A 57,671-nucleotide genomic window follows, 5' to 3' on the forward strand; every position below is an offset into this window, starting at 1 on the left:
AAAGACAGCGGCCGTGTGGCGCGACGACCTGGACGCGCTGTCCGAAGCGCTGGAGGGATGGCCCTTGGCCATCGAGCTGGCCTGCGGATACATGCGCACCTGCCAGATCCCCGTCGAGCGTCTGGAACACTTCCGTATCCTCCTGCTCGATCGGGCCCTGGCCGACAGGAGATCCAAACCCGCCGGATATCCACGGACCCTGGCCGCCACCGTCGAGCTGAGCCTTGAACGCCTGGCCCACAACACCTCCGCCGACGACGGCGAGTTGCCGAACCAAGTCCATGAAATCCTCGGACTCCTGTGCAACTTCGCTGCCCAGCGAATTCCGGTGCACCTGGCGATGGCCTGCGCGTTCATCTCGCCCGACATCGTGCCCGCGGGTAAGGTGGTCAGACCGTGCCCCTGCTGGTCGGCGGGAAGGCCAGACCGCTGATGGGGTGGCGTGCCCGCCGGGCATGGCGTGAGCACTGGTTCCGTTAGGGAGCGCGCGAGTCTTCCGCAGACTGCACCAGCAAGCGAAGTACCCGACCAGGAGAGCAAGTTGCCGTTCATCGGCGATGACTGGGCCGAGGACCACCACGACATTGAGGTCCAGGACGCAACCGGCCGGAAACTGGCCACTGCGAGGCTGGCCGAGGGCGTGGAAGGTATCGCCAAACTCCACGAACTTGTCGCGAAGCACGGCGGTGACATCCTCGGCCCCGGCCAGGTGGTGGTGAGCATCGAGACCGACCGTGGCCCGTGGGTGCAGGCCCTGGTCGCTACCGGCTACCAGGTCTACGCGGTGAACACGAGGCAGGCCGCCCGGTTCAAGGAGCGGTACGGCACTTCGGGCGCCAAGAGCGACAAAGGCGACGCCCGCCCGCCCGCCGGGGATCGCGCCGGCGACGTTGAGCAGCCACGGCTCGGACCAGGTGACCAGGTCCGTGGACTCCCACACGACGAGGTTGCGGCTGCCGTCGTTCTGGGCGCCTCCCCACGACTGACCGCATCCGATGCACAGCTCGGTCGCGACGATCCAGTACTTGGCACCGTCGGGAGCTCTGACCAGTGAGGGGTCAAGCACCCCACACGTGCCCACCATGGAACGCAGGGCCATACCGCCGCCGTTGAGGCCGGTCCGGTTCAGGCCGTCCCTGCTGTGCGAGAAGTAGATCTGCTGGCGGTCGCCCCCTCCCCCGATGGGGTTGCCCACGGGCGCTCAGCCGCCGTTGTGCGCGGCGGGTTCGGTGCGCCGGAGTTCGTGGGCTGCGGCGAGGAGGAGGTAGGCGGCGGCGGTCCAGGTGTAGGCGCGGTCGCGCAGGCCCTTGCCGGTGAGGGCGTCGAAGTTCTCGGCGAATCCGTGGCTTTCGCACAGGGTGCGGAAGCGGACACTGATCTCGTCGGCGAGACGGTCGTGGCCGGCGCGGCGCAGGCCGTCCTCGATGAGGACGGTGGCGGGTGCCCAGATCGGGCCGCGCCAGTAGCCGTCGGAGAGGTAGTGGGGTGAGGCGGGATGTTCGGTGGCCAGGCCGTGCTGGGTCAGATGGGTCTCGATCCGGGTGGCCAGGGCTTTTCCTATGTTCTCGGGCAGGTGCTCGCCCAGCACGATCGGCATTAGGTACAGCAGGCTGGAGCTGTGCCAGGTTTCCGCGCTGTCGACGCCACGGGCCACGAACCGCTCCCCCGTCCACAGCTCGTCCAGCATCGCGGCCTGGGTCGTCTCGGCGGTCCGTCTCCACCGGCCGGCCTCGTCGGGAAGTCCCAGTTCGTCGGCCAGGCCGGCGAGTTCGTGGAGTTGGAGAACGAGGAAGGCGGCCAGGTCGGCGGTGACGATCACCCGCTCGGGGTCGAAGGTGGTGGCGTTGTCCCAGCCGCTGTCGTTGCCGTGCTGGTAGTGGGGCAGGGCGGCATCCGGTGCGCGGCGGGCGGCGAGCCAGAACTCGGTCCACCGGGTCAACCGGTTGTATATTTCCTTCAGTTCGGCCTGATCTAGGGGTTCGGGAAGGCGTCTGCGCAGGTGGCACAGGGTCCAGCCGTGGATGGGCGGTTTGACGAAGTTGTAGAGGACTTCCGAGTGGGTCACCGAGTCGGGCAGGGCGCCGGTCTCGTCCTGGTGGTCGAACGGCAGGGAGAACTGGTCCCAGGCCAGGGCGGGTGCTCCGGGTGCCAGGGCGAGGGCGTTGAAGCAGTGGTCCCAGCTCCAGACCTTGTCCATCCAGTGCTTGGACATCAGTACCGCCGGCCGGGTGACGAGGGCCGCCGGGCGGACGGTGGCCGACCACATTACGTACGCGGCGAGTTCGGCTGCCGGGGTGCCGGACGAGCGCCAGGGGGCGACCGCGTCGGCGAACGCGGCGAAGGCCTCCTCAGCCGCGGCCACCACCTCGCTGAACGCCGTCCGGGAGGTGTAGGGGCGGCGCGCGCTGTCCAGTTCCTCGACAGCCGCTTCCCAGGTTCCGTCGGCCTCCGCGGTGATGGTGATGCCGCGTTCCGCGGGCCCGAGGGCCTGGGCGCCGGACGTCTCGGCCACGGAGCCCGACAGCACGGTGATCCTGTACCGGCGCCCGGTCTCGTACGAGGTGAACACGTGGGCTCCCGCGACCGGGTCACGGTAAAAGTAGGTGCCCGTGAACGGGGTCAGCGTGTCCGCCACCGCAGTGACGTGCAGGCCGAGCCCCTCTCCTCGAAGCCGGACGGTCTCCGGGGAGGCGTAGGCGAGGCCGATGCGCCCTTGCGTGCCGGTCCAGCTGAGCAGACCAGGAGTCGCTTCGACGTGGGTCGCGGCCCGGTCGCCAATCGTCGTGTCGAGGGGTGTGAAGCGCAGGACCGCGTGCATGCCGTTCTGGTGCGACACGAGGTGGAGATCCTCGGAGCATGTCTTCTCCGCGAGCACCGGGGAGATGCCGAACCAGGAGCCGTGCGTGCTGAACGGGATGTCGTGGAGGGAGAAGGCCGGGCCGGATCGGGCGGCGGTCATCAGTCGTTACTCATTTCTCGGGCAGTGGTCCGCTGCTTTGGTGAGCGTGGATCTGGGGCTCAGTCCTTGACCGCTCCGGCGGTGACGCCGGCGGCGACATAGCGCTGGGCGAGGACGAGGATGATCGCGGCGGGCAGGGAGGCAACGACTGCGGTGGCCATGATGGCGTTCCACTCCTGGTTGTTGTTGCCGATGTAGTGGTAGATGCCGAGGGTGATCGGCTCGTGGGCGCCGCCGTTGGCAAGGGTGCTGGCGAAGACGAAGTCGGACCAGGACCACAGGAACGCGAACAGCGACACGGTGACGACGGCATTGCGGCTCATCGGAAGCACCACGGACCGGAAGGTGCGCAGGGGTCCGGCGCCGTCCATCTGCGCGGCCTGGAGCAGTTCGCCGGGGATGCCGGACATGAACGCAGTGAAGATCAGGACCGCGAACGGGACGGCCAGCGTGGAGTCCGCGACGATCAGGCCGGGGACGGACTGGAGCAGGCCGAGCTGGAGGTAGATGGCGTAGAAGCCCATCGCCATGATGATGCCGGGGATCATCTGGGCGACCAGCAGGAGGAAGCTGAGGAGGCCCCCGCCACGCGGGCGGAGCTTCGCCAGGGCGTAGCCGGCGGGCGCGGCCAGCGCCACGGTCAGTACCACCGTGCCCAGGCCGATGACCAGGCTGGTGCCGAGGTAGGGCAGCTGCTGGTCCAGAACGGCGCGGTAGCCCTCCAGCGTGCCGTTGACGGGGAACAGGTCCGGCGGGCTCTTGCGCATGTCCTGGTCACGGGTGAAGGACACGTTGAGCATCCAGTAGACCGGGAAGAGCATGACGGCGGTCAGTGCGATGCCCAGGGCGGTCTTCGACCCCGTACGGCGGCGCGGGTGCGGCGAGTTCATGCCAGTGCCTGCTTTCTCTGGACCCTCAGATACACCAGGCCGAACACGAGCGCGGCGACGACGAGCAGGTTTCCGACGGCCGCGCCAGGGCCGAAGGCCGGGAGCAGATTGCCGAAGCCGAGCTGGTAGGACCAGGTGGCGAAGGTGGTGGACGAGTCCGCCGGTCCGCCCTTGGTCATGATCCAGATGATGTCGAAGACCTTGAGCGTGTACACCAGGCCCAACAGGAGGGTGATCGCGGACACCGGTCGAAGCAGTGGGAAGGTGATGCTCCAGAAGCGCCGCCAGGCGCTCGCGCCGTCGAGGGCGGCCGCCTCGTACAGGCTGCCGGGGATCGACTGCAGACCGCTGTAGAGCACGACCAGGTTGAACGGGACGCCGATCCAGATGTTCGCGATGATCACCGAGGTCAGCGACCACTCAGGTGAGGTCAGCCAGTTCACCGGGTCGACTCCGACGGCGCTCAACAGGGAGTTGACGATGCCGGAGTCGCTGTTCAGCATCCACGACCAGGTGGAGGCCGACACGATCAGCGGCAGCAGCCACGGCACCAGGAACAGGGCGCGCAGGGTCGCCGACAGCCGGAAGTGCTGGTTGAAGAAGACCGCGAGGGCCAGGCCGATGGCGTACTGGAAGAACAGACAGACGGCGGTGAACACCACGGTGTGGGTGAGCGCCGGACCGAACGTCGGGTCGTCGAAGACCTTCTGGTAGTTCTCTAGACCGGTGAACGGCGCGTTGCCCTGGACGAAGGAGCGGACTGTGTAATTGCGCAGGCTCAGGTCGATGTTGCGGTAAAGGGGATAGGCGTAGAAGAGGGCGAGGTAGAGGGTCACCGGGGTGAGGAAGGCCCAGGCGGCCCACTGCTGGGAGGTGGGACGACGGCGGCGCCGGGGGGTGGCGCCTGCCGGGGGCGGGGCGGCGGTTGCCGCCCCGTTCCGGTCGCGCACCGGCCGCCGGTCCGGCAGGTGTGTCGTGCGGTTCATCAAGGGGCCCCGTATGCGGTTGCTCGACGGCTTACTTGACGGCGTTCTGCGCTGCGGTGAGCGCTTCTTTCGGCGACTGCGAGCCGCTGAGGGCGGACTGGACGGCCTTCCACATCTGCTCGGAGATCTTGGGGTACTTGGTGCCGAGGTCGTCGCTAGTGCGTCCCTTGGCCGCCTTGACCGCCTCGACCCAGGGCTTCAGTCCGGCGTTCGCCGCGACCTGCTTGTCCTGCACCTCGCTGGTGGGGGCCACGTAGGACAGGGTGGTGTCGGTGGCGTTGAGGTTGTCGGTGCTGGTCAGGCAGGAGACCAGCTTCTGGGTGGTGGCGTAGCGGCCGGTGTCGCCCTGGACGGGGACGGTGACGAATTCGCCGCCGGTCGGGGCCGCGGCGTTGCCCGCGTCGGCGCCGGGGATGGGCAGGACGCCGTACTCGAAGCCCGCCTTTTCCGCGTTCCCCAGCTGCCAGGTGCCGTTCTCGGCGAAGGCGTAGTCGCCGCTGGCGAACTCCTGCCAGCTGGTGGTCTGGGTGTTGTTGATGACCGAGTTGGGCGCGTAGCCCTTCTTCATCCAGTCGCTCCACAGGGACAGCGCCGACACACCCTGGGCGGAGTCGAGTTCGGTGAGCTTCGCGCCCGAGCCCCAGAACCACGGCAGGAACTGGAAGCTGCCTTCCTCGGTGCCGATGGCGGAGAAGGTGATGCCCTTCTTGCCGGCCTTCTTGACCTTCTCGAGCGCCCCGGTCAGCGACTCCCAGTCCTTGATCGAGGCGACGTCGACACCGGCCTCCTTCAGCACCTCCTTGTTGTAGTACAGAGCGAGGGTGTTGGCGCCGATCGGTGTGCCGTAGGTCTTACCGCCCGACTGGCCTGCCGCAAGCAGGTTGGGATCCATCTTCGAGGTGTCCACCTTGTTCTCCTCGGTCGTGGTCAGCGCGCCCGCCTCCGCGAGCGTCGACACCACGGGGTTGTCGAGGATGAGGACGTCCGGGGAGTTGTCCTGCTGAGCGGCCAGCAGCGCCTTGTTCGTCAGGTCGCTGGTGTCGAACGCCGTCCGCTTGACTTTGACCCCAGCCTGGCTGCCGCAGCTGTCCAGCAGCTTCACCCAGTCCGAGTCCTTGGCGAACTGCGGGTATGGGTCCCAGATGGTGTAGCTGCCCCCGTCCTCCGCCTTCGCGGACGAGGTACCGTCATCGGAGGAACACGCGGTGGCGCCGACGGTGAGGGTGACGACGGCCATGGCAGTGGCGGCGAGGCGGCGTGTGGTGGGTCTGTTCATGGGATGTTCCTCTTAAGTGGTCAGATTCGTGTTGGTACGCGGGCATGCCAGATGGCGAGGACACGGGGAGCCAGCCTGTACCCGGCACCTTCGGCGTTCGAGGAGCGGGGTTCAGGGCGTTTCGGGGGGGGCACAGCCCCCATGGCCCGGTCGAAGGGGCAGAGCCCCCGAGCAGGGACGGCGGGGACGAAGGAGTCATCCGGCGCGGACAGTCGCGGCCACGACGGAGCCGACCGGTCAGGTGTGCGGGTCGGGAACCAGACTCACCGGCGCGGCCGTGCCCGCGGGCCCGGTGCTGGCGCGAAGAGAGATCGGCGGAACGAGCAGTTGGTGGCGAGGCGACGCGTCAGGCTGGTCGAGCCGCTCGACGAGCAGTTCGACGGCCAGCCGCCCCATCTCCGCCGCCGGCACATCGGCCGCCGTGAGCTGCGGAGTCACCGTCTCGGCCCACCTGGCCGCGACCACACCGGTGACGGAGAAGTCGCGCGGCACATGGCGACCCGCATGGGCCAGCCCTCGGTAGAGACCGCCCAACGCGGCCTCGTTCAGTGTGACGAGGCCCGTGGTGGCGGGATCGTCGCGCAGGATCCGCTCCAGGCAGGTCTGTCCCGAGGGGGCGTCGTCCTCGCAGGTGTACGTGTGGACGGTGAGCCCACGCTCCGCGGCGGCCTTGGTGAACCCGTCGAGTCCGCGGTGCGCCGACTCGTACCCGGCGCGCAGCAGCCGCTCGGGCCGGTTGACGAAGGCGATGGTGCGGTGGCCCAGGTCCGCGAGGTGGTGGACACAGGCCGCGGCCAGCGCGGTGTGGTCCAGGCCGACCCACCAGTCGTCCTCCGGCTGCGCGGTGCGGCCGATGCAAACGGACGGGAAGTTCTCGGCGAGCAGGTGTTCGACCCGGTCGTCCAGAAGCCTGATCTCCATCAGGATCGCGCCGTCGACGCGTCGCTCCCCCAGCAGCCGCTGGAAGGAGCGGTCGCTGTCCACACCGCTCGGTGAGAGCAGTACGTCGTAGTCATAGGCGGCCGCGGCCTCCACCACGCTGCCGATGAAGTCGAGCTGCATGCCGGTGTAGTGGTTGCCCGCCGGCGGGAAGACCAGACCGATGGTGCTGGTCCGGCCGTTGGCCAGGGCCCGTGCGCTCGCGTTGGGCCGGTAACCCAGCTCGTCGATCACCCGCTGGATCTTCTCGCGCGTGTCGTCCGAGACCGGGCGCTTGCCGCTCAGTGCGTACGACACGGTGCTCCGCGAGACACCAGCCTGCTTGGCGATCTCACCGATGTTCACGGGCACTCCTTCATCAGAGTCACATGCGACATTCATCGAACCGGTTCGCGTGAAGGGACCGTAAGAGCTGACCACCCGCCTGTCAATGCCTTGCGCTCACTTGCCGAAACACGCCAGAAACTGGCATGTAGCGCACAGAAAGTCGTGTGAGGAGTATTGCTGGCGTGGTTAGCCGGTGCTAGCTTCCGGCGAACCGGTTCGACATGCGCCACCGGCCCCTCCACGCACTCGCTTCCCCCGTGCCACGGGACGGGCGTTGCCGAGCCCATGTCGAACCGGTTCGACACATGAATTCGCCCCCGCACGGACAAGACGGAGACTTCAGTGCGACGTAGGAGAAGAACCACAGGAGCAGGAGCCGCGGCGGTGACCGTAGCGGTCCTGGCCACCGCACTCGCCACCACCACCGGCACCGCCGGCGCCGCCGAGCCGGAGCAGCTCGTCGTGGACCTCGGCACCGACACCGGCGCCTTCCACGGAGGCGCCTCCGGCTCGCTCTACGGTGTCTACGGCGACGGCGTGCCCAGCCGCAACCTGCTGGAGGGCATGCATGTCCGCACGGTGTCGACGAAGGCGCAGGACGGGCCCCAGCACCCGGGAGCCGACGCTCTGGAGATGCTGCCGCCGTTCGTCGACTCCGGCGGCAAGGACGTCTACATCTACATGACCGACATCTACCGCGGCTTCCCCTACCAGTGGCCGGGCGCCGACGGTCCTGCGCGGCTGGCCGACTTCAAGGAGAAGATCAAGAAGCAGGTCCAGCAGGTCATGACCATGGGCGAGTACAAGGACCACGTCGTGTACGTGCCCTTCAACGAGCCCGAAGGGAACATGTTCGGCACCGGCGAGTGGAGCTACAACAAGGTCTCCTGGCTGAACAACCCGCAATACTTCTTCGCCGCCTGGAAGGAGGTGTACCAGCTCATCAAGGAACTCGACCCGGACGCCCGCATCGCCGGCCCCAACACGTCCCTCCTCTTCGACCAGGTCAAGGGCTTCCTTCAGTACTCCAAGGCCAACGATGTCGTCCCCGACGTGATGACCTGGCACGAACTGTCGTCGCCCGCCGCGGTCCGCACGAGCGTGGCGAAGTACCGGCAGATGGAGAAGGACGTCGGCCTCGGCCCGCTTCCCATCAACGTCAACGAGTACGGCCACAACTACCACCTGTCCGTGCCCGGCCAGGTCGTCCAGTGGGTCTCCGCCATCGAGGAGTCCAAGATCGACGCTGACCTGGCGTACTGGAACATCGACGGCAACCTCAACGACTCGGCCGTGGAGGCCAACAAGGGCAACGGCCAGTGGTGGCTATTCAACGCCTACGGCCAGATGTCCGGCCACACGGTCCAGGTGACCGCCCCGCACCCCAACCAGCAGTACACCCTCCAAGGCGTCGCCACCCTCGACGAGGACAAACAGCAGTCGCGGGCGATCTTCGGCGGCAAGAGCGGCGACGCCGATGTCGTCTTCAAGAGCATCGACCCCAAGCTGTTCGGCAAGACCGTGCACGCCACCGTGCAGGAGATCCCCTGGACCGGGCAGGTCGGCGACTCCGCCCAGCCGCTGCGCCTGGCCGACCAGGAGCTCACCGTCGGCGCCGACGGCACCGTCACGCTCCCCATGACCGGCATGAACGAGATGTCGGCGTACCAGGTCATCCTCTCCCCCGGCGGCAACGGCGGCGCACCGGCCGAACCCTCGGTCAGCTGGCGCAAGACGTACGAGGCGGAGAACGCCATCTACACCGGCAAGGGCTATTCGAAGAATGGCCCCGAGGGCTCGCCGAAGAACGTCGGGAAGTTCGCCACCTCCGGCGCCTACAACGTCGGCGGCCTGCGCACCGGCTCCGACGGAGTGCTCTCCTTCGACGTCGAGGTCCCCCAGGACGGCACGTACGACCTCAGCGTCTTCGCCAACTCCTACAACCTGTACGACCTGGTAAAGGAGCAGGGGCCCACCAACGTCTTCCTGCGCGTCGACGGGGAGAACCCGCAAGAGCTGAAGCTGCCGCTGGGCTACAAGTGGGTGGTCTGGGGGCACACCGACACTAGCGTGAAGCTGACCGCGGGCAAGCACCGCATCACACTCGCCGCACAGGACCCCGATCTGGGCGTCACCAAGGGCGACGCCATCATCGATAGGATCGACCTGTCCCTGCGCGACGAGCGTGTGGCGGCGCCGGCGGTCTACGAGGCCGAGTACGCCACGCTGACCGGAGCGCGCCCCGGCTACACACACCCCGGCGCCTCGGGTCCCGGCGCGGTGTCGCTGGCCAAGGGCGACACGGCGACCTTCTGGGTGTACTCCCCCAGGGCCGGTGAATCGACCGTGTCCGTCGATCACTTGGGCGGTGGCCGGGCGAGCCTGTCCCTCAACGGCGACAAGCTCGACATCCCCAAGGTCGGCAAGGGCAAGAAGGGCAAGCAGGCCACGGACGACGTCAAGCTGTTCCTGTCCGGCGGCGTCAACAAGATCACCGTCACCGGTGACTCGGGCGGGTTGCTGCTCGACCGTCTGCGTGTCACCCACTCCAGCGGCACCCTGGTGCCGACGGTGTACCAGGCGGAGGAGGGCACGGTCAGCGGCGCCGCCAAGGTGACCGACGCCTACACCTTCGCCTCGGGCGGCAAGGCCGTCACCGGCGTCGGCGACGGGAAGGCCAACGCGCTCACTCTCGACGTCGCCGCCACGCGCTCCGGCCGCCACGCGGTGACGATCCGCTACTCCAACGCCGAGCAGGCACCCGCCACCCACTACAACCCCGATCCGATCGCCCGTCACGCCGACCTCTCGGTCAACGGCGGCCCGGCCCGTCGCGTCCTGTTCCCGACGACCTTCCACTTCAACAACTTCTGGGAGCTGACCGTCCCGGTCACCCTGAAGAAGGGCTCCAACCGGCTCACCTTCACCGCCGAGGAACTTCCCGACTTCAACGGCGACACCTACAACCAGTACGACCAGCGCTCCCCGTACGCACCGGTCATCGACCGCGTCGCCGTCACACCGCTCGCACAGCGGTAGCCGGCGGGCGAGCCCCGCGGGGCTCAGGGGTTCGGATCAGGTCCTGCGTCGGTGCCAGGCGCAGGGCCTGATCCGTCTCGTTCGGTCCGAACAGCCTTCAGTCCCGTCTCCGGCCCGGTCCACCGTGCGCGAAGCCGACGACGTGGCGTCACACCGCGACGATGCCCTCCATGCCCGACTCATCGAACACGGGCAGCCCCTCGACCGTGGTGACCTTCGTGAGGGCTCCGTCCTTCTCAACGCGGAAGCCGTCCACCGTGCCGGAGAGCGCGTTCTGGACGTACACGAACCTCGCGTCCTCGGACACCGCGAGGTCGATCACGCCCTGCGACTTCGCGGAGGGCGGCGCGGCGATCCCGGCGCTGTTGGTCAGCGAGAGCCTGCCGTGCTTGTTCATGCGGTAGCCGCTGACGGTGGAGTTTCCGGTGTTTCCGCCGTAGAAGAAGTCGCCCGCGCGCTCCAGCCAGCACAGGACCTCCTGCCCGTTGGTGAGCGGCTTCTGAAGCACCTTCAGCCTGCCGTCGTGCCGCACCTTGTACACAGTGACCGTGGACTTCTCGGCCTCCGCAACCAGCATCCGTCCGTCCCTGTCGAAAGTAATCGCGAACGGTACGTCGCCCGCGGACTTGTTGATGACCGGCTCGGCCACCGCCGGCTTGCCGTTCGGCTTCAGCGGGAAGACCTCGACGGTGTTGGCGGCCTTGGTGGTGACCACCAGGTTGCGACCGTCCGGGGTGATCTCAACCTCGCCGGGAGAGGTGTCGAAACGCGGGATGTCCTCGTTGTCCAGGCCCAGCGAGCGGTGGGATCCCTTCAGCGGCTTCAACCCCATACCCGTGATCCGGAATCCCTGGACACTGCCCTCGCCGCCCGCGTTCATCACGTACGCGATCTTGCCGCGCACCGCGATGCTGGAGGGGAACTCTCCACCGGACTTCACTACTTGCCGGTCCGTCAGCCTGCGTCCCTCGACGCGGAACGAGGTGACGGTCCCGCTGCCCGCGTTGACCGACAGCAGCCGTCCGGACGCGTCGTCGTACACGAGCGAACCCTGGGAGGCGAGCGAATCGGTGGGCGCGTCGACCTGATCACCTCCCTGCCCACCGGTCGCGTAAGATCCGGCGGCCGTCAGCTTGCCCGCCTCGTCCCGCGCGAACACCCGGATCGTGTTGCCGTCAAGTTCGTTGCCCTGGACGAACACGGCGTGATCGGCGCCCGCCGTGGTACGAGAGGACTGACTGGCCGAGGCCATGGACACGGCGACCGACGCGGCCGCGACGGTGGCGAGGGCCATGCCGCCGATCACGATCCTCCGGGTCCGGGTCCCGGACCTCCCCCGGTGGCCGCGGCGCGCTCCGCTCCGCCGACTCTGCCGATTCCGCTCACCGTGACTGCTGCTCATGTTCATGTCCCTCCTACTTCAACCACGTTGCCCGTGGTCCCCTATTGACCGTCGGCACTGTCTGCGGACGTGACAAGAGTGACCAGGGGGCAGCATGAGGCGGGGGGAAACGGACCCCGCGTCAGACTCTCGTAAGCAGGAGCTCCGACAGCCGGTTTCGTGGGAACCGCCCTGCCGTGGTGCACAGCTCGTGGCTCCGGCGGCAGGCTTTCTGCGGATCGTGCGCCGATGCCTAGGTGGTGGGACACAACCGGTGGCGAGCACCAACCGTTGAACGGCGCATCGCCGCCCGCTCGTTCCTGCCGCCTGTGCCCTGTCGCCCCTGTCGAATGTGGACTACCGCACCCGTTCTGTGCTGGGCGCGTTCTTCGTGATGACGTCAGTGGCGTACACGATCTGCTCCTCCGTGAGATCGGCACGGGCGGTCAGACGCAGCCTCGACGTACTGTCAGGGACGGAAGGCGGGCGGAAGCAGCCCAGCGCAGCTTCGGGCGAAGGCGCTCTGACCGAGATCCCGCATCTCAATCAGCTCTGTCTGTTTCCGGCTTTCCGGGCATCGGTCGGTCGATCCCGGGTGATGAAGGTGTGCTGCCCGGAGCCGACGGCATACGTGGCGCGATCGCCCATGGGCATCCGTATTTCCGCCGTGGTGTTCGGCGGGAGGTCCACGTCGAGCCGGAACCGTCCGTTCTTGAGGGTCCACCGCGCGGACACCGCTCCGTACGGCGTGCGGTAGCTGCCCTCGGCATGGGTGAGGTCCCCGACCGGGCGGGGGTCGATCACGAGCTCCCGATAACCGGCCTTGCCGCGCGCCCGGCGGATACCGACCAGGCCGCTGTGGAACCACTCCTCGATCTGCAGCAGGATCATGTGGTTCTTGGAGTTGCCCAGGTCCCACTGTTCGGGAATGGTCGTCAGACCATGGGGATTGGCGGTGGTGGGAGCCATGAAGTAGCCGTAGCTCGGGCGGGTGTCCTCCTGGAGGACGTCCCACAGGACGTCGTCGCGGCCGCCCTCGTGCAGGGCCCGGACGATCGGGGCGAGGCCGATGGTGCCGCCGCTGAAGTGCGGCCCACCCCCGAACGGCCGGTGAGCATGGACCAGTTCGACCAGTGCGTCGAGCACCTTCGGGCGTTCGCCCTCCGGTACCAGTCCCTCGTCCAGCGCCAGCGCCTGCGCGGTCTGCGTTCCCCCGGCACCGCCCTGGTCGCCTTCGGCGGTGTAGCGGCCGAGAGCGGCGTTGTAGAAGGCGTCGTTGAACGCGTTCTTGATGTTGGCCGCGAGATTGCGGTACTCGGACGCGTCGGCAGCGCGCCCGATCAGGGTTGCCATCCGGGCCATCCGGTCGGCGATCTGGTAGTAGCCCCAGGTTCCGGTGATACGGCCCGAGGTGTTCTCGCTTGCGATCCAGTCGGCCAGGGCCGCGTTCACGATGTAGGCGTCCGCGCCGGTGCCGGCCTTCTTGGTCCTGATGTAGTTCAGGAAAGCCTGCATCTGCGGGTAGTAACGGCTCATCGTCTGTGTGTCGCCGTACGTCTCGTACAGCAGCCAGGGCACGAGGATGATGCCGTTGCCCCAGTTGATCTCGTCACCGAACCGGCCGGTGTAGCCCCAGTCGTAGACCGGGGCCTTGAGCGCCACATTGCCGATGTTGTCGCCGGCCCTGGACTGGCCCTCCGCCAGGTGACGCTGCATGGTACGCAGGTAGGCCGCATATCCGAAGGTGCGGTGGAGGGAGCCGAAGGGCTGCACGTAGTCGGCGGGGTAAGCGAGCTTTTCGCGGCCGGGGCAGTCCGTGAAGGTGGACATGGTGTTGCTCATGATCGAGTAACGGGCCATGCGGTGAATGCGGTTGATCCGGTCGTCGGAGGTCCGCAAGGAGCCGGCCGCCGGCACGTCCGCGTGGATCTGCAGGCCGGTCACCGTGTCCGCGGTCGGTACGTAGCCCTCGGGCAGGCCCGTCACCTGCAGCCACTGCATGCCGAAGTAATGCAACTGCGGGTGCCAGCGCTCGCCTCGCCGGTCGCCGTACGTCGTGTACGCGGTGAAGACGTCGGTGCCGCGGGCGGGGCCGCCACCCATGATCGACGCCTGGTGGACGGTGCCGTCGGCGTTCAGCGACTCGGCAGGGTACAGCTTGACCGTGGTGCCGGCCGGGAGCGGTCCGTCGAGTTCGAGCACTGGCCATCCGGCGAAGTTCTGGCCGAAGTCGAAGACCCACACGCCGGGTTGCGGCTGGGTGACGCCGACCGGGCGCAGCCTGTCGACGATCTTGAGTGGTTCGGCCGTCCGCCAGACCAGTTCCGTGGTCAGGTTGGGCGGCGGGGCGATACCGGCGTCGACCCAGCCCATGGCCGTGCCGTCCCGCCGCCTCGCCGATTCGCCGAGATCCGCGCCGGGAGCGGTCCAGCCGGGCTGTTCGCGCCGGGCGTCGTGGTCGGAACCGGAATACCAGTTGGCGGTGGCGGTCGGGCCCAGGGCCGTCCGCCACGAGCGGTCGCTGACCACGGTCTGGACCGTGCCGTCGGCCTTCGTCAGTTCCAGACGGGCGATCAGGCGTGGCGGGACGGCCGCGCCCGCACTCGGGTCGGTGCTCGCGAGGGAGTTGCCGGAACCGGTGACGGCGGCACCGTTCTCGTGCCCGGCCCCAAGGCCGGGCTCGAAGCTGATGCCCGTGCCGTCGGCGCCCGCGGTGCCGACGGCGGTGATGGTGCGGGACTCCAGGCGCTCGCCGCCGTCGCCGGTGTCGATGTTGACGGTGCCGCCGACGTGGTAGTTGGCCACGCTGCTCACCTTGATGGTGGTGGCGCCCCGTCCCGCGGGCGCGACGAGGGTGCCGCTGCCCTTGAACTGACTCTGCCACCAGCTGTACGGGGCCGTGCGTCCGGTCGCGGAATTGGTGACGGACCGGGTCACCAACGCCGTGCCGTGGCTCACTTCGACACCCAGGGTGTTGTCACCACGGCGGATGAGGTGAGTGACGTCGTGGACCCGGTACTCGGTGGAGAGCTGGTAGTTGGAGTTGCCCGGGGCCAGCACCTCGTCCGTGACGGGCCTGTCGTTGAGTCGCGCCACATGCAGCCCGACGCCCGACAGGTACAGCCTCGCCCTGACGATCTTTCCCCCAGGCCCGTGCACCCGGAAGGCACGGGCGAACACGGGCAGCGGCTGGTCGACGGTGCGGCCCGGGTACTCGATCCAGCGGGCCTCGCCCCAGTCGGAGGGCTTGAGGAGCCCCATCTCCCATGAGGCGGGCCGGCTCCACGGCGTCGCGCCACCGTCGGCGCTCCACGCCCGGACCTGCCAGACCACCCGGTCGCGTGAGGCCGGCGCCGGGCCGTGCCAGGCGATGTCGGTCTGGGCCGAGGAGCGGACCTTGCCGCTGTCCCACAGCAGACGGCCCCGGTCGAGATCGGCTTCCGTGCGCGCGGCGCGAATCCGGTAGGCGGCCTGGGTCCAGCCCGCGCCGGTCCCGACGACCCGCCAGCTCAGCCGCGGGGCGGGATCGTCCACGCCGAGGGGGCCGTCCTCGCGGCCGTCCACGGCCAAGCCGGTGACTCTCGCCCCGTGCCTGTCGCCCCCCTCGTCGGCGTACGCCGCGGAGACAGGGAGTCCGGGAACGGCCGACACGGCCAGCCCGGTCGCGGAGACGGCCATCGTGCCGACCACCTTTCTACGGCTCAGCGCTCCGCGCGAGAATTCAGGCATGCCAAACCTCCGATTACGAAATCCGTTGTGAACGTCTGCGCGATTCCGGAGAGTGCCATCGGCCGCGCATGCGGCCGACGGCACGTAGGTCAGCTCCCGGCCTTGTAGTCGGCGTCCATCTCGTCGAGGAGTTTCTCGGGGGTGGACTGGCCGCTGAAGATCTCCTGGACGCCGCTGACCAGCGTCTGCCCGACCTTGGCACTGGGCCAAAGCTGGTCCATGAACGGCACCGTCCGGTCCGCCTCGACGAACTTCGTCACCTCGGCCAGGGACGGGTCCGCCTCGAAGCCCGTGTCGGGCAGCGTGGGCAGACTGCCCTGCTTCTCGACGAACAGGTTCATGCCCTCGGGCGACATCACGAAGTTCACGAACTTCAGGGCGAGTTCCTTGTTCTTCGCCTTCGCGTTGATCGCGTAGCCGGCGCCCGCCGCGGCCGGCATCATGGTCTCGGACGGGTTGTCGGCGGCGGGTAGTGCCTTCAGGGTGAAGGTGGCCTTCGGGTTCTTCTCCTTGAGCAGGGTGACCACCCAGTTGCCCTGCACGATGCCGAGGGTCCTGCCGGTCGCGGCGAGTTGCTGGCTGGCTTCGTAGCTGGTGCTCAGCGGCTTCTTCTGGAAGCAGCCTGTCTTCTCCATCGTCAGGTACTTGTCGAGGGCCGTGGTCCACGGCGACTTGGCGAAGGTGGCCTGGCCGGCTTGCATCTTCTCGTCGAAGTCGCGGTCGTCTCCATAGACGGTCGTGGCGACCAACGCGTACAGCACGAGCTGGTCGACCCAGCCGTCCTGGATGCCCAGAGCGAAGGCGGGGGTTCCCTTCGCCTTCGCGGCGCGGCAGAAGTCCAGCACCTCCGTCCAGGTGCCCGGCGGGGTGAGTCCGGCCTTCTCCATCGCCTGGTCGTTGTAGATGGCGCCGATGCCGTTCAGCCCGAAGAGCGCGGTGTACGTCTTGCCCTCGTACTCGGTCATGTTCCTGACCGCGTCCGGCAGTTTCGCGACCCAGGGCTGGTCCGAAATATCACGCAGGTAACCGGGTTCGGCCAGGACCTGAGTGGCCGCGGCGTTCCCGTCGCCCGGCCAGACCGACATCACGTCCGGTGCCGTTCCCGAACTCAGCTGCGTGCGGATCTGCTGCTGGTACTGGTCGGTGCCGGTGACGGTGTAACGGACCTTGACACCCGGGTTGGCCTTCTCGAACGCCTTGACGACGGCATCGATGGAGCCCTGGTCCTGCGACGCGAGCGTGAGGGTCTGGGAGCCGCCCGAGCCGCCGCCGGAGCCGGCATTGGTGCCACCGCTGCAGGCGGTCAGGAGGAGGACGGCGGCTGTCGCTCCGGCGATCAGGGCCGTGGGTGTGCGTGTGTTCATGGTGTCTCCCTTGAGGAGGAAGGGTGGGTTGTCATCCCTTCAGCCCTCCCGCGAAGCCGCTGATGATGCTGCGCTGCAGCAGGAAGTAGACGATCAGGACGGGCAGGACGCTGATGACCAGTGCGGCGAAGATGAGGTTCCAGTCGGTGACGTACTGGCCGACGAAACCGGCGATCGCGACCGGCAGGGTCTGCTGGGCGCTGCCGCTGAGGTAGAGCAGCGGAGTGAAGAAGTCATTCCAGACGGCCACCGCGTTCAGCACCAGGGCGGTGACGGTGACCGGCTTCAGCATGGGCAGGACCACATACCGGAAGCCTTGCAGCGGTGTGCATCCGTCGATCAGGGCGGCGTCCTCGAAGTCGCGTGGCAGGGCACGCAGGAAGCCGACGTACAGGAAGATGGTGAAGGGGACCTGTAGGCCCGAATAGAAGAGGACCAGCGCCCAGGGGCTGCCGAGCAGACCGAGATCGCGCATGGTCTGGTACAGCGGCAGTGAGGCGAGCTGGAAGGGCAAGATCAGGCCCAGCAGGACGAGCAGGTAGGTCGCCCGGGACCAGCGGGCCGTGATCCGGGCGAGCGGGTAGGCCGCGAGGGAGGAGACGGCCAGCACGATGGCGACACTGCACACCGTCACCAGCACACTGTTGGCCAAGGCGCCGCCGAGTGCACCCTGTTGCCAGGCCTCGGTGAAGTTGCCGAGGGTGGGTGAGGTGGTGGGGCGGACGGGTGAGGAGGTGTCGGACGTCGGCCGCACGGCGAGGTTGACCAGGACGTACACCGGAAAAGCGACGAACAGGGCCCCGGCGATCATCGCCAGTTCGAGGGCGAGGGTGCGCGGGCGGTAGCGGTTCATGACGCGGCCCTCTCGTTGCGGGACAACATGAGGTACTGGCCGGTGGATGCAATCGCCACGACGATCGTCAGGACCACCGCGAGGGCGATGCTGTAGCCGAACTCCCCCAGCGTGAAGGCGTCTTTGTAGATCAGGGTCGAGATCGTGTCCGTCGCGTGTCCCGGTCCGCCGCCGGTCAGCGCGAACACCTGGTCGAAAAGTTTGATTCCACCAATGATCGACAGCATCAGGTTGATGGTGAACGCCGGTGCCAGCAGCGGGCGGGTCACCGACCAGAAGCGCCGTACGGGACCGGCTCCGTCGATCGCCGCGGCCTCAAGGACCGCCCTGGGCACGGACTGAAGTCCGGCCAGGAAGATGACCATGGAGTAACCGGCGAACTGCCACACGACGACCCCCACCACGGCCCACAGCGCGAGGTCGGGATCTCCCAGCCAGTCCTGCTCCCAGCCGCCCAGCCCGACAGCACCCAGGAGGCTGTTGACCGCGCCGTCCGGACCGAGCAGGTTGCGCCACAGGTAGGCGGTCACGATCGGGGTGATCACGGCCGGGGCGAACAGGAACACCCTCAGGACGTTCCGCGACCTGATGGCCGAGTTGACTCCGAGGGCCAGCACCAGCCCCAGCGCGTTCTGGACGATCGTGATCGACACGGCGATCAGCAGGGTGTGCCAGACGGCCTGCCTCGCGTCGGCATCGCTCAGCATGGCGGAGAAGTTGTCCAACCCAACGAAGGCGAAGTCGGGGTTCAGCCCGTCCCAGTCGGTGAACGCGTAGTACACGCCCCGGACACTCGGCACCAGCACGACGAACGCAAACAGCAGCAGTGCTGGCAGCGCGAACCACCAGGGCGGGGTGGTGCGTGCACGGCGGACACGCGCCGTCGGGGCTGGGACCGAGAGTTGACCGCGGTCCGGAAGCCGGTCGTGTGGAGCGAGGGTCACAGGCGGACCTACTTCCTTGAAACGTTTCATCAAGGGGCCGGGCAGGATCGGGTCCGCTCGGCGGCATGCGGGAGGGGTACCGGCTGTTGGTGGGCGCTCGGGTGAAGTCCGGCGTCGGCCACCCGTCGTCCGGACTGGATTTTGGGTAACGTTTCTCACAGGGTGGTGCCAGACCTTAGAGAGCCTCCACGGTGACGTCAAGATGCCGAGCAGGCTGCGTGATTGTTTCGTCGCCAGGACACCCAGGACGTGGCGGAACGGGCGGATCAGGGCCACTCCTGCCCACGCCTCAGAATCCACTCGTAGACTTCCCCGACAACGTTCCCCACCACTGGAGGGCACCGGATGGAGCCGCCCGCACCACCGCGCCGCGTCACCATCGTCGATGTCGCACGGCACGCCCAGGTGTCCACTACCACTGTCTCGAAGGTGCTGCGTAACGCCTACGGAGCGAGCCCCAAAATGCGCGCCAAGGTGCGCCGGGCGATCGACGAACTGGGATACCGGCCGTACGCGGCCGCACGAGGTCTACGCGGCCAGACGTACACCATCGGCGTCATGCTGCCCGATATCCGCAACCCCTTCTTTCCTGAGATCCTCGACGGGATCACCGGCAGACTCGCGGAGACCGACTACCAGGTCTTTCTGGGGCCCGGCGGCTGCAACGACGAGAAGGCGGAGGTACACGTCACCGAGGCTATGATCGACCGGGGCATGGACGGCATCGTCCTCGTCGCTCCCGTCTCATCACGCGCTCATCTCGAGCACATCGCCTCCCTCGTACCGACCGTCGTCGTCGGCCGCCACGGGCATTCCTTCGCCTACGACGCCGTCACCGATGACGACATGGCTGGAGCGGCCTTGGTCATAGGCCACTTGGCCGACCTCGGACATCGCGAAATCGCCCACATCGAGCACCACGAAACCGACCCCACGCGCATCGCGGAGATGCCCAACGCGCAGCGCGCCGAGGGGTATCGGCGCGCCATGCAGTCCCTCGGACTGGCCGAGGAGATCGACATCGTCTCCACCAGCTACACGCAAAAGGGCGGATACCAGGGCGCCAAGGAGCTCCTCGCACGCCCCCGCCGACCCACGGCCGTCTTCGCCGGCGCGGACATCGTTGCCATGGGTGTCCTGGAGGCCTTCGCCGAAGCTGGGGTTTCCGTGCCCGGCGACATCTCTGTCGCCGGTTATGACAACACGACCTTCGCCGCGTTCGGTCCGATTTCTCTGACCAGCGTCGACCAGGCCGGCCACGAGATCGGCGACAACGCGGCTCGCCTCCTGCTGGAGCGGATAGCCGACCGGCGCAAGGCTTCGGTTCAGCTCAAGCTCTCCCCCACTCTCGTGCCGCGTCGAACCACCGCTCCCCCCTCCCGGCTGTGACGCAGCACGCCGGTCAGCGTTGACGCAATGTAGTCGTCCGCGAGGTTCACATGGGCGAGCCGCAAGAAGCGACTCCGCCTACGAACCCGGTTTCCGGGGAGCGCGAGATGACGATCCACTCGGTGGAGTCCGTCTTCGCCCTGGCCCGAGATCATCCGACGGGACCGGGAGGAAGGCGCCTTTTCGGCTCGCACGGTGGAGGATCACACGGCTGTCTTCCAGGGTCCGTCGGCCGCGGGCGTGTCCGGTGCCATCGGCTCTTCCGGGCGGGGGACGGTGGGCAGGCGGGGCACCCAGGCCAGACCTATGAGCGCCGCCACCAGCGTCACGGCAAGGAGCAGGCCGAAGAACAGTTGGGTGTGGCCCAGGGCAAGGGCAGGCGTGCCCAGCGCAGCCAGTCCGGCGACGGCTCGGGCAAAGGCCATCGTCACACCCTGGGCAGTGGCCCGCAGCAGGGTGGGGAACAGCTCCTGCGACCAGACCTTGTAAAGGGACTCGCCGGCGAAGGAATTGCCGAGGCCGGAGATGAGCATCACGGCGACCAGCGTGAACTTGCCGGGGCCGAGCAGCGTGGGGAGCGCCCAGGCGATGACGATGAGGGCGGTGCCGACAGCGAACCAGACATGCCTAACGGGCCGGTCGACGACCCGCATGAACACGAGGCCGGCGAGGAAGCCCATCGGCAGTCCGAGGAGGGCCAGCTGGGAGAACTGGGCGACCTCCCCCTTGGCGAGTGCGGTCCACAGGAAGGCTCCGAACTGGCCGAGGGTGTTCGCGCCGAGGTTCCAGGTCGCATAGTACAGGCCGGTGGCGATCAGGGCGTGGACGGTCGGCACTCGGAAGAGATCGCGGATACGGCCGAACGCGATGGTCTCCGAGTCCGCCGCCGGACGGGCGTCGGCGGCCCTGCGCGCGGCTGCCCATTCGGCCGACTCCGTGAGGCTGAGACGCAGCAGCACCACCACGACCGCCACGACCAGGAGGTGGGCGAAGAGGATCCGGCCGCCGAGCATGCCCTGCACTCCCATGAAAGAACTCAAGCCGAGCACGGCCACGATGCCGGCGAGCCACAGCATGCCGGAGAAGGCGACCATGGTGCCCTTCCTGCCCGGCGGTGCCTCCTCATCGACGAGCGCGAGCGACACGGGAAGATCCGCGCCGATGGCGAGGCCGGTCGCCATGACACCGGCGTACAGCAGGGCAGGTCCGGCGGCCACGAGGAGAAACAGGACGCCTACCGCGTAGAGCACGAGCGAGACGGTAAACACGGTTCGGCGGCCGAACCGGTCGCCCAGTCGGCCGCCGAACAGCGCGCCGACCGCGAACGCCAGCGTCTGCAGGCCCAGCAGAGACCCGACGACGCCGGCGGCGAGCTGGAGCGGCCCGGCATAATAGCCCCCGAGGGCGATTCCTGACGTGACCAGGGCCGCGGCGTCCAGGTAGGAGGCCATGCCCGCGAGGGTCGCGATCTTCCATGGGCTCGTCGTGGCGTCCCTGATGCCGGACACGGCTCCTCCTCTACAAGCACCGGGAAGGGGATGGGAAGCTTGGTCAGCCGGCTGCGAGTCGTCGGGCGACGGTGCGCGGGCACTGCTCGGGGCGAGAGGCGCCTACTCGTTTCACTGACGCGTGCCAGTCGCGTGATCTGGCCGGTAAGCTAACCGCGGCCGTGGGCATTAAACAAGAGGTGCGACCGAGGCGAGGCGGGTGACCGGATTGTCCGGCGGCAGACGGGTGACCAGCGCGGATGTGGCGCGGGAGGCCGGAGTCTCCCGCGCGACGGTGAGCTACGTCCTCAACGCCGTCGCCCATCAGAAGATCCCCGAAGCCACCCGGCAGCGGGTGTGGGATGCGGCCAGCCGGCTGGGCTACGCACCATCGGCCGCGGCGCGTGCCCTGCGCACGGGGCGCTCGGAGATCGTGCTCGGCCTGCTGCCGGACTGGCCGATCGAGCACGTCCTCGGCCGGCTCATCCAGCAGCTGACCAATGCCTTCGCCGAGAACGGGCTGACCTTCGTGGTGCACTCCTCGGCTCATCCCGCGCGCCCCCTGCGGGACATCTGGAAAGCCATGACCCCGGCGGCGGTGCTGGCCCTCCAGGCGTTCGACGACCTGGAGGCCGAGGCCATGCGCGCGGCTGGAATCGAGGTGGTCATGGCAATGCACGGGCCGATACGGAATGAGCCCGGCCCTCCCCTGGTACCCGAGCAACCGATCGGCGCACTCCAGGCAAGGCACCTCGCCGCACCCCACCGCAGGCTCGGCTATGCCTACCCCGACCTGCCGGGACTCGACGTCCTGGCCCAGCCGAGGCTGGACGGCGTCCGCAGGATCTGCGCAGAACTGGGCCTGCCGGAGCCGGACGTCCGGACAGTGCCCCTCGACGCGCCGGGTGCCGCCGAAGCGGTGAAGGCATGGCTCGCCGCCGACCCGCCGGTGACGGGGATCTGCGCCTTCAACGACAATGTCGCCCTCGCCGTGCTCGCAGGCCTGAGCCAGCTCGGACTGCGCGCTCCGCAGGACCTGGCCGTGATCGGCGTCGACGACATTCCCAGCGCGGCGCTGGCACAGCCACCGCTGACCACGGTCGTCCGCGACACCGACGCCATCGCGCGGGGCCTTGCCCGCCGCGTCATCGACACGCTGGGCGGCAAGCAGGTTCCCGCCCAGCCCCTCCGGGACGACCTCCTGCTCCGCGTTCGGGAATCCGCCTGACCGGCGCGCGCGGAAACGCCGGAGGTGTCGGCAGTCCCCCTGCCCGTCTGCTGCGGCCACACGCCTTCCGACCGTCCGGTATACCCGGCCGCGGTCGGACGGTGGAGGGCGCTTCCCCTGCTCTGATTCTCGCGCGTCGGTGTGGCCGTGAGTGGGAAGCCGTCGCCTGGAACGGCGCCGACGGCCCGGTCTGGCCGGCTCATCGCGCGGTTGCTTCCGCCTCCATCCGCCTTTGACGGCGCTCGCGTTGCAGGACCGGGTCCGGGACGGGCGCGGCCGCCACCAGTCGCCGGGTGTACTCGTGCCGCGGCCGGTCGCACACGTCGGTGCTGGGCCCCTCCTCGACAATGCGTCCCTGCTGCAGTACCAGGGCGCGCGCCGCAAACTCCCTGACCACGGCGAGGTCGTGCGTGATGAACAGGTACGCGCAGCCGAGCGTGCTCTGGAGCTCGGCGAGGAGTTCCAGGGCGGCGGCCTGCGTGGTGACGTCGAGGGCGCTGGTCGGTTCGTCGCAGATGATGATCTTCGGTTGCCGGGCCACCGCCCTGGCGATGGCGATGCGCTGACGCTGACCTCCGCTGAACTGGGCCGGGTAGCGGTCGGCCGCGTCCTCGGGCAGGCCGACGCGACGCAGCAGATCGGTGACGTGAGCGCGGACTTCACCGGGTGAGCGGGACGAACCGGTGAGCAGGGGCTCGGCGAGCGTCCGGCCCACGGGCAGCGCTGGGTTGAGCGAACCGTACGGGTTCTGGAAGATCGCCTGGAGATCGGTGGACAGCGCTCGGCGCGCAGGGCCGGTGAGACGGGTGATGTCCCGCCCCTCGAGCAGCACGCGCCCGCCGCTGACCGGGGTCAGTCCCAGCACCGCCCTGCCGATGGTCGTCTTGCCCGAGCCCGACTCGCCCACGAGCGCGACCGTCTCGCCGTGACCGACCTCGAGTGACACGCTCTCGATGACCGTGGTGGGGGGCTTGCGCAGGCCACGCGAAGGGTAGCGGACCGCGAGGCCGTCGAGTTGGAGTACGGGTGTACCGGTCACGCGGTCCTGCCCTCGGTAGGTGCGATGCTGGGGGTGCTCTCGATGAGTTTCTTCGTGTACGGGTGCTGAGGCCGGTAGAAGATGTCCTCGACCGAGCCCTCTTCCACGATCCGGCCCTTCTCCATCACGATGGCGCGATCGCACGTATCGGCCACCACTCCCAGGTCATGGGTGATCAGGATGATCGCCATGCCGCGCTCGTCGCGCAGCGACCGGAGCAGGTCGAGAATGCCGGCCTGCACCGTGACGTCCAGTGCCGTGGTGGGTTCGTCGGCGATCAGTACCTTCGGCGAGCCGGCCAGCGCCATGGCGATGGCGACCCGCTGGAGCATGCCCCCGGACAGCTCGTGCGGGTGCCTGCGCGCGACGTCGTCCGGGTCGCGCAGGTATACGCTCGTCAGCAGCTCCCGGACTCGTTGCCTGACGGCGTCCTTTCCACCGGACACGGCACCGGTGCGGCGGATGACCTCGGACAGCTGGGAGCCGACGGTGAAGTGCGGGTCGAGCGCCACCATGGGTTCCTGCGACACCAGGGCGATCTCGCTGCCACGGATCCGCCGCAGCTCCCGCTCCGGCAGGCCGGTGATCCGGGTGCCGGCCAGCCAGGCCGAGCCGCCCGTCACCGCCCCGTTGGGGGCCAGCAGCCCGAGCAGCGACAGACCTGTCACCGTCTTTCCGCTACCGGACTCGCCCACGAGACCGAATATCTCACCGGCCTTCACCGTGAAGCCGACGGAGTCGACGACGGTGCGCGGCCCTTGCGCCGTGGCGAAGGCGATCGAGTAGTCGCGCACGGCGAGCACCGCGCCCTCCGACTGCCTGTCCGAGGGCTCACCGGCGGCCTCGACGGGCGCCGCGGAGATCGGCCGCCGCGGTCCGCCACCGGTTCCGCGCCTCCGGTCCTCCTGGAGGTCGCGCAGCCCGTCGCCGAGCAGGCCGAAGGCGACGGACATGATTCCGATCATGCCGCCGGAGACCAGGAGCAGGTAGGGGTTCTGCTGCATGACCTGCGCGGCCTCCCCCACCATGCCGCCCCAGCTCGGGGCAGGCGCGGGGGTGGCCAGGCCGAGGAATCCGAGGCCGGTCTGGACGGCGAGGGCGATGCCCGAGAAGAGGCACAGCTGAACCAGCAGCTGTCCCACCAGCCCGGGGAAGATGTGACGACCCATGATCCGCGCCGGGCTCAGCCCCGACACCTTGGCGGCATCGACGAACAACTCCTCACGCAGCGCGATGCACGAGCTGCGGATGATCCGGGCGAGGCCCGCGGAAGCGAGGACACCCAGCGTGACCATGGCGGCGGCGTTGCTCTGGCCGAAGATCGCCAGGATGGCCAGCATGAGGATGATCGCGGGAACCGAGAGCATGACATCCAGCACGGCGACGATGACTCGGTCGGTCCAGCCCCGCAGATAGCCGGCGAGGATGCCGAGGGTCATGCCCAGGACGGCGTAGACGAGCACGGCCACACCCACCCCGAGCAGGGCCGGCCGCCCTCCGTAGAGCAACCGGCTCAGCACGTCACGGCCGAGTTCGTCGGTCCCCAGCGGATGGTTCGCCGACGGACCGCCGCGCGCCTGGAGCAGGTCCTGCGCCAGCGGCGGGTGCGGTGCAAGAAGGGGGGCGAGGATCACGGCGGCGGTGACCAGCACGATCACGGCGAGCGCCGCGGCCGTGAGGGGACGGTGCCAGATCCCGGCCAGGGGGTTGGCCCGTGTCCGCGGTGACGTGCTCACGGGCAGATCTACAGCGGTCATTCCACACGCACCTTCGGGTTAAGGAAGCTGTAGAGAACGTCGACGACGAGGTTCACCACGATCACCATCACGGTGAAGGTGAGGGCGACGCCCTGCACGACCGGCAGATCGTGCTGATTGGTCGCCTCCGTGACCGTCGTCCCCAGACCGGGCAGGGTGAAGACGTTCTCTACGAAGACTGTGCCGGGGACGAATGCGATCATTGTGAGGCCGACCGCGGTCACCACCGGCAGCCCGCAACCGCGCAGAGCGTGCTTCCAGATGATGGACGACCGCCCTACCCCGGAGGCGCGCAGCGTTCTGATGTAGTCGAGGCCGAGAGTGGTCAGCATCGCGTCGCGAGTGACCTTCGCGATCATGGCGACCCCGCCGATCGAGAGCGCGACCACGGGCAGCACGAGGCCGGCAGCCCACTGCCCGGGTGACTCGGCGAACGGGGTGTACCCGGTGGCCGGGAAGATCGGGAACCTGACGGCGAACAGGGAGACGAGCATCAGCGCGAGCCAGAAGTTCGGCAGGGCACTGCCCAGCAGCGACACCACGTCGGTCAGCCGGCGGCTGAACCGGCCGCGCGTGGCGCTGTAGACCCCGAGAAGTACGCCGACCAGGGTCGACAGCCCGGTGGCGCCGATCACCAGTGCGAGGGTGACCGGCAGCCGTTGGTTGATCGTCCCCAGCACGGATTCGCCGGTGAACAGCGAGTCTCCGAAGTCACCTCCCAGGACGTCGCGCAGGTAGAGCCAGTACTGTGCGGCGATCGACTGATCGAGATGGAGCGTGGCTCTCAGCGCGTCGTACTGCTCCTGTGTCGCGTTGATGCCCAGGATCGTTCGTGCCGGGTCTCCCGGCACAAACGACTCCAAGACGAAGGTGATCGCCGAGACGATCACCAGGAGCGGAATCGACAGCGCCAGCCTGCGGAGAATGATGGGAAACATCGGTTCCTCGTCAGCGGGTGGTCCACACGGTGTTGGAGTTCAGCTGGGCGCCGCCCTCCGGGAACTGCACCCCGCGCAGCTTGCTGTTGAACATGATGATGGTGTCCGTACCGGACACCGGCAGGGCGAGCGCGTTCTGCGTGATGACGTCGGTGAGATCCTTCGCCGCCTCCCCGCTGGACTGCGGGTTCGACTTGGCGAGCCGGGCGTACGCGGCGTCGACGTCGGGATCGGCCACGCCGAAGATGTTCATGATGCCCGTCTTGGTGAACCCCGGCTGCTGTGCGTAGAAGTTGGCATCGCCACCTTGGCCAGGGGAGAGCACGGTGGCCGCGTACTTCTTGGACAGCAGGTCGTTGATCCAGCCGCCGAAGTTCGTGGCGGCCCTCAGCTTCAGCGTGACACCCACCTTGGCAAGCTGGTCCTGCACGGCCTGGACCATCTTGGTCGTCGAGGGGTCGAACGACCCGTAGTTCACCGGGATGGTCAGGCCCTTGCCGTAGCCCGCCTCCTTCAGGAGCTTCTTGGCCTTGGCGGGGTCGTAGGGGTACATGTCCGCGGCAGCGGAGCTGTAGCCGTCGTAACCGGGCATCGCCGGCTGGGAGACCGGTGTCCCATAGTCGCCGTAGACCGCCTTCGTGATCGCGGAGCGGTCGACGGCGAAGTTCAGTGCCTGCCGGACCCGCACATCGGCCAGTCCCTTGACGACGGTGCCCGCGCGGTCGAGCAGGAACAGGCCCGCCCACGTGGTGGGCTTCTTGAGCGTGGTGATCGACTTGTCGCCCTTGACGGTCGGCGCCACGTCCGGGGTGCCGTACATGAGGTCGATCTGCCCGGACTTCAGTGCCTGCACCTGCGAGTTGACGTTCGGCATCACCCGGACGGTGATCTTCTTGAAGTGGATGGCGTCCTGGTCGTGGAAGTTCTTGTTCGGGACGTAGACGTAGTGGTCGCCGGAGACCGACTGCTGGGCGCTGTACACGTACGGTCCGGCGCCGAAGGTCGCCGAAGCGAGCTTCTTCGGGTTCTTCAGCCCCTCCGGGCTGATGATGGCGCCGCCCAGGAACGCGGGCGTGAAGAGCGCCCCCATGTCAGGGTTCGGCGTCGGGCTGCTGATCACGACGGTCGAGTCGTCCGGCGTGGAGAAGGTCAGAGGACGGAACCAGGCACCGCCGGGTCCGCTGCCCTTCACGAAGTACTTGATCGAGTCGACGACGGCGGTGGCCGTGACCGGCGTACCGTCGGCGAACTTCACGCCCTTGCGCAGGCGGAGCTCGAACTTGGTGTTCCCCTTGCCGACATAACCCCACTTTTCGGCCAGCCCGGCCCCCAGGGTGCCGTCGGCCTTACGGGTCAACAGCGTCGCGTAGGCGGGCTCGACGTAGCTCAGGAAGGGCCCGACAGCGGACTGGGCGGGGTCCAGGCTGTTGGGCGCCGAGGACAGGGCGATGGTCAGGTCCACCGGACCGGCGCCGGCGTTGTCGTTGCCGTCCCCGCCGCCGCAGGCGGCGAGCGCGAGCGATGCCACGACGGCGAGCGAGGTCTGGAGGACGGTTCTTCTCTTCATCGAGATCTCCGTGAGGTCGGGAAGGTTGCGGAGCCGGGGATGGAACCGCGGCCGCGGTGAGGGCATGGGCAACGGGGCGAACGTCGTGGATCGGATCAAGCCACCGAGGTGGACGGGCCGGGCGTCGGGCGGGCACTGGGTGACCGCCATGGCTGAGCGGAGTCCCAGAAGGTTCCGCCGCGGGTTGAGGCAGGTTCCCGGCGCGACAGCTGCTGGAGGTGACGTCGACGCAAAGGCGTCGTCCAGCGTGTGTCACACCAGAGTCGTTACTTACACCTTTAAGCGAATGTCCGTAAACTAACTGTGTCGCCTTCGTTGCGCAAGAGGTTCACGGAAGGCAGTCGCGGTGAAGCAGACAGCAGGGGCACGGATGTGGCCGGTCAACCGGTGCGACAGCGGACCGGTCACGGGTCAGGTGGACGCGCGAATGTGAACCCGCAGCGGGTCCTGGATGGGATCGGTGGGGACCTGCGCCCCGTCGAGGGTGTCGACGATACGGCGCGCCAGGCCCCGCGCGATGACCTCGGTGTCGCGGAGGATCGTGGTGAGCGGCGGCTGGGCCAGCGCCGCGCCGGGAATGTCGTCGACGCCGATCACGGCGAGGTCCGCCGGGGCCCGCAGCCCGAGTGACCGCAGGGCGGCCAGAATGGCCAGGGCGACATCGTCGTTGAACGCGCAGACGCCCGTCACCGGCGGATCGGCGGCGAGCCACGCCTTCACCGCCTCGACGGCACCGTCCGGCTCGACGGGGACGGTCCGGACATCCGGCTCCGGGAGGCCGAGTTCGGCGCACACCTCGCGCACGCCGTCCAGTCGCGGCCGGGCCAGGACACCGAGCCTCGCCAGGTCCGGACAGGCATAGCCGAGCCGACGGTGCGCACGGCCGAGGTAGCGGGCCTGCGCTGCTCCGATCGGCTCCTCGGACACGAGGGGAGATCCATGGCCGCTCCGCACCGAGCCGTGCACTGCCATGACGACTTCGATTCCCGCGGCCCGCATGGCGCCGGCCTCGGCCTCCGGGAACGCGTCCAGCGCCAGAACCGCCGCCGGCGTCAAGGCTTTCCAGACCTCCCGCAGGGGCCGGGCGGGGTGAGCCGCCGAGTGCACGAGAAACGTGAGCTTGTGGTCGGCCAGGGCGGTGGTCAACTGCTGGACGAGCCGTCCGAGGACGTGCTCGATCGGCCAGTCGGGCAGCAGCCCGAGCACGATGTCCGAGCGCCCCCTGCGCAGTGAGCGCGCCGCGGCCGACGGCGCGTATCCGAGCCGCGCGGCCGCATCCCGCACTCGCTGCCGGGTGGTCTCGGGGATCTTCTGGTGCGGGGAGTCGTTGAGGACGTAACTCACCGTCGCACGGGACACCTTCGCCTCACGTGCGACATCCGCGCTGGTCACTCGCCCACGACCGGTCTTTCCAGTCATGCATCCCCTCCCTCTGCCAGGCCCCTTGCCAAAGCCCGCGGCTGCGGTTAGCTTGAGCCTTCAGCTTACCTACACGTTTAAGTGTCGCGACGCAGTGAGGTTACGTACCTCTTGGATACTGGCCGGGCCTGCCCCGTCATGAATTCCCCTCTCCCTGTCGCCGGTGCTAACCGAAGTGAGGCGCAGCCGCAGCACACCGACCGCCGCACACGCCCGCACTCGACACATCCCGAAAGGCAGCCGCGTGATCCGCCATCACGACTTCCACCACAACGGTCTGACGCTGCGCTCCACCGTGCACATCCCCGAGGGGCCCGCCGGAACCCGTTGGCCGACCGCCGTGTTCGTCCACGGCTTCACCTCCAACCGGCTCGAACTGCCCAACTTCGTCGCCATGTCCCGGCTGCTGGAGGCCCACGGCATCGCCTCGGTCCGCTTCGACCTCTCGGGCCACGGGGAGAGCGACGGTGACTTCTTCGACGTGACCATCACCGGTGAGATCGCCGAAACCCGGGCGGTGCTCCAAGCGGTCCGCACCTTCGACTTCGTCGCCGCCGAGCGGATCGGCCTCGTCGGTATGAGCATGGGAGGTGTGGTCGCCGGTATCGTCGCCGCCGAGGAGCCGGGTATCGGCGCGTTGTGCCTCTGGTCTCCGGCAGCGATCGCCCCCTTCGAGATCGGCGGGGGCCGTCTCAAGGGCCGCAGCCTCGCGGCGGAGATCGAGCAGAAGGGGTACTTCGACGCGGACGGGCACCGGATGAGTCCCGCTCACGTCGAGGACATCGCCGCTCTCGATGTGTACGGGCGGTCCGGCGCGTACACCGGCCCGGTTCACATCCTGCACGGCGACAAGGACGACGTCGCTCCCCTTGAGTACGTGCGCCGCTATCTCGACCACTATGACGGCAACGCGGAGATCCAGATCGTGGAAGGCGCGGACCATGCCTGGGGCTCCGTCCCGCACCGCACCACGCTGCACCAGTCCACGCTGCGATTCCTCCGGAGGCACCTCCAGTCATGACGACGCCGAACCTCGAGGCACTCCGTACGACCGACGCCGCGACGACGGTCACCGGGCTCCGCACGGCGGGCGACTCCGGTCTCGTGGCCACCGCGTACGCGCGGCCTCGTCTGTCGTGGTCGCTGGTGAGCGACCGGCCGGACGTCCTCCAGCACGCCTACGAGATCCAGGTGTCCGCCGACCAGACCTTTGGCGAAGCGGCTTCCAGCGGGCAGGTCGACTCCGGCGTGGTGACGGATCACCCGTGGCCGGCCGAACCGCTGCGCAGCCGGGCGGTTCGCTATTGGCGCGTCCGCGTCCGCACCGACCTCGGGTGGACGGAATGGAGCGAACTCTCCCGCGTCGAGGCAGCGCTGCTCGGCGACAGGGACTGGACGGCCCGTCCCGTCCACGTCCCCAGTGACCGGGGCCGCACCTCCCCCGGCCCCGTGCCGTTGCTCCGCCGGGAGGTCGAACTCCCGGCGGAGCCGGTATCCGCTCGCCTGTACATCACCTCGCTGGGCGTCCACCGCACCACGATCAACGGCCGTCCCGTCTCCGAGGACCTGCTGGAACCGGGCTGGACCAGCTACCCCAACCGGCTGCTCTACGCCACCTACGACGTCACCGACCTGCTCACCGTCGGCCGCAACGCCGTCTCCGCCGCGGTCGGCGACGGCTGGTACCGAGGCCACCTCACCTGGCACAAGAACCGCGACGTCTACGGCGATACCTCCGCGCTGCTCGCCCAACTGGAGGTCACCCTGGCCGACGGCAGCACCGTCACGGTGGGCACGGACGACCAGTGGCGAGGCGGGTACGGCGATCTGCTGGCGGCGGACCTGTACGACGGCTGCGAACGCGACCTCCGCCAAGAGCCCCACGGCTGGCGGCTGGCGGGCTTCGACGACCGCGGCTGGGAGCGCGCCGCCACCCTCCCGCTGCCCTCGGGGCTCGCGCTGCGGGCCCACCCGCCCGTGCGTGTCGTGCAGATCATCCGGCCGGAGTATCGGACACTCCCCAACGGCACGATCGCCGTCGACGCGGGTGAGAACATCACCGGCTGGCTCCGGCTCCGTGCCGACGGTCCGGCGGCAAGCACCGTCACGATCCGGCATGCGGAAGTCCTTGATGACGAAGGCCGCCTGCTGACCAGCATCCTGCGCGGCGCGCGTGCGACCGACCAGTACACCTTGGCCGGCGACACGGCGGACCTGGAGCCGGAGTTCACGTTCCACGGCTTCCGGTACGCGGAGATCGACGCCTCCCCGGGCGTCACGATCGGACAGATCGAGGTGGTCGTCGTGGCCAGCGATCTGCGCCGCATCGGTGAGTTCCACTGCTCCGACGAGCGCGTGAACAGGCTGTACGACAACGTCGTCCGCTCCCAGCGCGGCAACTTCCTCGCCGTCCCCACGGACTGCCCGCAGCGCGACGAACGGCTCGGCTGGACCGGCGACATCATGGCCTTCGCCCCGACGGCCTGCGCCACGTTCGACAGTCGCTCCTTCCTCGACAGCTGGCTCACCGACCTCGGCATCGAGCAACGCCCGGACGGCGCGGTCCCCCTGGTGATCCCCGATGTGGACCTCGGGGACATGCCGCCGACCGAGCTGCCGTTCGCTGGCACCGCCGCCGGCTGGGGCGACGCCGCCACCGTCGTACCCGCCGCCCTCTTCGAGGCCTACGGCCGACGCAGCGCACTCGACCGCCACTACGCCACGATGCGCGCCTGGGTCGAGTTCACCGCCGATCACCTGGACGACGACGGGACCTGGAGCGGCAACGCGCAACTCGGTGACTGGCTCGACCCGGCCGCCCCACCGGAGCACCCGGAGCGCGCCACCACCGACCCCGGCTACGTCGCCACCGCCTTCGTCGCGCACAGCGCCCGCCTGCTCGCCGGAGCGGCCCGCGAACTCGGCCGTGCCGACGACGCCGAACAGTACGGGGCCCTGCACCGCCGCACCGCGGAGGCCGCCTGGCGCAAGTGGGGCGACCACGCCCGCACCACCCAGACCGGATGTGCGCTCGCCATCGCCTTCGGGATCGCACCCACCACGGAGCGGACCGCTGTGGGCGAGGCTCTGGCCGCCCTGGTCCGCGCCAACAGCGGGCGCATCGCCACCGGCTTCCTCGGTACCCCGTTCGTACTGCCCGCCCTCACCAGCACCGGCCATACAGCCGAGGCGTACCAGCTCCTGCTCAACACCGAGTGTCCGGGCTGGCTCTACCAGGTCGGGCGCGGCGCCACCACCATGTGGGAGCGGTGGGACGCCATCCGCCCCGATGGCACCATCGACACCGAGAAGGCCGGCACGATGCTGTCCTTCAACCACTACGCCTACGGCGCCGTCGCCGCCTGGCTCTACCGGTCCGTCGCCGGACTGCGGGCCGCCGAGCCCGGTTACCGCACCATCGAGGTCGCTCCCCGGCCCGGCGGCACGCTCACCGCCGCCAGCGCTTCGATCGCCACCCCTTATGGAACCGCGTGTGTCTCCTGGTCGATCAGCGGGGGAACTCTCACGGTGAACGTCGACCTGCCGCCCGGCACAACCGGACGGTTCCTCCCCCCCGACGGCTGGCGCTCCACACAAGCGGCCGGCGGACTCGGGTCCGGAAGCCACCGTCTGGTCCTGCGGCAGGACACAAGGTCGTGAGCCACACCGCAGCCGTCACGCGCTGCTGGACGACCTCGGCGTCCTTCAAGTGCGCGACGGCAGCCGATTCTCATTCCTCACCCACCCAAGGATCCGCACCATGGCGACCAGCCACGATCACGGCGCAGACGAGCTGAGCCTGGACGAGAAGACCGCACTGCTCTCGGGGCGGGACATGTGGACCAGCAAGCCCGCCGAAGAGGCCGGGATTCCCACACTCGTTCTGAGCGACGGTCCGCACGGCGTCCGGCGCCAGCGCATGGACTCCGGCCTCGGTCTCTATGACAGTCATCCGGCAACCTGTTTCCCGCCCGCGGTCGCGCTGGCCTCCAGCTGGGATCCGGAACTGATCGGCCGGGTGGGAGAGGCGCTCGGCCGCGAGGCGCGGGCGCTCGGTGTGGACGTCCTGCTGGGGCCCGGCGTCAACATAAAGCGCTCGCCGCTGTGCGGCCGCAACTTCGAGTACTTCTCCGAGGACCCGCTGCTCAGCGGCGTGCTCGGTACGGCCCATGTGGCCGGCGTCCAGAGCCAGGGCGTGGGCGCGTCGGTCAAACACTTCGCGGCCAACAACCAGGAGACCGAACGGATGCGGGTCAGCGCCGACGTCGACGAGCGCACCCTGCGGGAGATCTATCTCCCGGCATTCGAGCGGATCGTGGTGCAGGCCCGCCCGGCGACCGTCATGTGCGCCTACAACAAGGTCAACGGCACCTACGCCGCCGAGAACCGGTGGCTGCTCACCCAGGTGCTACGGAAGGAATGGGGCTTCGACGGGCTCGTCGTCTCCGACTGGGGAGCCGTCAACGACCGCGTCGCCGCGCTGATCGCCGGCACCGACCTGGAAATGCCCGGCACCCATCGCGACACCGACGCGGAGGTCGCCGCCGCGGTCCGCTCCGGAGAACTGGACGAGACCTTCGTCGACACCGCCGTCGCCCGCCTGCGCGGCCTGGCCGAGCGGGTCCGCGCCCAGGCCGGCCCCATGACGGTGGACCACGACGCGCACCACCGGCTGGCCCGCGAGGTCGCCGCCGACTCCCTGGTACTGCTGAGGAACCGCCACCAGACCCTGCCACTCGCTCCCACCGGCCGCATCGCCGTCATCGGAGAGTTCGCCTCGGCCCCGCGCTACCAGGGCGGCGGCAGCTCGCACGTCAAGGCCACCGGCGTCGACAGCCCGCTGGAGGAACTACGAGCCCTGCTGCCCGAGGCCAAGGTCGACTTCGCGCAGGGTTATGACACCACCGGGTCCGCGGATGCCGGGCAACTGCGCGAGGAGGCCGTCGCACTGGCGGGCCGGGCGGAGACCGCCGTACTCGTGATCGGCCTGCGCGAGGCCGACGAGTCCGAGGGACTCGACCGCGAGCACATCCGCCTGCCCGCCGAGCAGGTGGAGTTGGTGTCATCGGTGGCCCGGGTGGCCCGCCGTGCGGTCGTCGTGCTCCTCAACGGTGGTGTGGTGAGCCTGGAGGACTGGCACGACGAGGTGGACGCCGTGGTGGAGGCGTGGCTGCCCGGGCAGGCGGGCGGCGGTGCGATCGCCGACGTGCTGACCGGACGGGTCAACCCGTCGGGGCGACTCGCCGAGACCATCCCGTTCCGACTCGAGGACACCCCCTCCTTCCTGAACTTCCCCGGCGAGCAGGGCCACGTCCGCTACGGCGAAGGTGTCATGGTCGGCTACCGCTACTACGAGACCGCCGACGTCGCCGTCCGCTACCCCTTCGGCCACGGACTGAGTTACACCACCTTCGAGCAGACCGACTTCCAGGTCACAGCCACCGGCCCGGACACCGCCACGGCGAACGTCACGGTCACCAACACCGGCGACCGCTTTGGCAAGCACGTGGTGCAGGTCTACGTCGCCGCGCCGCAACGCCCGGTCAGCGGCCCGGCCCGGGAACTGCGCGGCTTCGCCAAGGTGGCTCTCGCCCCGGGCGGGAGCACCACCGTCGAGATCACCCTGGACCGCCGCGCCTTCGCCTACTGGGACATCACCCGCGACGACTGGACCGTCGCCGCCGGGCGGTATCAGGTGGAGCTCGCCGACAACGCCCACGACGTCGTCACCTCCGCCCCCCTCGACCTGGCGGGCGACGACCTGCTGCGGCCGCTCACCCTCGACTCCACGGTCAGCGAGTGGTTCGGCCACCCGACCGTCGGCCCCGCCCTGACGGCGGAGATGATGTCCGGGCTCCCCCAGGAGGAGGCCGACGCGGCCGCGGACGGGAACGCCGACGCGCTGCTCATCCTGTCGTCCATGGCGATGCGTCAGTTCGTCGGCTTCCTTCCCCGGCCGGTACCGCATGAGGTACTGGAGCGGCTCATGAAGATGAGCGAGACCCGTCCGGAACCTGCCGACACCTGATCACCATGCGCTCGGCCCGGGTAACGGGCCTCACCGACCGCGGCCCGCCGTGCCCTGACACACGGCGGGCCGCTCTCATGGGCCGAGCACCGTCGCCGCACCCGCAGAGCCGTGGCTCGGGAAGACGGGGGCAACAGGTTCGCTGTTCAAGGTGAACGCGAGGGGCGTCGGCCGCTCATGCGCGAGCCGACGCCCTGGTCCTCGTCCGGACTGCGCGGAACGCTGCCGTGCCGCAGCGTCATGCCTGGCTTGCCTCCTGGTCCCCCGGCCAGTGACGGATGGGCCCTGCTTCCGGGCTGGCGCCGGAAATGCCGCGCCGGCGCCGTTGTCGGGCATCCCCGCGTGACTGTGGCTCCTCGGCCGTCTGGTCGAGGAGCCACAGGTTCCGCGGCGGTACGGCGGAGCGCTCAGACGTCGAGTTCGCGGCGCGCGATGACGTCGCGATACCAGTCGAACGAGGCCTTGGGCTTGCGCTCGAGGGTGTCGGGGTCGACGTGGACGATGCCGAAACGCTTGCTGAAGCCCGCGGACCACTCGTAGTTGTCCAGGAGTGACCACAGGTAGTAGCCGCGCACATCGGCGCCCTCGTCGATCGCGCGGGCTATCCATTCCAGGAAGCCGCGCACGTAGCGGATGCGGTCCTGGTCGTCGAACGGGTCGGCACCGTCGGCGTCGACCGTGCCGTTCTCGGTGATGTACATCGGTCCGGTCCAGCCGTATTCGTCGCGTGCCAGGTTGATCGCGTCGTAGACGGCCTTCGGGTAGAACTCCATGCCGTTGTCGAGGAAGTTACCGCCCGGATGGGTCTCGCGATCGACTTCCCACCACTTCTTGTCCTTGTCCTTGGCGCTGACGACGACCCTGGAATAGACGTTCAGACCGAGATAGTCGACCGGGGAGGCGATCAAGTCCAGGTCACCGTCGCGAACCTCGGGCATGGTTCCCTCCCGGGTGAGGCGTTCGAGGTTGCGCTCGCTGTACCCCTTCTTCAGAAGCAGGTCGAAGAAGAACCGGAAGGCGTCGTCCTCGCACTGGTCCGCGAAGGCCGCGTCGGCGGGTTCCCCGGTGGCGGGGTGGTGCTTCCAGACGTCCACCACGATTCCGATCTCGGATCCGGGTGTGCCGATCTCCCGGAAGGCGCGCACCGCCTCACCGTGGGCGAGGAGCGCGTGGTGCATGGCCTGCTTGCCCAACCGGGCGTCCGTGTGGCCGGGCGCGAACAGACCCATGCCGTACCCCACCCAGATCGCGATGGGCTCATTGAGCGTCGCCCAGTGCGGCACCCGGTCCCCGAACTCCTCGAACGCCAACGTGGCATAGTCACGGAACCACTGCGCGACGTCGCGGTTGGCCCAGCCGCCGCGGTCCTCGAGTGCCTGAGGCAGATCCCAGTGATAGAGGGTGACGTTGGGGGAGATCCCGGCGGCGTCGAGTTCGTCGAAGAGGCGGTGGTAGAAGTCGATGCCCGCGCGGTTCACGGAACCGGTTCCCTCGGGAAGGAGCCGGGGCCAGCTCAGCGAGAGACGGTAGGAGTCGACTCCGAGGTCGCGCATCAGCGCGACGTCCTCACGGAACCGGTGGTAGTGGTCGACGGTGACATCGCCCGGGATGTCCAGGTGCACCTTGCCCGAGGTGTGTCCGAAGGTGTCCCAGATCGAGGGACCCTTCCCGTCCTCGTCCCAGGCGCCCTCGATCTGGAAGGCACTGGTGGCCGTGCCGAACACGAAGTCCCTGGGAAACACGATTCGGCCTGCGGCAGGGGAGTTGCTCATTGCTGTGGTCTCCTGCGTCTGCGCTTCGGTCGGCGTCATGACGACGCCGCGAACGTCAGGCGCTTGGTGTGGTGTGGCGGACGCTGCTTCTTCTGGGGTTGCTCGCAGCTCAGGTCGCTTGTGTCGACGACTGCGGGGCAGGACCGGGGCGGGGCCGGGTGCGGCCGCCACCAGGCGTCGGATGTCGCGAAGGACCGTCCTTCCCTGGCGCGTCGGATCCGGCTGGGACGAGTGGCCGGGGCACCGATCTGGTGCCGGTCGGCCAAGTCGACGGAGTGGCGGATGACGAATCGGGTCAGAAGCCGGATGCGCTGGTGACCAGGACCCGGTCGTTGCCCGCGCCGTGCGGCGTCGAGGCACGCTTTCCGGTGTCGAAGCACCCCGGCGGGATCGGCGAATGTCCATCCCCCGGAGTTGACCGCCCGCGTACCCAGACACGGACACCGGCGCATGGCTGACGGGCCGGCCGTTACCGACTTCGTCGCCTGCCGTCACCGGGACACCCGCTCCGACTCCCGGACCCGTGACCACGACACCGGCGTACAGCGAAACGGCGCTCGCCGCCACCCGGAGCAACACAACGCCGACCGTTTGGAGCGACAGCGAGAGCGTGAGGTCTCCCCAGCGGCCGGACCAGGTGTCCTCGGCAGCCCCGGCAGGGACCTGACGGTCCCGTGCGACCGCCGACGGCGATTCCTGAGGTCACCCGGGCGGCGGGGTCCGGGTAACGGGCCATGACGCCGGGACCGCGGTGTTCCAGGGCCTTCGGGGTGGTTCTCGGGTTAGACATGGGTCCTCTTCGTCGAGTACCGGTGATGGGGACGATGGGGGGACCTGATGGGGCGGCGCCCGGCCGGAGCCTTCGGCCTCATGGTCACGGACTGCTACTCACTCGCTGCACTTAAACGTGTAGGTTGTCGGGTTCGAAATCTAGCCCGCAGCCGCGGGCTTTGACAAGAGGTGCGCCGAAGGGGGCGCAGGGGAAGCAACGGGGGACAGGCTGGTGACCAGTGAGGATGTCGCGGGGGACGCCGGGGCTCGCGCGCCCGGCCAGGGCTCGGCACGGCCACAGAGGTCATGGCCGGGTTCCCTCTTCCGAGGCCGACGCCGTGGGTGCGGGAACCGACATTGTCATGGCGGTGCACGGCTCGGTGCGTCGGCCTCGCGGAGCCGGATGTCCGCTCGTCAGTGAGCCGGGTGCGATGGGACGGTCCCACGGCTCCCGGCTCCCGGCTCCCGACTCCCGGCTCCTGACAGACATTCAGCTGCGACGTTCGGCCTGTCCTTCTCCGAGGACGACGGCGGACGTGCGGTTGGTGTTGGCGTCCTGCAGGCAGCCGCGCAGGCGCATCACGTCGTGCGGTGGCAGGGCGGGGCGGATGACGGCGGTGTAGACGCCGTCATCCATGCGGTTCAGCGTGGCGTTGTCGTTCGTTGCGGCTGTGGAGCGCTGGCAGGTCTCCCACAGGTCGGTCGCGGCGAGTTGGACGGCCTGATCGCTCTGGTCGCCGTAGGTCTCGACACGGAAGACCATGGTGGTGACGGCCGCTTCGGGGGCTCGTTCGGGCCGCGTCTGGGTCGCGTCCGCCAGAGCGGACCACAGCAGCGGCACCAGAAGCAGACCACCGACTCCCGTCGCGACGGCGAGCGCCTTGCGGCCGTTGCGGGCCGGCGGTACGGCCGGGCGGGTCTCCAGCGGTACGGCCGCGGTGACCGGTGGGGCCGTCAGCGCCGCCAGGCGTCCGGCCAGGCGGCGTTCCGCACCCGGTCGCCCCGTGGCTCCGGCCACCTTCTGAATCACCATGGCGATCCCGGACAGGGCCGCGCCCGCCACCATCAGCACCGGGACGAAAACGAACGTGCGGTGGGTGCCGTTCAGTTCCGTCAGGTCGGTCGAGGAGAGCCAGTTGAAGCGGTTCAGCGCAGGGGCACGGGTCTGTTCCAGCCGCTGGCGCACCTCTTCCACTCGGGCGTCGGACTGCTCGATTCTGTCCTCCAGCCGGGAGAAGCGGGCGAGCAGCAGCACGGTGGCGAGGAAGACCTCGACGACGATGAGCAGGGCCGCGGAGATCAGGGCGCGTTGCCATTCCCAACGGGTCAGGTAGAGCACGGTGTAGTAGCCGGCGTAGACGGCCGACAGGCCGCCGAAGGTGTAGCCGACCAGTCTGATGGCCTTCATGCCGCCGACTCCTCACGTGTCGAAACGAGTTCAGGTGTACCGCCAAGGGTGTCGCTGACGGTCACTTCCCCGGTCCCGCCGTCAACGGTCAGAGACGTTCCGGCAGGGAAGCGGTCGACCGCCGCGGATACGCCCACTGCGGTGGGGACCCGGTATTCGCGGGCCAGCACCGCGAGGTGGGACAGAGCACTGCCGGTCTCCGCTACGAGCCCGGCCAGACCGGGCAACAGAGCGGCGAGGGCAGGGTCCAGGGACCGGACCACGAGCACGGGGTGCTCAGGCCGCGCGCCGTGTCCGTCCCAGGCCGTGCCCGTGCCGAAGCCGCCGCCCGCCCCCTGTCCCTCTCCCGAGGCCCGGTGTCCGGGCGGGAGTTGAGCGACCGGGTGACCGTCGGCCAAGCGGAACGCGGCGGGCAGCGGACCCGTGTCCTCGCGGGGCAGCCGCTCCGCGAGGTCGGCCGGCGTTCCCCCGCCGTCCGCCGCCCTGACCAGTTCCTCCCAGCTGAGCAGCACCAGCCGGGACGACTCCGGCCCACACTGACCGGCGTCGAGCCGCTGTGCGAGTTCGCGCACCATCTGGGCCTGCATCTCCTGTACCCAGCGAATGCGCAACCTGAGGCCTTCCCGCAGCGGCAGCGCGCCCACACCTCGTGGTGCTGTGGACCACCCGATCTGTGCGGGCAGCGGCAGGCGGTCGCCGAGGGTGGGAGGCAGCAGGGCCAGCAGCACGGGATGGCGTTCGATCAGTTCCTCGTCGCTCAGGCCACGCGCGCGTCCCTCCGCCAGTTCCGCGAGCGCCTCCCCCGCCGCGGTGGCGCCGGTGCCCGCGCCGAGCAGCGCGCCCGCCAGGGACTCCTGGGCGTGCAGGGACGACAGGACCTGCCGGCCCCAGGAGATGGCATCCAGCACCTGGCCGCTGAGCATCTCCCGGGGTGGGGCGAAGTCGGCCAGTTGCCGGTCCACGTCCGCCATGAGATCGACCGCCAGCAGCGGAAGCGCCGAGCGCAGTCGGCCTGTGCGCCAGGCCGCCGACGCACGCCGTGCCCCCGGCGCCGGGTTGATGAAGTCCAGGACCGGGTGGGCGGACGGTACGGCGCCCAGCAGCCGCAGATCGGCGGCGGCCCGACCCTCCACCGTGGTCACCAGCGGGAGTCTGCGCAGCCGATGCCGCGATGCCGCCCCGGCGATGTCGAGGGCGACGGTGAGGCCGTGGGACATCGGAGTGACCCACAGGTCCTCCTCCAGCGGCTGGAGCACCCCGGGCAGCGTCTCGGCGACCGGACCGGGGCCCAACAGGCGTGCGCCGCGCGGCGGTCGGGCGGCCATGGCGGTGATGGGCCGGGCCTGGAACAGCCACAGTTTTCCGTCGGCGTCGAAGCCGAACTCCATGTCCTGGGGCCCGTCGAACGCCCGCTCGGTCTTCTTGGCCAGGTCCACCAACTTCACCCGCCGCCGATGGGACAGGAGCCGGTGGCCGCGTGCTTCCGCCGGGTCAGTGCGCACCAGGCGGGCGAGGCGGGTCAGTTGGTAGCGTACGCCTTGCATGCTGCCGTCGACGAGTTGGTGCGGCCCACCGAGCACCGCGCTGACGAGGATATGGTCGGTACGGCCCTCGACCGGGTCGGCGCCGAACATCACACCGCCGACGGCCGCGCTGAGCATCGGCTGTACCAGCACCGCCATCCCGTCTTCCTGCGGCAGGCCCTCCGGTGGGCGCAGCGGCCTGACCCGTCCGGCCGAGTCGAGGACGATCTGCACCGCGATGGCGAACTCCTCCCAGCCCCGCACGTCCAGCAGCGACTCGAAGCGCCCTGCCATGGAGGAGTCCTCGGTGTCCTCGTGCGCGGACGAGGAGCGGACGACCAGCGGCCGTTCCTGCCCCTTGGGGCCGGCCAGCGCCCGCCAGGCGGAGCGCACGGCGTCCTCCCCGGCGGCCGCCCAGGGGGCGCGCTCCGTCGGCACCAGGACGAACCCCGGCAGCACGGGCAGCCCTGCCACTGCGGCACGGGCCAGATTGGCCGCTTTCGCTCCGGTGACTGCCGCGTCCTTGGCGTGTTCGGAGTCCAGCGGTACGACCGCCAGTTCTGCACCCTCGAATCCCATGGGACTGCTCCTTTCAAGAGGTGGACTTTGCAGAGGTGGGGAAGACGGGCACCGGCTCTTGTCGGGGGCGCCGATCTTGTTCGGGACGCTGAGTCTGTTCTCGGCGGGGAACCTCACCCGACGCCGCCTCAGGAGACGGCGTCCGCGCGCTGCCGCGACGGCGCTTGAGGATCCGTACGACCATCAAGAGCGCCCCGGCCAGGGCGGCGAGCCCGGCCAGACCGATCAGCCCGGCCGAGTGCAGCAGTTCGGTGACGGCGGCGCCGGCGAAGTAACCGAGAAGCACGTTGCCGATGCCCCAGACCAGCGAGGCGAGAGTGCTGAAGAGGAAGAAGCGGCGATACGGCATACCGGTCGCCCCGGCGGCGAAGGGAAGGAAAGTCCGTATGAAACCGACGAAGCGGCCCGTGACCACCGCCGCTCCGCCATGACGCGTCAGGAAATCATGAGCCCGGCCGATCCGGCTGTCGGGCCGAACCCGGCGCATCAGTCGGGCGTTCGGACGTCGTCCGTACCAATGGCCCAGGGCATAACCGAGACTGTCGCCGGTCATGCCACCGGCCACGACGAGGGCGGCGAGGAGCACAGGGTCGAGATCTCCTCGGCCCGCGATCGCGGACGCGAGCAGGATCACGGTCTCACCGGGCAGCAGCAGACCGATGAAGGCGCTGGTCTCACCGGCCGTCACGGCGAACACCACCAGGTACGACCACCATCCGGCCGCCTCGATCAGGCTCCCGACGTCCATGGCCGTCAGCCCGCCTGCCGCAGTGGTACGGGCTGCGAGGTGACTCCCGGCTCCGGCCCTCGGGCACGGTTCCGGAGCGACACCACGCGGCTCGGTGACTCACCGGCACTCGCCGCGGCCGGGGCTCTGCGCGGCTTCCCCTCTTCCCGGTCCCGCAGGCGCCCTGTGGCGAACCACGCCAGGAGCGGTACGACCACCGACGACAGCACCGCGAGCCATGTGCGGTCCGTCGTCGATACCGCGGCCGTTGCCGCGGTCAGCGCGATCAGCGACGCGGCGGCCCGCGACCAGGTCTTCGCCGTGGTGGCGACCACGGCGAGCGCCATCAGCAGGTACCAGCCCGCACTCACACCGGGCAGCGCCAAGTAGTCACGGATCAGGGACGTTTCACCCGCCTGCCATCCCCCTGTCACGGCGACCACGCCGAGACCGGCCGCACCGGACAGCAGCAACGCGGTGGCAAGGCGCACATAGAGCCTCTGGTCCCGCCGGGCCAGCCAGAGCAGGCTCAGCACCAGCAGGGGCACTGGGGCAAAGGCAGCGATCCAGGTCAGTGCCTGTGCCGCGGCGTGCGCGAACGCCACCGTCCTCTCCGCGACGGCGGCCCCGTAGGGGCTCAGACGTCCAGCGGCGGACGACATCCAGTCGGCCTCCGCGAAGGACTCCGAACCGGCGGACAGGGCGAGGAGGGCGACATACGCGAGCAGAGCCGCCACGACGCCGCCAACCGCGCAGAGCGGGATGCGGACCTCCCGGGGCGCGGTCCGCCCGGACGCGGACGTGCGCTGTGTGCTGCGGCTGCGAGGGACGCAGGAGACGACGCAGCTCACCGGGAGACTCCGGTACTGGGCGCCACGCCACTCAGGCGCTGCGTCCTGGCCGCTTCCCAGAGCGGCACGACGCGGTCGGACTTCTGCTTCGCCGTGCTGAGCGAAGGGGGTGTGCTCTTGCGGAGCGATATGGACTGGTTCACGGCAGCCTCCTGATCAGTCAGGGGCGCGCCTTCAACGGACGCGCCGGCTATGCGTGTTCACTGATGAAAGCCAACCGGACCATACCCTCCACTTATTTCCGCCCTCTTGAGTGACTTAGCCCACTCGCTGGCGGTTTCTGTGTCAGTGGTCGGTCGACCCTTCGGGATCGGTCGGTCGCAATCCCTTGGCCTGTGCGTACTCGCGCTTCACACGATCGGTCTGCAGAGGCGTCGGTGCGGCGGGCAGCGGCCCGTTACTCCCAGGTCGGCAGGAGTCCAGCAGAAGCGCCACCAGGCGCCGCCAGGCGTACGGGGCGGCACAGCGGGTCATCTGGGTGACAGCCCCGTTGGCGATGAGGAAGAGGAAGAGATCCTCCGGAACGAGGTCGTCCCGGACGGCCTCGGCTTCCTGCGCCCTCAGCAGCAGGTCGGCCAGGGCACGGGACTGGGATTCGCACACTCCCTCCAGCGCGTCGGAGGCGGGCATTCTCAGCAGGAACAGCTCGCCGAGGCCCCGGTCGACCGCCATGGCGCCGCAGAGTCGCTCGAAGTAAGTGCTGAATCCGACCCACGGATCCTCGCAGCGCAGGGCCTCCTCCCCAATGGCCGCCACCTTCGCGAGTTCCTCTTCGAAGACCGCCTCGATCAGGGCCACGCGGCTGGGGAAGCGCCGGTACAGGGTCCCAGCCCCCACCCCGGCACGCTCCGCTACTTCGTCCAGAGGTGCGTCGACCCCCCACTCCTGGAAGATCTGCCGCGCGGCCTCCAGGATGCGCTGCCTGTTCCGCAGAGCGTCCGCGCGCAGCGTTCGCCTGACGTTCGGTGTGCTTTCCGTTGCTGCCATACACCCACACTATCAACCGGAGAATATCCTCCGCTTGCCATGCTTCGACACGCTCAAGCTGGTAGCGGGTGGCGGGTCCATGGCGACCGGCAGGTGCCGAGGGGTCGGTCCACTCGACTCCGCGCCGCCGGCCACGGAGAAGGCGTTCCCGGGTCAGAGGCGCGGCTCGGCCGGTTTCGGCGATGGCGGAGCCTGCCGCCCGCACGACCGTGGCCGGCCAGCTCTTGTCGTCAGCCATGGTTCCCCCCTCCACCGTCACACGTAGGGCGTCTCGCACTGCTTGGCATCGTCTTGCTGCTCTCCCGTGGGTGGCGGAACAGGCGCCCGCCACCCACACGGAGGTCACATGTGTACGGTCGGCGCGGCGTCGGCGTTCTCGTCGATCACGGGCTTGCCGCGCCGGAACAGCAGTGCGGTGATGACCATTCCGGCGGCGAAGAACCCGGCCGACCACCAGTAGGCGGTGGAGTAGCTTTCGAGCATGGCGTTGGCCTGCACCACCTTGTTGGTGGCGTCCTTGCCGACGAGGAAGTCGGTGGCGGCACTGGCGGCGAGCGTATTGAGCAGTGCGGTGCCGATCGAGCCGCCGATCTGCTGCATCGTGTTGACCGCGGCCGATGCCACCCCCGCGTCCGCAGCCGCGACGCCGGCGGTGGCCAGGCTCATCGCAGGGGGCATCACGATGCCGAGACCGAAGCCGAAGAGGAGGGTGGGCGGCAGGACATCGGCGGTGTAGCTGCTGTCCAGGCCGAGGGCGGTCAGCCACACCAGCCCGACCGCGGCCACTGCGAAGCCCGTGGGGATGACGCTCTTGGGTCCGATACGCGGGATCAGCACAGTGGTGGCAAGCTGGGCGCCGACCATCAGTGCGGCGATCATCGGCAGGAAGGCCAGGCCCGTCTTGACCGGGGTGAAGCCGAGGCTGAGCTGAAGGTAGTAGGTGAGGAAGAGGAAGACACCGAACATCCCGATACCGGTGGTGAGCAGGGCCATGAAGGCGGCGCCGCGATTACGCTCAAGCAGGACGCGCAGCGGGAGCAGCGGGTGCTCGGCCTTGGTCTGCCACCAGGTGAACACCGCCAGCAGCAGCGTGCCGGCAATCAGGAAGCCCCAGGTCAGCGGAGAGCTCCAGTCATGGGACTCGGCGTTGGAGAAGCCGTAGACCAGGCCGAACAGACCCGTGGTGACGAGAATCGTGCCCGGGACATCGATCCTGGGAGTGTTGGCCTCGCGCTTTTGGCGCCGCAGGAGCAGCATGCCGCCGATGAATGCGGGCGCGGCGATGGCCAGGTTGACATAGAGGGTCCAGCGCCAGTCCAGGTACTCCGTGAGCAACCCGCCGAGCAGCAGCCCGACCGCCGCGCCCGACCCGGCGATGGCGCCGAAGATGCCGAACGCCTTGGCGCGTTCCTTGGCGTCGGTGAACGTCGTGGTCAGCAGCGACAGCGCGGCAGGCGCGAGCAGGGCGCCGAAGATGCCCTGCAGACCGCGACCCACGACCAGCACCTCGAAGCTGGTGGCGGCGCCGGCCAGCGCGGACGCCCCGGCGAACCCGGCCACCCCCACGAGGAAGGCGATCTTGCGGCCGACGAGGTCCGCGATGCGCCCGCCGAGAAGCAGCAGACTGCCGAAGGCCAGGGCGTACGCGGTGACGACCCACTGCCGGTTGCCGTCGGAGAACCCCAGGTCCTGCTGCGCCGAGGGCATGGCGATATTCACGATGGTCGCGTCGAGGACGACCATCAGCTGGGCGAGGGCGATGACGGCCAGGACCCACCATCGATGCGGCGAAGCTCCGGTGACCGGCGACCGGGGCTTGCGGTGTGCCCCGTGAGGCCGTGTCGCTTCGACGGGATCGGTGACGTCGGTAAGCGTGCGTGAAGGCATGGCGTAGCTCCAAGTGGGCGGGTGTAGCGGGAAAGCCGGGTGGTCGATCAGGAGTCGAGAAGCCCGGAGACTCAGGAGTGCGTCAGGGCGGGCAACAGGACGTGGTCGATGAAGCGGGTCATGTAATCGGCGTCGGCGTATGTGCCGTCGAGGATCGGGCGGGTGGTTGTCACACCCAGGAGCAGCGACGGCAGGAAAACCGCCGCAGCCGGCCACTCCGCCAACTCGCCGCGCTCGACGGCCCGCTCCACGATCCGGGTGAGATGGGTGACCTCGGGATCGATCAGCGCCTCCCGCAGGGCGCGCACGAGGTCCTGGTCGACCAGGCAGGCATGGGAGAGCGCCGCGAAGATCTGCGTGTCCTTGCGCGACCCTTCGGAGATCTGGGTGGCCAGGGTCATCAGGTCACCGCGCAGCGAGCCGGTGTCGATACTCTCCACGCTCACCGGCCGCGTGACATACAGTGCGGCGGCGATCATCTCCGGCTTGCTCCGCCACTGCCGGTACAGCGTGGCCTTGCTGCACCGCCCTCGCGTCGCGACCGCGTCCATCGTCATGGCCTCATAACCCACCTCGCGCAGCACCTCGAGCGCGGTGTTCAGTAGCTCGACCTCCCGGTCGGGCGTCATGCGCGGGCGACGGACCGGAGTCTGGCTGCTGCTGTCGGTAGGCATGAACCCCACTCTCCTTAGTACGGAACGGTTCCGTACTAAAAGCATAGGCCCGAGTCCGGGAGAAACGCAAGCGTTCTATAGTTCGGGATGCGGGGTACGATCGAAAGGAGCAGGTAGACCGCGTGCCGCACGAGCACTGGGCCACCCCGGACGACCGGATCGCACGCACGCGACGTGCGCCGGCCGACCGGGCCCAAGCCGACCGAGCGTTGGCGTCCCGCCGAGTGGTGTAGCCGATCAAGCTGACGGAATCCCCGAGTCGCGGGCCGAAGCGCCACCGCCGGAGGCCGTGTTGAGGCTACCCGGGCCGGGACCAGCGGTGATCGCACGACTGCTGGCTGCGGCACGTACCAGACGGCTCCAAAGCGGAAGCAACGGACCGTGATCGGCTACACCACGCCCGGGGACACGACCGACCGAGCCGCACTGGCCGGTCGGCGTCGGTCGATCCGAGACACTCGGCCGAGACCTGCCGCATGCTGCCCGCAAACCGTCCGGAGCCCTCGCCACGTCGGACTGATCCAGAGTCGTGGGGTGCGCGGAGAGTGTGCCGCGACGACGGCCGAACGACTCAGCCGACGCCGACAGAGGGAACACCTCTACGCGAAGGCCCTCTTGTGACGGCTGCGCCCGCGAGAAGCAGTCGGTGGATAAGCCTCTGTTCGGCGCCTCGCGGAACTGCCCTTGGCGGTGGCTGCCGCAGGCCCGTTGCGCACAAGGGCCCGTGGGGAGCGGTGTCAGGCCCGCTCCCCACGGGCTGCTTCAGGGTGGCTGCGCGGCGGTAGTCGGGGCGACGGCCCTGAGCATCACGTTCCGGCCGCGCGGCGCGAAGCCGTGGTGGAGTGGGTCAGGTAGACCCTCCGCCCGGTGACGTCGGCGGTGTCGCCGACGACATCGAGGCGGCTTCGTAGAGGGAGTGCGCTCGACGAGGGGCCGGCAGAGATCCACATGGGTCCCGGGTCCACTACCCATCTGCTGTTCAGAGACACGTGGGCCAGCAGACGGATGTCCAGCGCGAACGTCACCGTCGCTTCTTCACCTGGGTGGAGTTCCAGCCGATGGAACCCTGCGAGTTGGAGCGCCGGTCGGGAGATGCCGGGGGCATCCTCCTCGACGTAGAGCTGGACGAGTTCGACGCCGGAACGGTCACCGGTGTTCTTGACGGTGACCGTGACGTCGACCGTACCGTCGGGAGCGACCGACGCGCTGCTGAGCGTGAGGTCGGAGTAGGTGAACCGGGTGTACGTGAGGCCGTGGCCGAACGGATAGAGCGGTAGTGCCGTCTCGTCCACGTATCCGCCGTGTGGATCGCCTTCGCGGCGGCGGTACCCGCTGCCGAACCGCTGGACGACGTGGATGGGGACCTGTCCGCTGGAGCGCGGGATCGTGTAGGGCAGGCGTCCTTGCGGCTCGGCCGCACCGGTCAGGACGTCCGCGACGGCGCGCGTTCCGAACTGCGAGCCGTAGTATCCGAGCAGGATCGCGTCGAGTTCGGGCTCGACGTCACCGAGGACGACGGGTCGGCCGGAGAAGATCACGCCGACGGTCGTCCTGCCAAGCGCGGCGATCTCGTGCGCGAGCCGGCGTTGCACCTCTGGCAGCCCCACGTCGGCGGCGTCCGCACCTTCGCCCTCTGTTCGCTTGGTGAAGAACGACCGGGCCAGGCCACCGAGCGCGAGGACCACGATGTCGGCGTCCCGCGCGGCCTCGACGGCAGCGGCGATGTTCTCGGCGCCGTCGGTGATCCCGCACCCTTCGGCGACGATGACGTCCGCGCCGGGGAGCGCGGCACGCAGGGCGCCCGACAGCGTCTGCCGGCGCGTCAGAGCGGCCATCTCGCCGATCCCGGCGGTGTCCCAGGTGGCTGCGAGAGGGATCGCGGTGGGAAACGAGGTGAAGGTGGGCGCGTTCACGCCGTTGAGCGCCTCGATGTGCATGATCGCTGGAATGCCCAGCCGGGTGTTCTGCACCAGGTGGCGCTGTACCTCGTTGTTGAGCCGAGCGAGTGCGGCCGCGTTCGCCGGGAAGCCGCCCATATGCGGTTCGACATAGCCGATGCCGTTCGCGAGCTTGGCCGCGGCGACCTCCGGGCGGATTGCCCTTGGCGTCGAAGAGCACCGTCGGTATGACTGAGGTGAGTTGGGCGACCTCTCCCGCATGGTCATCCGGCCGAGCAACTTGATGTCCAGCCCCGATCCGAGGGAGCAGCGGGTCCTGGGTGCTCGCCGGTGCGTCGGGGCGGACTCCCGCACGGCCTGCATCGAGCGCGGCAGTTCGACGGGGAGTCGGCCCCGGGGGGCGACGCGGCCAGTGAGGGCGGCGAGCAGCGCATCGTCCGAGACGCCGAAGGTCACCGTCAGACCGGCGAGCGCGTCGAGGAGCGGGGTGAGGATGGCGCGGCGGTCCAGCGCTACGTTCACGATGAGCGGGACGTCCTGGGCGATCCTGCGCAGCCGGTGCACGAGGCCGGGCGGCAGTTCGAGAGACCCCTGGTGGAAGTAGGCCTCCAGGAACAGGTCGTCGCGCGGTTCGAATGGCGCGTCGATGCGAACGATGGCCAGATGCGCCTCTTGTGGGGTCACTGCGGGTTTGAAGGTCTTGGCGAGGACCTCCGGATCGATACCCTCCGCGTACACCCTCCTGCCCTGGGCGACGGGAAGAACCGGTGTGCCGTCGACCACGGAGTTCTTGAGGACGGTGACCGATCGGGCCTGCGCCTCCAGGGCGACGGGTCTCGGCATTACCGACGACGGCCTCGGCGGCGTCCTCGTCGACGGAGGGGTCGTCGAAGAGGCCGAGCCGGAACTTGACCAGGAGGACGCCCCGCCGACTCGTCGATCCTGCTCTCCGCGACGACTCCGTTCCGCACCAGCTCGAGCAACATGTCCGTGCACTGCTCTCCGCCGAACTGGTCCGCGCCCGCGTCGAGGATCTTGACCAGGCGCTCGCGGGTGTCGAGGTCCTCGACGCCCCAGGCACGGGCGGGCAGGACCTGGTCCCCGACGAAGTTGTCGTTCACTAGCTCCCAGTCCGTGAGGATCACCCCGTCGTAGCCGAGCCGCTCGCGCAGCAGCCCGGTGAGGATCTACTGTTGTACCCGAACCCGACTTCCTCGACCGGTACGCCGTCGATCTCGAGCCCCGACCCGACATTCCGTAGTACGGGCATGATCCGCGACATGTTCCCGCCGAGCGACGGGCCAGCGCCCCGGGGCTCGTATCGGCGATCGTGGGCGTCGGCGGAGGCATCGGGCTCCTGGCTGGGCGGACTGCTGGTCGATCACGCCTCGTACCGCTGGATCTTCTGGACCGGAAGCCTGCTGGCCCTGCTGTCGGTCGTCGCCGTACTAACCCTGCTTCCCCGGTCGGTGGGCCAGACCCCGGGCCGGATCGATCTGCCGGGAACCGTACTGCTGGCCCTCGGCATTACCCCCCGCTGATCGCCGTCAGCCGCGCCGGCGAGTGGGGCTGGAACAGCGGGACGCCCCTCGGGCTGATCGCCGCCGGCCTGGCCTTCCTGACCCTCCTGGTGCTGGTGGAGCGGCGCACGGCCGACTCTCTGATCAACATGGGTGTCCTGGCGCGGGGGCCGGTGGCGATGACCAATCTGGCAAGCCTGCTGGTGGGCTTCGGGCAGTTCGGCGTGTTCCTGCTGGGCCCTCGGCTGGTCCAGACCCCGACGGCGACCGGATACGGCTTCGGGGGCGACGCGACCCTGGCCGGACTGGTCATGCTGCCCGGCTCCCTGACGATGCTGGCCGCGGGCCCGCTCTCCGGCCGCCTCAGCACCCGCTTCGACGGCCGAACGCCCCTCGCTCTGGGCAGCCTGATCACCGGCACCGGCATGCTCGGCCTCGCCGCGCGGCACGACTCCCACTTCGCCGTACTGGGCTTCACCACGCTGGCCTTCACCGGCGTCGGCCTGTCCTTCGCCGCCATGCCGAACCTCATCGTCGACTCCGTCGAGCCCGCGAGGACCGGGGAGGTGACCGGCGTCAACACCCTGGTGCGCGCGGTCGGTGCCTCGCTCGGCACCCAGCTCATCGCCGGCGTCCTCGCCAACGGATCAACAGGCCCGCACCCCACGGCCCACTCCTACACCGTGTCCTTCGCCGTCGGCGCCATGATCGCCGCCGCCGCGGCCGTGTTCATACCGAGGCCCCGCGACCGCCACCGGGCACCGGGGCGACCCGAGGAGCCGGGACCTCGCGCCCACACCGAGGACACTCCCCCGGCACCCCGGCCCGAGCCGGGGAAGGACTTCCGCAGTACCTCCCCGGCCGACTGAGCCCGGCCCGGCATGCCTCTTTGGCCATCGTCCACAGCGGCTCGTGTCCTAACCGACGGCCGCATCGGCGAACTGGTTGGTGTCGAAGAGCTTGTTGATGTGGCCACCGAGTTCAGACCAGTGGTGTCCGGAGAGTTCGGCGGCGGCCCGTGCGTCACCGCCTACGCAGACCTCCACGAGTTGATCGTGGTGTTCGATGGTGTTGCGGCCGCCGAGCAGAGTGGAGAACTTGCGGTAGAGGATGCGGTGGATCTGCGGGTGCAACTGCTCGACGATCCGGCTGAGCACGGGGTTATCCGCGGCCGTGATCGGGACGGCGTGGAAGCGGTCGTCCGCGGCGAGTGCGGCGTCAGTGTCGTTGGCGGCGACGGCCCGCTCGAAGTCGCGGTTGGCCTCACGCATGCGGTCCAGGTCCTCTTCGGTCATGACCGGCACGGCTGTCTCGACGGCGAGTTGGTCGAGGGACCGCAGGACGGCAAGGGTCTTCTCGACATCGCGGCGGTTGAGGGTGGTGATGCGGGTGTAGACACCGGGCTTGGCCTCGACCAGGCCGATGTCGGCGAGCCGGGCGAGCGCCTCGCGCACCGGGGTGCGGCTGAGGCCGAGGCGCTCGGCGAGCTCACCGTCCCTGACCTTCTCGCCGGGGACGAGTTCCCCGCGCACGATGGAGTCGCGCAGGCGGTGGAACACCTCGTCACTGAGGAGGCGGCGGGAGACAGGGCGGTCAAGTGACATATTGCGTACAGTACATCGGCTTGCCTCCTATGTGAGCCGACCGGCCCTGCCTTTCACCGCGGCCCGACGGACCAGAGCCTGAGCAAGGACGAGCGCCGGGTCGATCAGGGGGACGTCGACGTTGTCAGCGGGCAGGCCGAGGGGGATTTCGGTGCAGCCTACGATCACCGCCTGCGCGCCCTGATCGGTCAGACGCTTTGCGGCGCGGGTCAGGAGGCCGGTCGTCTCCGTGCCGTGGGTGCCCGCTTTGACCGCGTGGATGGCGGTCATGACCTCGTGGTCCTGACTGGTGGCGTCGGGCAGCAGGAGGCGGATGCCGAAACGGTCCAGCCACTCCTGATAGAGGCCGGCGCGGACGGTGCCCGTGGTGGCGAGCAGGCCGACGGTGTTCACGCTCGGGCTCAGGGTGGAAAGGTGTCGGGCCACTTCACCGATCATGTGGACGATGGGCAGTCCGAGATGGTCGGCGATACGCGGAACGAAGGCATGTGCGGTGTTGCAGGGGATGGCGATGACGGTGGCCCCCGCCTCGCGCAGGACGCGTCCGCCGTCGAGGAGCCAGGGCGTGGGATCGGGGCCGTCCCCCAGCAGGGCCTCGGTTCGGTCGGGGATCGTGGGGTCGGACCAGATCACCGTCCGTAGGTGATCCTGGTCGCTCGAGCCGGGCGTGGTCGCGACGAGCTTCGCGTAGAAGTCCGCGGTAGCCGCCGGGCCCATGCCGCCCAGGATGCCGATGATCTCGGTGGTGGGGACGGTCACTGCACGGTTTCCTTTTGGAGGGCCCTGGCTTCGGGCTCGGCCGGGGTGCGGGTGTCACTGAGGCCGCGTTTGGCTGCGCGCCGGTTCTCCGAACTGTCGACAACGGCGGCGGCCAGCGAGTTGCCGATGACGTTTACACCGGTGCGGGCCATATCGACGATGAAGTCCACGCCGAGCAGCAGGGCGACACCCTCGGCGGGCAGTCCGATGCTGTTGCCGGCGGCGATGAGGACGACGATGGAGGCGGAAGCGACGCCGGCCATGCCCTTGGAGAGGATCACCAGCACGCCGACCATGAGCAGCAGTGCGAGCAGGGACGTGTCGGCGCCATAGGCGTTGGCGAGGAAGACCAGCGCGGCGGCCTGGTAGAGGACGGAGCCGTCGGTGTTGAAGGAGTAGCCGAGGGGGACGACGAACGAGGTCGTCGACCGACTGAGGCCGAAGGCTTCCAGCTTACCCATCAACGGGGCCAGTACCGACTCGGAGCTGCGGGTGACGAAGGCGATTCCCGCCAGGTTGGCGATCGACTTCAGCAGTTCGACGTAGCGGATGCGATAGATCGCGGCGATGAGCGGGAAGAGCACGCCGACGACGATGGCCAGGCCCGCGTACACCACGGCGATGAAGCCGACGAGGCTGCGCAGGTTCCCGAAGCCGTAGTGGGCGACGTCGTAGGAGATGAAGCCGAGCACGCCCAGCGGGGCGATCCGGATGACGTAGCCGACGACCTTGAACATGACCGAGGCGACGGAGTCCAGGACGTTCGCGAAGGGCTCGGACTTCTCACCGATCGCGGCCATGGCCACGCCCACCAGCAGCGCGAAGGTGATGGCCCCGAGCAGGTTGCCCTCGCCGAACGCGGCGAAGATGTTCTTCGGTACGGCGTGCAGGACCAGCTCGTGGAAGTCGATGCCCTGACTCATCCCGTCCAAGCCCTCGGCGTCGGCTCCCTGGACCGGCGCGCCCTTGCCGATGTTCGTGAGCTTGGCCAGGCCCACTGCTACCAGCAGGATGACGGTGGTGACGATCTCGAAATAGAGGATGGCCTTTCCGGCGATCCGGCCGACCTTCTTGACCGACTCCATGCGGGCGATGCCCAGCACGATGAGCGGAAAGACCAGAGGCAGGACGACGACCTGCACCAGGTTCAGGAATACGTCCCCGAGGATCTTCATCTGCTCACCGGCGGACGGGACGAGGGACCCGATGAGGGCTCCGAGACCGACGGCGATGATCGACTGGACACCGATCGGCATCCTCAGACACCGCCGCCAGAACCCCGAGGCCCGGGCCGGTGGGGTGTCTGTGCCGGTGGGGCTGGTGTGTGTCATGTCCGCGAGACTCCCATCATGCAGTATATTGCGCTCTGCGTTCTGGGCGGCAACACTGAGCCCTGGGACGGCCGCCTGTCAAGGGGCCCCGCACCGGCATCCCGGCTGACGACCGCCGGCAACGAACGAGGAGCATCAGATGGCACAGGCCACACGCATGGAGCACGACCTGGTGGGAGACAAGGCGGTCCCCGCCGACGCCTACTACGGCGTACACACCGTGCGGGCCGTGGAGAACTTCGCGATCACCGGGTCGACCATCGCCCAGTTCCCCGACCTGATCACGTCGCTGGCCGCGGTCAAGCAGGCGGCCGCGCAAGCCAACCGCGACCTGGACCTCTTGCCGACGGACGTCGCCGAGGCGGTCATCGGCGCATGCGAGGAGATCCGCGCCGGACAGCTGCACGACCAGTTCGTCGTCGACCCCGTCCAGGGCGGCGCCGGCACCTCCACGAACATGAACGCCAACGAGGTCATCGCCAACCGGGCCCTGGAAATCCTCGGCCACCCCCGCGGCTACTACGAGGTGATCCACCCGCTCGACCACGTCAACTTCGGCCAGAGCACCAACGACGTCTACCCCACCGCCGTACGCCTGGCTCTGGTGATGTCGCTGCGCCGGCTCGGCGACTCGATGAAGGTGCTGGCCGATGCCTTCACCGCGAAGGCGGACGAGTTCACGGACGTCCTCAAGATGGGCCGCACCCAGCTCCAGGACGCCGTCCCCATGACTCTGGGCCAGGAGTTCGCTACCTACGCCGTGATGCTCGAGGAAGACCGACAGCGACTGAACGAGGCCGCCGCCCTGCTGTTGGAGTCCAACCTCGGCGGCACGGCGATCGGCACCGGCATCAACGGTCACCCTCACTACGCCGCACTCGCCTGCGCGTACCTCGCCGAGATCAGCGGCGAACCCGTAAGGCCCGCCGGCGACTTCATCGAGGCCACCCAGGACTGCGGCGCCTTCGTCCAGCTCTCCGGCGTCCTCAAGCGCGTCGCCGTGAAGCTCTCCAAGACCTGCAACGACCTGCGCCTGACCTCATCCGGCCCCACCGCCGGCCTGGGTGAGATCAACCTGCCGCCCGTGCAGGCCGGATCTAGCATCATGCCCGGCAAGGTCAACCCCGTCATCCCAGAGGTCGTCAACCAGGTCGCCTTCGAGGTCATCGGCAACGACCTGACCGTCACCATGGCCGCCGAAGCCGGACAGCTGCAGCTCAACGCCTTCGAACCCGTCATCGCCTACAGCCTGCTGCGCTCCCTGACCCATCTGCGCGCGGCCTGCGACGCCCTGGCCACCCGCTGCGTCCCCGGTATCACCGCCAACCGCGACCACCTGCACGACACGGTCCACCGCTCGGTCGGCCTGGTGACCGCGCTCGCCCCCCACATCGGCTACGCCGCCAGCACCACCCTCGCCCGCCAGGCCCTCGCCACCGGCCGCACCATCAAGGACCTCGCCGCCGAAGCCGGACTGCTCACCACCGACCAACTGGACACGCTCCTGCGGCCCGAGAACCTCACGCGCCCCTCCTTGCAGCCCTCGGCGGCGACCACCCCCTGAACGACGGCACACTGCCGACCTCGGACACGGACGCGGAAGCGGCCGACACCGGGACATGCCAGACCGATTCCCGCCCCGAAGCGCCGCTGCGGACCCAGCGCCGAGGCGGACCGGCAGCCGACGCCGACAGTTCACGTCCGGCGTCGCATCGGGGCGGGATCACCACAGACCGGCCGGTTGCCGCTACCGGACGGCGGACATGTTCGGCTTGCTCTGAAGGGGACCGCATGGCACGCCCCTCCTGCAGGTGTCAGCCTTCATCTGTCCGGGCCATTTGCTTCAGATGCGTGTCGAAGAACGCGTCGATGCGCCGCCACGCGTCGGCGGAGGCTTCGAGGTTCGGACCGACCCCGGTCACGCGGAGCAGCGAATGCAGCACTCGTGGGCCGAACTGGCTGTCAGGACCGCTTCCAACCTGGTCGCAGCGCCCTCTCCGACCGCGAAGTCGCGTCCGCCGAAACTACCGACGACAGGGCACGCATCGGCCACCACCTCGTCGAGCTTTTCGGGCAGGGAGCCGTAGTTGACGGAGGCGGCGTCGAAGTCGCCGCTGCCCGCTGCCATCAGGGCGAAGGACCCGCCCATGCAGAAGCCGATGATCCCGACCCTGCCGGTGCAGTCGGGGTCATCGGCCAGCGCTGCTCTGTCCTGGTAGGACCGCCCCTGACCGGAGGTCGCGGCCTGCATGGTCGGTATCAGACAGCGGCGCGCTCCCCCGTCCGTGTAGAGGTTGGGCATCAGCGTCAGATAGCCCGCTCGCGCCAGCCGTTCGGCATGGCGCAGCAGGTTGTCGTCCACTCCGAACAGTTCGTGAACGACGACAACACCTGGCCACGTGCCCCGGCCGTCCGGGCGGACGAGGCTGCCGGTTAGTCGCCTGGATCCGCCCGCGGTCCTCCGGAGCGGGGCTGGGCGAGAGAGATGAGACGACTGACCGCAGTGATCATGCGTTGACCGAAGGCCGCACGCACCGCGATCAGACACCGAACGGCGGATCGCAAGCAGGTGGGCGAGGGATTCCGGGAGCCCCCTCCCCCCGCTCAGAGAGCAGATGCTCTCTCGCCACTGAGAGCGCTGGTCACGTGGCGGGGGCGACACTGTCAAGAGCATGTGCTCTCAAAGATGTGCAAGCATTCTCTGCATGTCAGCAGAATCTGTACGATCACGCGTGCGGGCCGAGATGACCGAAGAGATCAAGGCAACCGCACGCCGCCAGCTGGAGACGAACGGCGCGAACCTCTCCCTGCGCGCGGTGGCGCGGGACATGGGCATGGCCTCGTCGGCGCTGTACCGCTACTTCGCCAGCCGCGACGACCTGCTCACCGCACTGATCATCGACGCGTACAACAGCCTCGGCGGTGCGGCCGAGGCCGGAGACGCCACGGTCACGGATCGCGCGGACCTGCGCGGCCGATGGCTGGGCGCCTGTCATGGAGTCCGGCGTTGGGCGGTGGCGAGCCCGGCCGAGTACGCACTGATCCATGGCAGCCCGGTACCCGGCTACACCGCCCCGCCGGACACCCTGCCCGCCGCCACACGCGCGCCCCGAGCACTGCTGCGGATCCTCACGGACGGCCTGAGCAACGGCACACTGCCCGACCCTGGCCCGCGCGGAATACCGGCCCCCGTGCTGGCCGATCTGACTCGCATCCGAGAGCAGCATCTGATCACACTCCCAGAGGCGCTACTGGCTCGCGGTTTCCTCGGCTGGACCCATCTCGTCGGCGCCCTCAGCTTCGAGATCTTCGGCCAGCTCAACGACGTCATCGAGGCCCGCGAGGACTACTTCGACCATCAGATGCGCCAGGTGGCGGATCTGATCGGCCTACAGACGACGAGTGCGTCGAACCGAAGGGGATGACCGACCGCCATTCACGACTCGCCGCCGTCACAAGGATCTCACGCCACCCCCAGAGAGAGCGGTCGAGCTTGATAGAGAGCGCGTGCTCTTGACAGCGACCGCCCACTGGCGTGCCTATTCGGTCGCGACAGAGAGCACTCGCTCTCCCATGGAGGCAATCCCGACCGTCGTCCTCCCGGTGCTCCGCGCTTGGTCCGCTGTGTGACACCGCTCAGCTGAGCCCGTGCCAGGCGGTCCACCAGGAACCGGGCCCGGGAACGGAGCGACGACGTGACCGAAGTGCGTATACGGATCAACGGGGACGAAGAGTCGCTGGATGTGCAGCCATGGGTCAGCCTGCTGGGTTGCGCGAGCACCTCGGGCTCTCGGGCACGAAGAAGGGCTGCGCCCAGGGTGCCTGCGGCGCGTGCACCGTG

At 68.9% G+C, this 57,671-nt stretch carries 42 protein-coding genes and 4 pseudogenes (2 of these 46 cut by a window edge); 13 read left to right on the forward strand and 33 right to left on the reverse strand.

From position 1 onward, the window contains the following. Positions 1-433: the 3' portion of a hypothetical protein gene (locus AC3ETA_RS20030; protein WP_432194274.1), read on the forward strand. It extends 368 nt beyond the left edge of the window; only the last 433 of its 801 coding nucleotides appear in the window; its start codon lies off the left edge, out of view; the stop codon is at positions 431-433. Between the two features lie 27 nt (positions 434-460). Next, positions 461-850: pseudogene (locus AC3ETA_RS20035) on the forward strand (IS110 family transposase); the annotation flags it as partial. A gap of 12 nt (positions 851-862) precedes the next feature. Here AC3ETA_RS20035 and AC3ETA_RS20040 read toward each other — a convergent pair. The 6 genes and pseudogenes from AC3ETA_RS20040 to AC3ETA_RS20065 form a co-directional block, all read right to left on the reverse strand. Beyond that, positions 863-1,180, reverse strand: a pseudogene (locus AC3ETA_RS20040) (1,4-beta-xylanase); the annotation flags it as partial. Between the two features lie 21 nt (positions 1,181-1,201). Further along, a complete protein-coding gene (locus tag AC3ETA_RS20045) occupies positions 1,202-2,959 on the reverse strand; it encodes an amylo-alpha-1,6-glucosidase (RefSeq protein WP_432194275.1) in 1,758 nt (585 codons plus the stop codon). Between the two features lie 59 nt (positions 2,960-3,018). Continuing rightward, positions 3,019-3,849 carry a carbohydrate ABC transporter permease gene (locus tag AC3ETA_RS20050; protein WP_432194276.1) on the reverse strand — a complete coding sequence of 277 codons (831 nt, stop codon included), beginning with the start codon at positions 3,847-3,849 and terminating at the stop codon, positions 3,019-3,021. Next, entirely contained in the window at positions 3,846-4,835 is a 990-nt protein-coding gene (locus AC3ETA_RS20055) for a carbohydrate ABC transporter permease (protein ID WP_432194277.1), read from the reverse strand. The genes AC3ETA_RS20050 and AC3ETA_RS20055 overlap by 4 nt, the downstream gene beginning before the upstream one ends. Positions 4,836-4,866: 31 nt before the next feature. Further along, entirely contained in the window at positions 4,867-6,111 is a 1,245-nt protein-coding gene (locus AC3ETA_RS20060; RefSeq protein WP_432194278.1) for a sugar ABC transporter substrate-binding protein, read from the reverse strand. 237 nt (positions 6,112-6,348) lie between these two features. Further along, a complete protein-coding gene (locus AC3ETA_RS20065; RefSeq protein WP_432194279.1) occupies positions 6,349-7,395 on the reverse strand; it encodes a LacI family DNA-binding transcriptional regulator in 1,047 nt (348 codons plus the stop codon). A gap of 366 nt (positions 7,396-7,761) precedes the next feature. Here AC3ETA_RS20065 and AC3ETA_RS20070 point away from each other — a divergent pair, with 366 nt between their 5' ends. Beyond that, positions 7,762-10,416 (forward strand): carbohydrate-binding protein, encoded by a 2,655-nt coding sequence (locus tag AC3ETA_RS20070; RefSeq protein WP_432194280.1) that lies wholly within the window; start codon positions 7,762-7,764, stop codon positions 10,414-10,416. Between the two features lie 148 nt (positions 10,417-10,564). Here AC3ETA_RS20070 and AC3ETA_RS20075 read toward each other — a convergent pair whose 3' ends face one another. The 6 genes and pseudogenes from AC3ETA_RS20075 to AC3ETA_RS20100 all read right to left on the reverse strand — a co-directional run bounded on the left by AC3ETA_RS20075 (position 10,565) and on the right by AC3ETA_RS20100 (position 18,687). Continuing rightward, positions 10,565-11,710 carry a lactonase family protein gene (locus tag AC3ETA_RS20075; protein WP_432194281.1) on the reverse strand — a complete coding sequence of 382 codons (1,146 nt, stop codon included), beginning with the start codon at positions 11,708-11,710 and terminating at the stop codon, positions 10,565-10,567. A 444-nt stretch (positions 11,711-12,154) separates the two neighbouring features. Beyond that, a pseudogene (locus AC3ETA_RS20080) lies at positions 12,155-12,331 on the reverse strand (8-amino-7-oxononanoate synthase); the annotation flags it as partial. Between the two features lie 12 nt (positions 12,332-12,343). Continuing rightward, positions 12,344-15,526, reverse strand: a complete 3,183-nt coding sequence (locus AC3ETA_RS20085; RefSeq protein WP_432194282.1) for a family 78 glycoside hydrolase catalytic domain — start codon at positions 15,524-15,526, stop codon at positions 12,344-12,346. Between the two features lie 89 nt (positions 15,527-15,615). After that, complete coding sequence (locus AC3ETA_RS20090) at positions 15,616-16,890, reverse strand: ABC transporter substrate-binding protein (protein ID WP_432194283.1); 1,275 nt, start codon at positions 16,888-16,890, stop codon at positions 15,616-15,618. A 31-nt stretch (positions 16,891-16,921) separates the two neighbouring features. Further along, the gene (locus AC3ETA_RS20095; protein ID WP_432194284.1) at positions 16,922-17,743 is read right to left on the reverse strand and encodes a carbohydrate ABC transporter permease; all 822 of its coding nucleotides are present in this window, start codon (positions 17,741-17,743) and stop codon (positions 16,922-16,924) included. Beyond that, entirely contained in the window at positions 17,740-18,687 is a 948-nt protein-coding gene (locus tag AC3ETA_RS20100; protein WP_432194285.1) for a carbohydrate ABC transporter permease, read from the reverse strand. The genes AC3ETA_RS20095 and AC3ETA_RS20100 overlap by 4 nt, the downstream gene beginning before the upstream one ends. A 345-nt stretch (positions 18,688-19,032) precedes the next feature. Here AC3ETA_RS20100 and AC3ETA_RS20105 point away from each other — a divergent pair, with 345 nt between their 5' ends. Beyond that, positions 19,033-20,076 carry a LacI family DNA-binding transcriptional regulator gene (locus AC3ETA_RS20105; RefSeq protein WP_432194286.1) on the forward strand — a complete coding sequence of 348 codons (1,044 nt, stop codon included), beginning with the start codon at positions 19,033-19,035 and terminating at the stop codon, positions 20,074-20,076. 203 nt (positions 20,077-20,279) lie between these two features. Here AC3ETA_RS20105 and AC3ETA_RS20110 read toward each other — a convergent pair whose 3' ends face one another. After that, entirely contained in the window at positions 20,280-21,584 is a 1,305-nt protein-coding gene (locus AC3ETA_RS20110) for an MFS transporter (RefSeq protein ID WP_432194287.1), read from the reverse strand. A gap of 199 nt (positions 21,585-21,783) precedes the next feature. On the opposite strand from AC3ETA_RS20110, the gene AC3ETA_RS20115 reads away from it, so the two are divergent. After that, a complete protein-coding gene (locus tag AC3ETA_RS20115; protein ID WP_432194288.1) occupies positions 21,784-22,791 on the forward strand; it encodes a LacI family DNA-binding transcriptional regulator in 1,008 nt (335 codons plus the stop codon). 199 nt (positions 22,792-22,990) lie between these two features. Here the strand turns inward: AC3ETA_RS20115 and AC3ETA_RS20120 are convergent, their stop codons facing one another. The 5 genes from AC3ETA_RS20120 to AC3ETA_RS20140 form a co-directional block, all read right to left on the reverse strand. After that, on the reverse strand, positions 22,991-23,830 hold the full coding sequence (locus AC3ETA_RS20120) for an ABC transporter ATP-binding protein (RefSeq protein ID WP_432194289.1): 840 nt from the start codon (positions 23,828-23,830) through the stop codon (positions 22,991-22,993). Then, positions 23,827-25,587 carry a dipeptide/oligopeptide/nickel ABC transporter permease/ATP-binding protein gene (locus AC3ETA_RS20125; RefSeq protein ID WP_432194290.1) on the reverse strand — a complete coding sequence of 587 codons (1,761 nt, stop codon included), beginning with the start codon at positions 25,585-25,587 and terminating at the stop codon, positions 23,827-23,829. The genes AC3ETA_RS20120 and AC3ETA_RS20125 overlap by 4 nt, the downstream gene beginning before the upstream one ends. Further along, positions 25,584-26,525, reverse strand: coding sequence for an ABC transporter permease (locus AC3ETA_RS20130; protein ID WP_432194291.1), 942 nt, complete (start codon positions 26,523-26,525; stop codon positions 25,584-25,586). The genes AC3ETA_RS20125 and AC3ETA_RS20130 overlap by 4 nt, the downstream gene beginning before the upstream one ends. A gap of 10 nt (positions 26,526-26,535) precedes the next feature. After that, positions 26,536-28,092 carry an ABC transporter substrate-binding protein gene (locus AC3ETA_RS20135; protein ID WP_432194292.1) on the reverse strand — a complete coding sequence of 519 codons (1,557 nt, stop codon included), beginning with the start codon at positions 28,090-28,092 and terminating at the stop codon, positions 26,536-26,538. 411 nt (positions 28,093-28,503) lie between these two features. Next, on the reverse strand, positions 28,504-29,511 hold the full coding sequence (locus AC3ETA_RS20140; RefSeq protein WP_432194293.1) for a LacI family DNA-binding transcriptional regulator: 1,008 nt from the start codon (positions 29,509-29,511) through the stop codon (positions 28,504-28,506). Between the two features lie 244 nt (positions 29,512-29,755). Between AC3ETA_RS20140 and AC3ETA_RS20145 the strand changes: the two genes are divergently transcribed. The 3 genes from AC3ETA_RS20145 (at position 29,756) to AC3ETA_RS20155 (ending at position 35,539) form a co-directional block, all read left to right on the forward strand. Next, positions 29,756-30,532 (forward strand): alpha/beta hydrolase, encoded by a 777-nt coding sequence (locus AC3ETA_RS20145; RefSeq protein WP_432194294.1) that lies wholly within the window; start codon positions 29,756-29,758, stop codon positions 30,530-30,532. Further along, entirely contained in the window at positions 30,529-33,171 is a 2,643-nt protein-coding gene (locus AC3ETA_RS20150; RefSeq protein WP_432194295.1) for a family 78 glycoside hydrolase catalytic domain, read from the forward strand. Before AC3ETA_RS20145 ends, AC3ETA_RS20150 begins: the two co-directional genes overlap by 4 nt. A 100-nt stretch (positions 33,172-33,271) precedes the next feature. Further along, positions 33,272-35,539: a glycoside hydrolase family 3 C-terminal domain-containing protein gene (locus AC3ETA_RS20155; RefSeq protein ID WP_432194296.1), complete on the forward strand. Its 2,268-nt coding sequence runs from the start codon at positions 33,272-33,274 to the stop codon at positions 35,537-35,539. 407 nt (positions 35,540-35,946) lie between these two features. Here AC3ETA_RS20155 and AC3ETA_RS20160 read toward each other — a convergent pair whose 3' ends face one another. From AC3ETA_RS20160 to AC3ETA_RS20210, 11 genes are all read right to left on the reverse strand, one after another. Further along, positions 35,947-37,311, reverse strand: a complete 1,365-nt coding sequence (locus tag AC3ETA_RS20160) for a GH1 family beta-glucosidase (RefSeq protein WP_432194297.1) — start codon at positions 37,309-37,311, stop codon at positions 35,947-35,949. Positions 37,312-38,572: 1,261 nt separating this feature from the next. Next, the gene (locus AC3ETA_RS20165; RefSeq protein ID WP_432194298.1) at positions 38,573-39,490 is read right to left on the reverse strand and encodes a hypothetical protein; all 918 of its coding nucleotides are present in this window, start codon (positions 39,488-39,490) and stop codon (positions 38,573-38,575) included. Beyond that, positions 39,487-41,592, reverse strand: a complete 2,106-nt coding sequence (locus tag AC3ETA_RS20170; protein WP_432194299.1) for a PEP/pyruvate-binding domain-containing protein — start codon at positions 41,590-41,592, stop codon at positions 39,487-39,489. The genes AC3ETA_RS20165 and AC3ETA_RS20170 overlap by 4 nt, the downstream gene beginning before the upstream one ends. 13 nt (positions 41,593-41,605) lie before the next feature. Then, on the reverse strand, positions 41,606-42,340 hold the full coding sequence (locus AC3ETA_RS20175) for a DedA family protein (protein WP_432194300.1): 735 nt from the start codon (positions 42,338-42,340) through the stop codon (positions 41,606-41,608). 5 nt (positions 42,341-42,345) lie between these two features. Beyond that, positions 42,346-43,170, reverse strand: a complete 825-nt coding sequence (locus AC3ETA_RS20180) for a hypothetical protein (RefSeq protein WP_432194301.1) — start codon at positions 43,168-43,170, stop codon at positions 42,346-42,348. After that, positions 43,167-43,313, reverse strand: a complete 147-nt coding sequence (locus tag AC3ETA_RS20185; RefSeq protein WP_432194302.1) for a hypothetical protein — start codon at positions 43,311-43,313, stop codon at positions 43,167-43,169. The genes AC3ETA_RS20180 and AC3ETA_RS20185 overlap by 4 nt, the downstream gene beginning before the upstream one ends. A 142-nt stretch (positions 43,314-43,455) precedes the next feature. Further along, positions 43,456-44,157, reverse strand: coding sequence for a TetR/AcrR family transcriptional regulator (locus AC3ETA_RS20190; RefSeq protein ID WP_432194303.1), 702 nt, complete (start codon positions 44,155-44,157; stop codon positions 43,456-43,458). 342 nt (positions 44,158-44,499) lie between these two features. Then, positions 44,500-46,044, reverse strand: coding sequence for an MFS transporter (locus AC3ETA_RS20195; RefSeq protein WP_432194304.1), 1,545 nt, complete (start codon positions 46,042-46,044; stop codon positions 44,500-44,502). 71 nt (positions 46,045-46,115) lie between these two features. Then, a complete protein-coding gene (locus AC3ETA_RS20200; protein WP_432194305.1) occupies positions 46,116-46,718 on the reverse strand; it encodes a TetR/AcrR family transcriptional regulator in 603 nt (200 codons plus the stop codon). 806 nt (positions 46,719-47,524) lie between these two features. Continuing rightward, complete coding sequence (locus AC3ETA_RS20205) at positions 47,525-49,459, reverse strand: glycoside hydrolase family 3 C-terminal domain-containing protein (protein ID WP_432194306.1); 1,935 nt, start codon at positions 49,457-49,459, stop codon at positions 47,525-47,527. After that, complete coding sequence (locus AC3ETA_RS20210; protein WP_432194307.1) at positions 49,459-49,761, reverse strand: hypothetical protein; 303 nt, start codon at positions 49,759-49,761, stop codon at positions 49,459-49,461. Before AC3ETA_RS20210 ends, AC3ETA_RS20205 begins: the two co-directional genes overlap by 1 nt. A gap of 123 nt (positions 49,762-49,884) precedes the next feature. On the opposite strand from AC3ETA_RS20210, the gene AC3ETA_RS20215 reads away from it, so the two are divergent. After that, positions 49,885-50,157, forward strand: a complete 273-nt coding sequence (locus tag AC3ETA_RS20215; RefSeq protein WP_432194359.1) for a hypothetical protein — start codon at positions 49,885-49,887, stop codon at positions 50,155-50,157. Further along, on the forward strand, positions 50,157-51,005 hold the full coding sequence (locus AC3ETA_RS20220; protein ID WP_432194357.1) for an MFS transporter: 849 nt from the start codon (positions 50,157-50,159) through the stop codon (positions 51,003-51,005). The genes AC3ETA_RS20215 and AC3ETA_RS20220 overlap by 1 nt, the downstream gene beginning before the upstream one ends. Before the next feature lie 48 nt (positions 51,006-51,053). Here the strand turns inward: AC3ETA_RS20220 and AC3ETA_RS20225 are convergent, their stop codons facing one another. Genes AC3ETA_RS20225 through AC3ETA_RS20235 form a run of 3 tightly spaced genes read right to left on the reverse strand, consistent with a single transcriptional unit; the run spans position 51,054 to position 53,830 of the window. Next, entirely contained in the window at positions 51,054-51,740 is a 687-nt protein-coding gene (locus tag AC3ETA_RS20225) for a GntR family transcriptional regulator (RefSeq protein WP_432194308.1), read from the reverse strand. Positions 51,741-51,767: 27 nt separating this feature from the next. Beyond that, positions 51,768-52,499, reverse strand: a complete 732-nt coding sequence (gene cuyB / locus AC3ETA_RS20230; protein ID WP_432194309.1) for a cysteate racemase — start codon at positions 52,497-52,499, stop codon at positions 51,768-51,770. Continuing rightward, positions 52,496-53,830, reverse strand: coding sequence for a dicarboxylate/amino acid:cation symporter (locus AC3ETA_RS20235; RefSeq protein WP_432194310.1), 1,335 nt, complete (start codon positions 53,828-53,830; stop codon positions 52,496-52,498). The genes cuyB and AC3ETA_RS20235 overlap by 4 nt, the downstream gene beginning before the upstream one ends. Before the next feature lie 139 nt (positions 53,831-53,969). Here AC3ETA_RS20235 and aspA point away from each other — a divergent pair, with 139 nt between their 5' ends. Further along, complete coding sequence (aspA, locus tag AC3ETA_RS20240) at positions 53,970-55,394, forward strand: aspartate ammonia-lyase (RefSeq protein WP_432194311.1); 1,425 nt, start codon at positions 53,970-53,972, stop codon at positions 55,392-55,394. A 354-nt stretch (positions 55,395-55,748) separates the two neighbouring features. Here the strand turns inward: aspA and AC3ETA_RS20245 are convergent, their stop codons facing one another. After that, the gene (locus AC3ETA_RS20245; RefSeq protein WP_432194312.1) at positions 55,749-56,504 is read right to left on the reverse strand and encodes a dienelactone hydrolase family protein; all 756 of its coding nucleotides are present in this window, start codon (positions 56,502-56,504) and stop codon (positions 55,749-55,751) included. Between the two features lie 31 nt (positions 56,505-56,535). On the opposite strand from AC3ETA_RS20245, the gene AC3ETA_RS20250 reads away from it, so the two are divergent. Together AC3ETA_RS20250 and AC3ETA_RS20255 are read left to right on the forward strand one after the other, a co-directional pair. Continuing rightward, positions 56,536-57,255: a TetR/AcrR family transcriptional regulator gene (locus AC3ETA_RS20250; RefSeq protein ID WP_432194313.1), complete on the forward strand. Its 720-nt coding sequence runs from the start codon at positions 56,536-56,538 to the stop codon at positions 57,253-57,255. Positions 57,256-57,540: 285 nt separating this feature from the next. Next, a pseudogene (locus AC3ETA_RS20255) lies at positions 57,541-57,671 on the forward strand ((2Fe-2S)-binding protein); its annotated part runs 263 nt beyond the window's last position; the annotation flags it as partial.

The sequence above is a fragment of the Streptomyces sp. bgisy027 genome (genome assembly GCF_057710365.1).

Excerpts from the sequence above, each read along its gene's own strand:
- AC3ETA_RS20170 (WP_432194299.1), bottom strand. The coding sequence starts at position 41,592 with ATGGGATTCGAGGGTGCAGAACTGGCGGTCGTACCGCTGGACTCCGAA.
- AC3ETA_RS20250 (WP_432194313.1), top strand. The coding sequence starts at position 56,536 with ATGTCAGCAGAATCTGTACGATCACGCGTGCGGGCCGAGATGACCGAA.
- AC3ETA_RS20130 (WP_432194291.1), bottom strand. The coding sequence starts at position 26,525 with ATGTTTCCCATCATTCTCCGCAGGCTGGCGCTGTCGATTCCGCTCCTG.
- AC3ETA_RS20125 (WP_432194290.1), bottom strand. The coding sequence starts at position 25,587 with ATGACCGCTGTAGATCTGCCCGTGAGCACGTCACCGCGGACACGGGCC.
- AC3ETA_RS20190 (WP_432194303.1), bottom strand. The coding sequence starts at position 44,157 with ATGGCAGCAACGGAAAGCACACCGAACGTCAGGCGAACGCTGCGCGCG.
- AC3ETA_RS20050 (WP_432194276.1), bottom strand. The coding sequence starts at position 3,849 with ATGAACTCGCCGCACCCGCGCCGCCGTACGGGGTCGAAGACCGCCCTG.
- AC3ETA_RS20160 (WP_432194297.1), bottom strand. The coding sequence starts at position 37,311 with ATGAGCAACTCCCCTGCCGCAGGCCGAATCGTGTTTCCCAGGGACTTC.
- AC3ETA_RS20090 (WP_432194283.1), bottom strand. The coding sequence starts at position 16,890 with ATGAACACACGCACACCCACGGCCCTGATCGCCGGAGCGACAGCCGCC.
- AC3ETA_RS20245 (WP_432194312.1), bottom strand. The coding sequence starts at position 56,504 with ATGCTCTTGACAGTGTCGCCCCCGCCACGTGACCAGCGCTCTCAGTGG.
- AC3ETA_RS20135 (WP_432194292.1), bottom strand. The coding sequence starts at position 28,092 with ATGAAGAGAAGAACCGTCCTCCAGACCTCGCTCGCCGTCGTGGCATCG.
- AC3ETA_RS20060 (WP_432194278.1), bottom strand. The coding sequence starts at position 6,111 with ATGAACAGACCCACCACACGCCGCCTCGCCGCCACTGCCATGGCCGTC.
- AC3ETA_RS20205 (WP_432194306.1), bottom strand. The coding sequence starts at position 49,459 with ATGCCGAGACCCGTCGCCCTGGAGGCGCAGGCCCGATCGGTCACCGTC.
- AC3ETA_RS20235 (WP_432194310.1), bottom strand. The coding sequence starts at position 53,830 with ATGACACACACCAGCCCCACCGGCACAGACACCCCACCGGCCCGGGCC.
- AC3ETA_RS20165 (WP_432194298.1), bottom strand. The coding sequence starts at position 39,490 with ATGAAGGCCATCAGACTGGTCGGCTACACCTTCGGCGGCCTGTCGGCC.
- AC3ETA_RS20150 (WP_432194295.1), top strand. The coding sequence starts at position 30,529 with ATGACGACGCCGAACCTCGAGGCACTCCGTACGACCGACGCCGCGACG.
- AC3ETA_RS20200 (WP_432194305.1), bottom strand. The coding sequence starts at position 46,718 with ATGCCTACCGACAGCAGCAGCCAGACTCCGGTCCGTCGCCCGCGCATG.
- AC3ETA_RS20085 (WP_432194282.1), bottom strand. The coding sequence starts at position 15,526 with ATGCCTGAATTCTCGCGCGGAGCGCTGAGCCGTAGAAAGGTGGTCGGC.
- AC3ETA_RS20055 (WP_432194277.1), bottom strand. The coding sequence starts at position 4,835 with ATGAACCGCACGACACACCTGCCGGACCGGCGGCCGGTGCGCGACCGG.
- AC3ETA_RS20225 (WP_432194308.1), bottom strand. The coding sequence starts at position 51,740 with ATGTCACTTGACCGCCCTGTCTCCCGCCGCCTCCTCAGTGACGAGGTG.
- AC3ETA_RS20175 (WP_432194300.1), bottom strand. The coding sequence starts at position 42,340 with ATGGACGTCGGGAGCCTGATCGAGGCGGCCGGATGGTGGTCGTACCTG.
- AC3ETA_RS20105 (WP_432194286.1), top strand. The coding sequence starts at position 19,033 with ATGGAGCCGCCCGCACCACCGCGCCGCGTCACCATCGTCGATGTCGCA.
- AC3ETA_RS20155 (WP_432194296.1), top strand. The coding sequence starts at position 33,272 with ATGGCGACCAGCCACGATCACGGCGCAGACGAGCTGAGCCTGGACGAG.
- AC3ETA_RS20140 (WP_432194293.1), bottom strand. The coding sequence starts at position 29,511 with ATGACTGGAAAGACCGGTCGTGGGCGAGTGACCAGCGCGGATGTCGCA.
- AC3ETA_RS20075 (WP_432194281.1), bottom strand. The coding sequence starts at position 11,710 with ATGGCCCTCGCCACCGTCGCGGCCGCGTCGGTCGCCGTGTCCATGGCC.
- AC3ETA_RS20195 (WP_432194304.1), bottom strand. The coding sequence starts at position 46,044 with ATGCCTTCACGCACGCTTACCGACGTCACCGATCCCGTCGAAGCGACA.
- AC3ETA_RS20045 (WP_432194275.1), bottom strand. The coding sequence starts at position 2,959 with ATGACCGCCGCCCGATCCGGCCCGGCCTTCTCCCTCCACGACATCCCG.
- AC3ETA_RS20095 (WP_432194284.1), bottom strand. The coding sequence starts at position 17,743 with ATGAACCGCTACCGCCCGCGCACCCTCGCCCTCGAACTGGCGATGATC.
- aspA (WP_432194311.1), top strand. The coding sequence starts at position 53,970 with ATGGCACAGGCCACACGCATGGAGCACGACCTGGTGGGAGACAAGGCG.
- AC3ETA_RS20215 (WP_432194359.1), top strand. The coding sequence starts at position 49,885 with ATGATCCGCGACATGTTCCCGCCGAGCGACGGGCCAGCGCCCCGGGGC.